Origin of the sequence: Blautia glucerasea, assembly GCF_020537505.1 — a bacterium.
Classification (GTDB): domain Bacteria; phylum Bacillota; class Clostridia; order Lachnospirales; family Lachnospiraceae; genus Blautia_A.
Map to the genome: position 1 here is coordinate 1 of NZ_JAJBMO010000027.1, position 56,013 is coordinate 56,013.

The window sequence follows — 56,013 nt, forward strand, 5'->3', positions numbered from 1 at the left end:
AGGGCTAAGATATTTGTTGAGTTTGTGGCGATGATACTGCGCTGTAAGATGTATATAAAGCTGAAAGAAGAGATGAAAAACCTGGAAAAGAAACCGAATTATATGACAGTTCCAGTAGCCTTAAAGGAACTTGAAAAGATAGAAATGGTGCGTCAACTGGATAATGTATACAGACTGGATCATGCAGTAACAGCTAATCAGAAAACAATATTAAATGCGTTTGGTCTGGATGCGAATCACATAAAATACTATGCATCCGAGTTAAGTAAAGAATTAAAAAAGGCGGAATAGAGAGGAGAAAAAGATGGCACGAACAAGAAAAACAAGCAGGGAAGCCCTGGATGAAAAGATTAAAAGAGCGGAAGCGGATGTAATCGCAGCGAAGAAAAGATATGACCATGCAACTGCAGTTTTGAAAGAGCTGTTGGACAAGCGGGATGCGATAAGGAAGGATGAAATCCTGTCAGCAATCGTAAAGAGCGGACGGTCTTATGACAAGAATGCACCACAGCTGCGGCTGTGGTGCGAGTTTTAGGCGGAAAATTTCTGGAAGTTCACAGGCATGTGAACGTCTCGGAATCACAGAACCCAACATTGGGGTCAGACACCTGGTGCTAGATTGTAAACGAGAGATGACCAAATTATGAATAAAAATTCGAATAATGTTGAATGGTGTCGAATTTGGTAGGGAGACACATTAGAACAACTTGTTTTGATGCGCTTAGAAGAACCAACGAATATATTTGACAGAGTATCAAGAATATTTGGATAAAGATGACCGATGGCTTTGACGTTCAGTCTGCACTATCGGTTAGTTTAAGTCCAGTTGCCTCGTGATTTAAAAAAAGGAATAGCATTTTGCATGTATACCGTGTATAATAAATATCAAAAATGGAGGTGTGCCATATGTATAGTGATCGTGTAGCGCTTTACAAACAATTGGAAGAGGTTTTTGATAGTAAAATTTTGGTGTATATCACAAGCGATCGCCCAAACATGAGTGCACAAATCGCACCTGATGTCATAGATTATTTTATCGATCATCTTGATAAAATCGGGCCATGTAATAAGATTTCGTTGGTTCTTTATACACGAGGTGGTGACACTTCCGCAGCGCGTAATATTGTTAATTTGCTGCGTATGTATTGTGATATATTACAGGTGATTGTTCCACATAAGGCCCATAGTTCTGGAACAATTATTAGTCTTGGTGCTAATGAAGTGGTTATGACAAAACAAGCCACTCTCGGTCCAATTGATCCAAGCTTGCATACGGCGTTGAATCCACAAGTACCTGATGGAAGCTTGTTCCCTGTAAGCGTTGAAGCTGTTAAGGGATATTTGGAATTTGCGAAGAACGAACTGTCTATCACAGACAATGCATCCCTTGCCAGTATTTTTGAAAAATTATCAGATTTTGTTCATCCATTGGTTCTTGGAGAAGTTTATCGTTCAAAGGCGCAGATTCAAATGATGGCTGAACAGCTGATACAGAATCAGGTCACTGATCCGGATAAAATAAAAAAGATTATAGCGTTCTTATGTAGTGAATCTGGCAGCCATGATTATACAATCAATCGTCGAGAGGCTCAAAACGAATTGGGTCTTAATGTCAAAAAACCATCGCCCGAGCAATATGAACTCATAAAAAAGCTCTATGACGATATCAATGATGAATTACTTTTTAGTAAACCGTTTATGCTAACAGAAGTTAACGGTGCATATACCGTTAGACGCTGCTTGCTTGAAAGTGTAGTTGGTGGTTCAGATTATTTTTCTACAGAAGGTGTTGTAGTAAGAGCGTCTATGCCGGATGGTCAAATTGCAATTCAAAATAGAGTGAATTTTGAGGGATGGCGACACGACCGTTCTTCGGATGATGATAACTTAGCAATAACAGATGGAGAGGAGACAATCATTTATGAAAGAGGTGCAGATTACCAAACTTAATTCAGCAGTAACAACCTCCGATAGTGCTTATCGCTCTTATGTAACTTCTGCAATTTCCACGGATACGCAGCGATACGTCATTGTCGATTCCGATGAAATGCCCAATATTAATATGGAGGAAACAGGTAAGTATTCGGTTTTTGATATTGCCAATTGGTTCCTTTTGAAGGGCGAAATGACTCAGAAAAAACTACAAAAGCTGTGTTACTATGCCCAGGCATGGTGTTATGCTCTTAAGGGTTATCGCTTAGAAGATACAGATTATCAGGCGTGGGTTCACGGTCCGGTTTCACCAGCATTGTGGGAACGCTTTAAGTCTTTTGGATATGATCCTATAAGAATCGGGGGATCTGTAAAAGTGAAATTAGATGCTGCTGACGAAGATCTTCTTGAAGATGTTTGGGATACCTATGGAGATAATACCGGAAACGCCCTTGAAGCATTGACTCACCGCGAGCTGCCATGGATGGAAGCGCGACGAGGATATGAGCCAGATGAGAGGTGTACAGTTGTTATTTCTCCAATTACAATGGCCTCTTATTATAAGTCGATTTATGTAGGCGATTAAGAATGGCAAAATTAACTCAGAAGCAAAATAGAGAGGTTCCTTTTGAATTATGCTTTAAATATCCACTGGAGAATGGATATTCGTTCAAGGAATTAACGCCAGAAAACGTCAAACAGTTTCAGGCATTTTTAAATAAAGTTTCTCAAATGACAGTAACGCAAGTGGATCGTGCTTTTTCGAGAAAACCAGATACCGATGACACCTACAGGGGCATGCAGGTGTATCACTATGAGGTGACAGAGGTTTTTAGAATACACGTGGTGATTGAAGCTGGTTACTATAAGATTATTCGATTGGATCCTCGACATAAAGTACACCGAAGTTAATACAAGCCATTACAGTAGGAGATGTGCGTGTATGTTTTCGTTAAATGGAATTGTATATGCCAGTGAAAAGACAGAAAATATTCAAGTAGTATCAGCGAAACCATTAGATGATATGATGATTCTTACATTTTCTACAGGTGAGCAGCGACTTTTTGATGCTACTATTTTAACAGGAGAAGCATTTGCTCCGTTGTCGGATGAAAACATTTTTAAAAACTATAAAGTGGTAGCTGGAGTTGTTACATGGCTGGATGAAGAGATTGATTGTGCACCAGAGTATATGTACACAAATAGTTATGAGTATCCTTCTTTAAAGTCTGTCGTTTGAAAAACTGTGCGTTTACTTGATCCGTGAAGTGCATTGAGGTCAGAACGTAAGTGCCTCAAAACACTATATAAGGCAGATTTATTTTCAGATCTGTGATGGGAGACCAGCTATGGGAAAATGTGGCTTTGTTGCCTCATGTAGTAAATATAAGAGTGTTTGTAAAAGTTCTATAAACGCAGCAAGTGGGATAGACAGGAACATGAAAATTATGGTATCATGATTAAACAAAAGTTGAAAATAGACTCCAAAACTTTATTATATTTTTCATGGCGATATATGGGGGGAAGAACTTAAGATATGATTACAATTACAGAAAATTTTAATGATTGTATAGGATGAAAGGATACTATCATTGCGTGTTTGAAAATTGGAAGATTTGGAAATGCGTGTGATAGTATTTTTTTATAAGCACTAGGAAAACTTCACAAGGCAGGCGGTAGAGAACGGAGAACTGGAAAATGAAAATCGGGGAAAAAATTATAGAAGAAATAGAAGCGTTGTATGAGTTGTATGGCTTTTCAAAAGTTAAGCAGTCGGATGACTATGTAGTTTTTACTTATAGCAATGGCTATTTTTATAATGCAGAAATTATTAAATTTAATAACCAGATTGAAGAGACAAAACTAAAAAGAGAATTTGAAGAAGCTGGTTACTCAGTGAGAATCATTGAATATGTGTCATTGGAAAAAACACATGAATTATTATTCAATGGATTTTTCGCTGTGAAAAATATTAATGACCGCTTATTAAAAGATTATGAACTTTTTGGCGAGTTGCAGTCCAAAAAGTTGCTAGGGGCTACCTATGAATATGTTGAACCAAAGTGTAATTGGAATTGTGAGGGAGAACAAAAGGATTTAATTTTCGGAATTTATGAGCAGATTCAAAAACCAGGAGCACAATTGATTATTTTGGAGGCGGCTGCTGGATATGGAAAAACCTGTACGTCATACGAACTTATTAAAATGATTGCAGATAACTGTACGGATAATTTTGCCCCTATTTTTACAGAATTATCGAAGAATAGAAAAGCAGCGCTTTTTCGGTATGTATTACTGGATGAAATTGATAGAAAATTTACATCGCTGTCATCAGAACTTGTTATTTCGGAGATTAGAAACGGAAAAGTGCCACTTATAATTGATGGCTTTGATGAATTGATCTCAAGATCAAATAAAAACATGTCTGATCCTAATAGTGTGGAGGATGATTCACAAACAATGCTGGATACAATTGCAGAGTTGTTTGAGCCGGGGTGCCAGACTAAGGTTGTTTTAACTTCCAGGAAAAGTGCAATATTTACAGGTGATATTTTCGAAGAATGGAAAGATAAGCATTTACCGAAATGTAATGTAACCAGAGTTTCTATTGATGAACCTACAGTTTCTGATTGGATTGGATTTGAAAAAACAGAATATTTGGAAAAGCATGGAATTCCCTTTGCCAGTATTATTAATCCTATATTATTGGCTTTTATGAGAAGCATGGAAATGGATAAGTTTGAAGAGACATGTAGTAATGTTGAAAATGTGATTTCTTATTATTTTAATTCTTTGCTGGAAAGAGAAAGAGAGAGGCAATCGTTACAACTGACTGTTAAAGAGCAATATAGAATTATGGAGCAAATTGCTAAGGATTTTGTTGAGTTTGAGATTATTGCAGAGGAAATTTCTTTTATAAGAGATTTGTTTATTGAGATTATTCATGACAATTATAAATCATACAGGGACCGATATGTAGCAATTGAAGAACGTCCTACAGAAGAGGAGTTTGCAACAAAACTTGCTGGACATGCATTATTAAACAGAATTTCACCACAGAAGAATCAAATTGGTTTTATTAATGATTTTATATTTGGAATATTGATAGGTGATTGTATTCTAGAAGATGATTCTATTTTGGAAGAAATGGATGGCAAATATATTGATATTGCCTGTACGGCGTATGCCAGCCGCTCTGATGAGAAAAAAAATGAATTGTTAGAGAAAGTTTTACCGCAGATAGATAGGCTAAATTATGAACAACAGTTAGATACGGAAATTAAATTAGCAAATACAATTCAGCGTAATTATGAGAGCCATTATTTTTCAAATCGAAGCTTTCAAGATGTTTTCTTTGATGGATCATATGGTTTCAAAAGATGTACTTTTCGTAACTGTCTGTTTAAGGAGAGCATATTTGTAACGAGAGCTTTTGAAGAATGCTCGTTTTACGATTGTAAATTCTACGATATTGAAGTAATACGTGATACGACAACAAATCGGAAACTGATTTTTTCTGCTAATTGTGTTGGACATGAGAAATTAATGAAAGAATCAGCATATGAAGAGGCAAATATTGTTACTGATAATTATGAACAAATTGTATTGAAAATGTATTGGAGAAAAGGAAATCGATTTTCAAGAGGACGTCTTCCAGAAATGTTTTTATTAAGAACTCCGAATGAAGAGACAAGGATGGGGATTGCGAATGCCCTTGAAAGCTTGAAACATAAAAATCTGCTGTATAAAGAGGGGCATTATTGGTTTGTAAACACGGAAAAGATAAAGGAAATTAAGGAAATACTGGAGATAGCAGGATGAATGATAAATTTGATGATATGAGTAGAAATATAGATAGTATATCTATTTCTGTAATAAAGCCACTTGAAATTCAAATAAGAAATTATTTGGATAAATGTGGACTGTTTTATAAAGTATTTTCAAGAATTAAAGGTTCAAAATCGGTCTGCGATAAATTGGAAAATAGGGCAAAAAAGAACATTCAGAATTACAAAATGCAAGATCTGGTTGGAATACGAATTGTTTTGTATTTCAAAAGTGATATCAAGCTGTGTGAGAAATTGATAAAGCAGCATTTTAATGTTTTAAACATTTCAAGGGATGAAGAATTAACAGATAAGTTTTGCCCGCAGCGAATAAACTATGTATGTAAATTGCCACCAGATGTAGAAGAAAATTTTGATTCAGTCATTTGGACTTATCCAATTGATAAATCATTTGAAATTCAGATCCGGACCATTTTCTCAGAAGGATGGCATGAAATAGAACATGATTTTCGATATAAGTGTTTGCCAGATTGGGAAAATAATGAGGATCTTAGCCGAACACTGAATGGTATTTTTGCTACTTTGGATAATTGTGACTGGGCTATTTCAAGTCTGCTAACAGAGGTAGCATATAGACATTATAAGTCCGGAGAATGGATTCCAATGTTAAAAAACACATTTCGAATCCGTATTTTAGATGATGTGGGAATGGATGAAATATTAAAATACTTTGGAGAAAACAAAGAAGTTGCGAAAGCATTTTTTAGGATTGAAAGAGAAGATTTTCTAGTATGGTTGTCGGATATAAATACAAAAATGAAAATACCGTTGCAACTTAAAAATGTAGTGTTATTGGCAAATTTGTATTCTATTAATGACTCGTATTTAAAAGAAATTACGCCAAAATTTATAAAGGATATTGTTTTGGAGTCAGAGAGTTAGGAGAAGAATATGGATCTCTTACATACCTTGATAATTCAGCATATCTATGGTAGCATAAGTGAAGAATCCTGATAATCAGGAGGGATGCTTATGAATGAGCAGTTGTTGAAAATGAATGGATTATCGGTGGAAATTTTGGATGTGTTGTCATTTGAGTCACATCTGGGAATTCCATTGAAGAAGAATTTACACTATTTTGATAAAGAGAAATTAATTGCTGAATTGATTGCGATGACTGAGTGGCTTGATGAACAGGAAATCCTTTCAGGTATTGCGTTAGATTATAGAATCAAGAGTTTGGATTCTATACTTTTAAAGTATAACCGTTACTATCCGGATCATCAAACGCGGAAAGTATTTAATGACATTTTAGGTTTCAGGGCTTTTTGTGATAGCTATGATCAGATATTGGAAGAAAAGTTTTCGCAGTTCCGAATTGCTGATATAACGAATGGAAAAGCGTTTGATGATGGCTATAGAGGTGTTCATGTGTACTATCAGAAAAGCGGAAGACATTATCCTATAGAAATCCAGTTTAATACGTTGTTTGATAGACAGTTGAATAACTGGCTTCACGATTATCTGTATAAGAAAAATTATCCGACAGAGATGGGAAAAGTAATGCGCGGTAAGTATGAAAGTGGATTGATTCGCAATGAGCATGAATTTAAGGAGGTGTTGAAGAATGTGTTATCTGGTAGCGAAAGATCGTAATGAGCATGGTTGTTATGCGCTGAAAACAACTCATGGAAAGCATCTGGTAGAATTAAAAAGGGAACTGAATCGAGCTGTTGGCTATAAGGGAGTACAGCTTGTAACAATTAGCAGACCAACAGCATATGGCGAGTATGCACCCTATCATTTTGTGGATACAGAACAGGAGTTTCAGACACTTGTAAAAGGGCTTCGTCCATTAGTGACTTCTAGAGAAAGTTCCACCTAAGATATTAGGGGCAGACACAAACGGAGTCTTATACACACTGGTGGAAAGTGCCAGAGCCAATGATCTGGATGTCTATGAGTATCTGAAACACCTGCTCATAGAGATGCTCAACAATCATCATCTGGAAAATCCATCGGTCATTGACCGGCTTCTGCCCTGGGCAAAGGAGCTGCCAGAACAGTGCAGGATGAAGCGAAATAGAAAAAAGTGCCTCAAACAATAATGTAGGCATTATAGCAGAGATACTGCTATTTTGCACTACGCTATATTTTGAGGCACTTACTGTTAAGATAAGGAGAACTCCTTGGATTGGACAGAAGTGAAATGCATTTAAGTAGTGGTGAACAAAATTTTATATCGTTAGCTTTTGCGCTCCTTCTTGCAAGAAATTCAGAAAAAGAATTTGTGGTGTTGGATGATCCGATATCTAGCTTTGATTCAGTATATAAAAATAAAATAGCCTTTTGCATTATAAAATTTCTCGAGAATAAAAAACAAATAATTTTGACTCATAACACGGATTTGATCCGGTTGTTAAATGTTCAACTGAAGGATTGCTTTAACCTATATATTTTAAATAATGTGGATGGTGGTCGAAATGGATTTTTGCCAGTGAAAAGAGATGAAAAAGAAATACTAATTAGTTTATCTAATTTGGTGGAACTTTTTCAAAATAAAAATGGAAAATTAGCAACGATAATTCACGATAAAAGACTTTTCTTAATGGCAATGATTCCTTTCTTGCGAGGATATATCCATATTATGAAAGATCCAGAGGATTTATATGGACAACTTTCTAGATTAATGCATGGGTTTGAAAATGGATCACTTGATATAGCAGATATTTATAATAAGACATTTGGATATGAGGTAGAACCTACAGAAATAATCTCAGTTTCGGATATATTAAATGTTTCAACTTCTAGGCTTGATATTATTGATGCAGAAGAGTATCCGCTCTTGGCAGATACATTGATACAAACATTAATTTATTATCATACACGTATGAAAGTTGAGTACGAACTTGTGGATATTTTTAATATACCTCATCCAGAAGGACAAGTTCTCTTGTTAACAGATATTATTCAAAAAGCATTTAAACCTGCAGCGGGAGCGACACAAGAAGAAAAGGATAAGGCGAGAAATAATAGGGTATTTTTTACTTCGAGAAAAACTTTATTGAACGAGTTTAATCATTTTGAAGGTAATATGAATATTTTCCAACCTGCAATAGATATAACTGAAGCTGCTCTGCAAAAAGAAGTTACGGATATTGAAAATAAGTTGATACAATTACGAGCTGAGTATACATTATAATGTAGAGCAAAAATATAGAATATTTAAGGCTGTTATAAATATTTAAAATGAATCGGAAAGAGCGTTTTTAATGAGCGATAGAACAAATAAACCTATGATGACATCAGAGCATCTAGTTGTTAAAATGAGAGATGAAAAGGGAATTACATTTAAGTATGTTACGGAAGAAAAAGCAGAAGTATATTTGAGAGATAGTAAACGGTAGAACCCAAGTACCTTGAAAAATGATACGGCCGCTTTTAGCAGCCGTATCATTTTTCCTCTGCCTTCTTAGGCTTTCGGATATGCTCCGGTAGTGTTTTTGACTCGGGAAGAAGCTCTTCGAGAAAATCTGTATTTCTATCGTCTGTATGTTTTGGAATCTCCGTCAGCAGATATTCAAAATAATCAAAGGGCTTTAGATTATTGGCTTTTGCGGTTTCTGCAATACTGTAAATGATTGCGGAACTGGCAGCTCCGTTGACCGTATCGATCATTTCCCAGTTCTTACGGTTATGTGCTTAAGAACATACCGTAAAAACTGGCTGTTCTGTGACACACCAAACGGAGCCCAGGCCAGCGCTATCGTGTACACAATGGTAGAAATGGCAAAAGCCAATGGAGTAAACGTCTATCGCTATCTTACCTATCTGCTGGAGAAACTGCCTGATGATAGGATGAGTGATGATGAATTAGAACTTCTGGCGCCATGGAACGAAACTGTCAAAGCTGAGATCGAACGTCGTGCAAACGAATCAAATCAATCATATGTGAATTGTCAAGGTGCTCCGGCTACTGAAAAGTAGTCGGGGATTTTTCTATCATACCTAAAAATTAAGCGCTTACGTTCTTAGAAATGAACGGGGAGTATTTGATAATATTTAAAGTAAGAAGGTAGTAATTATATGAATAAAAAGGAATTATATTCATTTTTTTCCTATTGTGAAAAAATTTCGGACTCTAGAAATTATGCAGCATATACAGAATCTGATCCTATATGGACAGGACAACGGGAGGCATTATATGCTAACGGGATCATACCAGGATTATATCGCGAAAAGGATGAGAAATTATTTTCTTTAATTTCACAACCTTGTGATCATAAGGAACTAATTAGGTTACTCAGTATTGAAGTGAAGGAATACAACAATTCAGAATTAACGAGGCTGGCTCAAAAGTATGGAACGTTTAGGGTACTGTCGGAAGTTAAGGAACCGTTGCTTAAGTGGGTTGCAGATTATAATTATTTGTTAGCATTTCCTATGTACAGGTCAAAGGAAGATATGCTTGCAAGTTCTGCTCCAGAACGAGTTCTTTCCTATGTATATGTCTACTTGGCGTATAATTTATATAGAAAAAAAAACGAAATGAAAAATTGTTATTCAGGGGAACAGCCGAATACAGAGGCTTTATATAAGAATGTTTTTGATAAGTCATCTGAATTCAGAGCATGGGGATTGTTGCCTGTGGATGAAATAAGAAAATTTGATTCACAAAATGATCCAGTACGGCTTTATGATTCGAGTTTGGATAAAACTATATTCTTGAATATGCCAAGACCATTAGCAGGAGTTTTGGATGAGCTATATAAGAAGCATTATATAGGAAATTTTGCAATTCGTTCGTGTGATTTCTATATATATGATGGTGTAAATTGTATGGGTAGTTTACTTGAGGCATTAGAAAAAGGAAGGATTTTTTCGTGGGATTTTGAAAAACTTCCAGATGTTACAAGACTTTATAGTGCAGAGTATGAAGACTGCCTTTGGATTAAAGTAGAAGGTTCCGATATAACCTTTGAAGAACTGTGCAAGGATTTCCATGAAGACGGGGAATTTGTTGTCACACAGATGATTCATTTGCAGCATGTAGGTAATACGATTACACATCTTGACCATGAATATATTTTCTACGATTTAGAAAACTATGACGAGAGAATATATAATGTCGGTGTTAAAGGAGAGGGCAGAAAAAGAGTTAAAACTTTTAAGATTGATCGTTCAACTATACCAATGGATTATCAATGCAAAATGTACAAAGATGATAAAGAGGTCTTAGTGCCTTTTATATTCTTTGTGTTGAACAATTACTTTGAACATAAGGAGTTATTGGAAGAATATTTTCATGATATATTAAGAATATAAATACGTTTACAAATTGTGCAAGCATTGGGGGCTGACCCGTGCGCCCCTTGGGGAACTGGACAGGCAGTTTTGGCAGCGAAGAAGCTGCTGAATACTCCGTTTATTGTGATTAATGCAGATGATTATTACGGAAAAGAGGGCTTCAGAGCTGTTCATGAATATCTGGTAAACGGTGGGAAATCCTGTATGGCTGGTTTTGTGCTGAAAAATACGTTGTCTGATAATGGCGGTGTAACTCGTGGTATCTGCAAAATGGATGAGCAGAATAACCTGACTGAGGTTGTGGAAACAAAGAATATTGTTAAGACTGCAGAGGGTGTAGTTCTGGATACAGATTCTCTTGTTTCTATGAATATGTGGGGATTAACACCAGACTTCCTGGAGATATTGGAAACTGGTTTTGCCCGTTTTTTTGAAAAAGAAGTTCCAGCGGATCCGTTGAAAGCTGAGTATCTGATTCCGACTTTTATCGGAGAATTACTGGCTGAAGGAAAAATGGATGTGAAAGTGCTGCGTACCAATGATACCTGGTATGGAATGACTTATAAGGAGGATGTCATGGCTGTCAGGGACAGCTTTAAAGAAATGTTTGAAAAGGGAATATATAAGGCAGATTTGTTTTAGGATCTGTGATATACTGGAGCCATGGGAAATCACCGTGGCTTTATGTTTTATATTACGGGAGAAGGGAATATTGTGGAGGCTGGAGATATAGAGTCTGCTTGGCTGAAAAACTGAAATAAAACATATCAAAAACTAAGAAAAGGAGAACGACAAAAATGGAAGAAGTAGAGAAATTCTTAAAAGAAGCTGAAACATATTACCTGGCAACGGTCGAGGGCGACCAGCCGAGAGTGCGCCCGTTTGGCACAGCGCATATTTTTGAAGGCAAGCTGTACATCCAGACTGGTAAGAAGAAGGATGTTTCCAAGCAGCTGCACGCAAACCCGAAAGCAGAGTTGTGTGCATTCAAAGGCGACGAGTGGATTCGCGTTGCGGGCGAGTTGGTAGAAGATGATCGTGTAGAAGCGAGAGAATCTATGCTGGATGCCTATCCGAGTTTGAAGAAAATGTATGCTGCAGATGATGGCAATACTGAGGTGTTCTACTTCAAGAATGGTGTGGCTACCATCAGTTCGTTTACCCATGAGCCGAAAGTAATCAAGTTTTGATAATGTTGCCGTGTGTGTTTCGGGCTCTGAGCTGAGTCCGAAACACACACGGCATATTTTGAATACCGACATATAGTTTATAACGAAAATAAAAGAAATGGAGCGTGACAACAGTGAATTTATCAAAAATACATCATATTGCAATCATCGTATCTGACTATGAAGCCGCTAAGGATTTTTATGTAAACAAACTGGGGTTCTCTGTTATAAGAGAAAACTATCGCCCAGAGCGTAAGGACTGGAAGCTGGATCTTCGTGTCAATGAACACACAGAGCTGGAGATTTTCGCTGAAGAAAATCCACCGAAGCGTGTGAACCGTCCAGAAGCCTGTGGGCTACGTCATCTTGCGTTCTGCGTAGACAGTGTAGAGCAGACGGTGAGGGAGCTGGCAGAAGTTGGGATTGAATGTGAGTCAATCCGTGTGGATGATTATACCGGTAAGAAGATGACATTCTTCCACGACCCGGATGGACTGCCGCTGGAACTCCATGAGTAAAGAGGTGGACAAAATGATATTCCGTAAGGCAGAAAAAGAGGATTTTTACAAAATCAGATCCCTGTACTGGAACTTGATTGACCAGGAGCAGAATGATCCGTCATTCCCACATTGGAAGAAGGGAATCCACCCATCTGGTGAGATGATACAGAACAGCATTGATACAGGACAACTGTATCCGTACAAAGAGCTGGCAAGTCAGTCAGACTTCGACCGATTCTAATGGTTCGACTTATTTTACTTGACTATGAAGACCATCTGATTTATTATACTCGTAAAAAGTAACTTACGAGTTACTAACTTACGAGTATAATTATTGGAGGTGGGCGAATGAGTCAATTCTATTGCCGTGAGGATGAACTTCGGAAACTGAATAAACGGTACGCTGGTGATAAGTTTGAGTGTATTGTCATCTACGGCAGACGGCGTGTTGGTAAAACTGCATTGATCAATGAGTTCTGTAAAGATAAACCTACCATTTTCTTTTCTGCATTGAACACGACAGGAAAGGAAAATCTGGAGGCTCTCTCAAAGTCAATCATGAGTTTTGAGCGGCCAGATATGGAATCTGCACCGGAGTTCAGGTCTTATGATGCTGCCCTGGATGAATTGACAGTACTTTCAAAGGAAAAAAGAATCGTCTTTGTTATTGATGAGTATCCATATCTTGCAAAAGCGAAGCAGTCTATTTCAGCGATGTTGCAGCATATCATCGACCACAAATGGACGGAGTCCAAGATGTACCTGATTCTTTGCGGTTCCTCTATGAGCTTCATGGAGAGTCAGGTACTTGGCAAGGAAAGTCCATTGTATGGCAGACGAACCGGTCAGTTTAAGATTGAGCCGCTGGACTATAAGGAAACAGCTGTGTTTCACCCGAATCTGTCCGCAGAGGACAATTCCCTGATTTATGGAATCACGGGAGGAGTTCCACACTATATCAACAAGTTGGATGTGAAGGATAGTGTGGATGAGGCTCTGCTGGATAATTTCTTTGACCGCTCCAGCTATCTGTATGAGGAACCGGGAAATCTGCTGAAGCATGAACTTCGGGAGCCGGCCATTTATAATGCAATCATCAAAGCGATTGCAGAGGGAGCTTCCCGAATGAATGACATCAAGATGAAAGTCGGCGAGGAGAACTCAATCGTATCGAAGTATCTGAAAACGCTGATTGACCTTGGTATTGCCAAAAAGGAAACCCCGATTACAGAAAAAACGGGTAAGAAAACCATTTATTTGTTGGCAGATAACTTCTTCCGGTTTTGGTATCGGTTTGTGCCAATCAATATGAGTGTTATTGACTCTGGCAGGATTGCAAAGACCTATCCACACGCTGTAAAGCAGTATCTTCCGGATTATATGGGGCTGATTTTTGAGAAGATGTGTCAGGATTATCTGCTTTATTATTCGGATAGCCTCCCTATTGAGCTGAGTGAAATCGGTCAGTGGTGGGGTACAGACTCGAAGAAGAAAAAGCAAATACAGATTGATATTGTCGGAACTCCTGTTGAGGGTAAGGACTATATCATTGGTTCGTGTAAGTACAGAAATGAGAAAATTGGCGTGGATGAACTCGACTTGATTCGGGATTATGCCTCAGTTTTCGGAAAAGGTAACAACTATCACTACTATATTTTCTCGAAAGGCGGATTCACAGAGGGACTTCTTCAGGCACAAGAGCGAGGTGAAGTTCGGCTGATAACGCTGGAAGACCTTTACAAGTAAGAATTCATAAACACGCATAAAATTATTGAGTTTAACTTTAGCGAACTGTGCCGAATGAAACATAAAACACACTCTAGAGTAAGCCCTTAAATGCCTGATTGTATACGAGGATAACATTATGAAGATAAACGATAAAGAATTTCGGGATTGGACTAAGGAAGATATAAAAGTTCTCATTGAAAACGATGTTTTTAGAGAGAACAATTCCATAGACTATAAAGTCAATTTTGCTATGCTTGAATGTGCTGATAAAAATTTAAAAAAGAAAAAGCAAGCAGAATTTAGAAATGATATCTGTTCTTTCGCAAATTCAGACGGCGGATATATCTTTTTTGGAATTAGTGAAGTTTCAGGGATGGCTAAGGATTTGATTGGAATTACAATATCAGATCCGGATCATTTTGAGCTGGATCGTAGAAATGAATTACAAGCTATTCAGCCAGTAACTCCAGATGTTGATTTTTCTTTTATTCCATTGTATGAAGATAAATATATTGTGGTTCTTCATATTCACAGAGGCTATTATAAACCATATATTACAGAAGAAAAAGAGGGAGAATTTCATTTTTATATAAGGAGAGGAAATAGAAAACAGCCAATGTCTTATTCTGAGATGAGAAATGATTTTTTGAATGCTGTAATGTTGTCAGAAGATATTAAGAAATTCAGAGAAGAACGATTAAATGAATATATGGTGGAAGAGGCAACTCCTTTTGCATTGTTGCATATAATTCCAGCTACATTTAAAAATCAAATGGATTATATCCCAATGTTTGAATTGTTCAAACAAGGAAAATTGAACTTTGATAAACTGTATAATAGTTTGATTAGAGGGCAAGCTGTTCCTAATGTGGATGGAGTGTATTTTCCAGATTATTCTGAACTATATAATTTTGAGCAGTTGCAAATATTTAACAGTGGCGTTGTTGAATTGAGATTAGATTTGTCTACACGAATGATAAATGGTGAAATATATCTGATGACAGTTGAATTATTTGATGAATTAAGAAAACTGATATCAGATACAGCTGAGCTATATAAAAATCTGGGACGTTCAACTACAATGTATATTGGCGTAACTATAGTTGGCAGCAAAGGCTATTGGAATTATATTCCAAGTGCTTTAGACGCACCTACTCAGGTTGATCGCAATAAAATTATGTGTATTCCAATAGAAATACGTAATATTTTGGATGTGCAACAAGTCGAAGAGGGCATTGGGAATTGCATTAGGGCGACAAAATACTCTCTTGGGATAAAGAATTAGCTGTCGAGGAACATTACAGCAAGTGAAGAATTTCCTTTTGCAAGCAAAATTGTTATTGTATCCTGATGAAGTTGGAAAAACTTTGCGAAAAATGTATGAAGCAGGAGAAATTCGAAATGAAAATGAATTTGAGGAGGCATTAAAAAATGTGCTATCTAATTGCCAAAAATAAGAATGTACATGGCTGCATTGCATTAAAGACTCGACATGGAAGTCATTTGGTTGAAATGAAAAGAAGAATGAATCAGCAAGTGGCTTCGAAAGGAGTTCAGGTGGTAACAATTAGTCGTCCTAGAGAACAAAAAATGGAGTGAAATGACAGCATTTTGGAAGAACTCTGCCAGTCTTTTGGAGGCAACCCTGGATATGGATGAAGAAGCCATTGTAGAAAGTATGCCTTGTATGATATTGAGGATATGCACCACAGCTGCGGCTGTGGTGCGAGTTTTAGGCGGAAAATTACTGGAAGTTCACAAAAAGAACTGTTCATCCCTAAGGGAAATTGTGGTATAAAAAGTTATAGGTACTTATAGGAAAAATATCACGGAACTGTATTGCTTATTGCTACGTATTGCGGTAATATAAGTTTATAAGCGGAGGTGATTGTATGTTTAAAGTAAATCCATATAGACCAGGTGCTGGTTTAATGCCAGTATATATTGCTGGACGAGATGAAGACATTCAGAACGTAAGTCAAATGTTTGATGCGTTAACTATGGATATACCTACTCAATCAATTATTTTTAGTGGTTTGCGCGGCGTTGGAAAAACTGTTTTAATAAATAAGCTGCAAAGTATTGCAGAAGAAAAAGGTATTTTTTGTAAGCATATTGAAATTGAGGAGAGAAATGACTTTATTTCACAGATTGCTGAATGTTCTCAGGCATTTTTAAGAACAGTAAGTGCAAAAGAAAAATTTAAACATTTAATACAGAAGCCATTAGAGGCAATAAAGTCCTTAGTTGTTTCTTTTAACCCAGAAGATAATTCATTTTCTTTATCAATGCAGGATAGGGAATTGTATGTGTCAAATAATTTAACGCAAACACTTACTGAAGTATTTTCAACAATCGGAGAAACCGCACAAAAAACGGAAACGCCAATTTGTTTCTTTATAGATGAAATTCAGTATATGAAGCAAAACCAGCTAGGATCTTTGATCGCTGCATTGCATAGAGCAAATCAGTTAGGTTATCCAATTATGATTATAGGTGCAGGATTGCCTAAAATATATAAAATGCTTTCTGATGAAAAATCTTATTCCGAAAGATTGTTTATGTATAAAAAAATCGATTCATTGACGGATGAGCAATCAGAAAAAGCAATTGAAGAGCCAGCAAAAAAATTCAATATAATATATGCACATGAAGCCACAAACAAAATAGTAGAAATTACAAAAGGGTATCCTTTTTTTATTCAACAGTTATGCAAAATTGTGTACGATAAAACAAATAAAGATGTCATAGAATTGTCTGATGTAGAAAATTGTATAGATGAATTTTTATCATCTCTGGACGAAGGATTCTTTAAATCAAGATATGAAAGATGTGCAGAAAGTGATAAAAAATTTATTTTTGCAATGGTAGAATGTGGTGAATTACCATGTACGATATCAAATGTTGCACACAATCTTAATAAAACAGTTGGATCTATTTCAACAACAAGAGCACAGTTAATTAGCAAGGGAATTATATATCCTGTAAGATATAAAGAACTTGATTTTACGGTTCCAGAATTTTCAGGATATATACAAAGACTGGAAGAATATAAACAGTGGTGTATATCAAAGTAGAATCAAACAGTAACTCTCTGTGAGCTTTCAGAAAACATCCCAATAAAATTATTGAGCACCAAAAGTTTTCATGGTGTCATTATCAAAGAGAAAATAGTGATAACGTGATATCTATAAATACAGATGAAGGAGAATGTATAGTGGGGAGAGTTAGATGGATTCATTTTTCTGATTTGCACTTGGGAAATGATAAAGCAACAGAAACACGTCTTATGAGGCGTGAATTGCCAGAATATATTGCTGGATTGAATCGAAATTTTGACTATGCGTTTTGCACAGGTGATATTAAAGAGTGGAATGGCTGCTATACAGATGCCTGCGTGGAGTATTTAAAATCGATATGTAAAGCTGGAATGGTGCCTTTGACACGGTTATTTATAGTTCCAGGAAATCATGACGTTAAAGTTACAAATTCCGAAAGAAAAGAGCTTATAGATAAATTAACTGATTGGAATAGTTCATATTACACTCCGGCTGAGGGAAATATTTCAGAATCTGATATTAGAATCCTAAAAGAAGGGGAAACTGATTTCATAAATTTTATCAGAAAACTGCTTGGAACAGAACGTGCAGAGATGTACACAAAACCGCATTTTGTGGTTAAGACAGCGCAGTTTAATATTCTACATGTGGATTCAACTTTGACTTACGGTCAGGGAAGAAATCGTGACTTCGTAATTGGATCAGGTGCACTGTTAGATGCATTGGACGAATGTGCTCCAAACAAGCCAACAATTCTTCTTACACATTATTCGTTTGATTTTTTGACACAGCAGGAGCGAAACGAGGTTGAAAAATTGTTGGAAAGTACAGATGTGCAGCTATGGTTGGCAGGTCATGAACATGAAAATCTGATTCGCAGGCAGCGTGAAAAGTTCTGGGAATGCCAAAGTGGAAACCTTGCACTTCAATATGGGGCAAGATCTTGTTTCCTTACTGGAGAACTTGATTTAGATACAGGAGAAGGGATTCTTGAAGTTCATGCCTGGTATGAGAAAAAAGGCTGGGCATTGTATCCCTTTGCACGAACAGGATCGGAAAATGATCAAATTTACCCTTTCGTATTAAGGCTTCCGGGAATTAAAAGAGAAAAGAATGTATCACCAGAGCTTTTTAATGCTCGTGAAGCCTGTTATCAGCTTTCCCAGGAGGGAAATCTTTTTGATGGTGTCAAAGTGAACAACCTGCTTTTTACAGATTTGGAATGGAATGGCCGGACATATATAAATAATAATACAGAAACTCCGTTGACGACGCTTATGAGGGAATTATGGACTTACAAAAATGAACATCCGGAAGTATCCTGTAATGCACTGATTCTTGGCGACGGCGGCATGGGCAAGAGTACTATGATGTATCAAGAGTGCAGAAGATTGCTTGAGGATGGAAAACTGGCAGTATATGTGTCACTGCAGGCGCGAGAGGGATTTGGAAATGAAAGAATATTAGATTATGTCTTAAAGTGTATATATAAGGAAATAGATGAACGCTCTAAGAGCCGTTTTGTTTCATTAACATGTTCCAGACATTTGCATCCAGATGTCACATTATTTATTGATGGATTTAACGAATTAACAGGCTCTGGTGCACAGAGATATGTTGCGGAAATTAAGAAATTATCACAGCAGCAGGGAATTCAGCTTGTAATATCTTCACGGCTTGATTTTTTGAGAGATTATGGACTTAGTCATTTTTGGATGATTCATACCTGTGATCTTAGAGAAGAGCAATATCGTGGCCTTTTTGATGAAAAAGAGTGGAATAATATTGTGGCGCATAAGAATCTAAGGATTCTTCTCCGAAACCCAATGATGGCACTTTTGTATGCATGTACCTGTCCGGTTGTAAGTAAGCATCTGGACCTGGATTATTTAGACTGGAAAATGCCAATAACGAATGTGGTTGATCTGATCCATGATTATTACTTATCGCAAATTGCAATTTTGTTAGATAGGGAAATGGTCAGTGGGAATGATGTAGTTGATAGCTATTTAATAATTAAGAGAGTTCTTCCACAGCTTGGATATGAATTGGAACGGAAAAATACTACAGTTTGGGGAGAGGATGATTTTGAGCGTGCGTTGAGTAATGCAGTTGCGGAGACAAATGCATGGATAGGTGAAAGCTGTGATGTAGCTGTAATACGAAAGATAAGAAGAAAATTTCGTATTCAGAGTGCAGAAATTTCAGAAGATAAAGCGTACAATCTCATAGTAACAGAACTATGTCTTTTAAAAGCTGGCTCAGGAAGAGTTTCATTTTCACATCAGGTTTTCCGCGATTATCTTTCCGCAGCTTATTTGTACGATTGTCTTAGAAATAATATTAGAACAGAAAGACGGTGGCATGAAGAAAAAATTCATCGTGGTGTTATGGGTTATCTTCGCTATATGCATGAGGAACCGCTGTGGGGAGAAAATGGAATTGCAAACCAGTATCTTTCCGGATATAGAGAAAAGGAAAGGCCTGCTGCGGATAATTTTGTTGCAAACATTGTGAATTGTTGGTTAAGTGAAGAAATTGGAGAGCGTGATCTATCCGGAATTGATTTACGGGGAATTCCTTTAGCGGATCATTTAAAAAGTAAATTCACAGGAAAGATTAATATAAATAATGCATGGGTTGACCGGCAGACTTTTATTAATGACAAGCATCATGATTGCATTATAGATATAAGCTTTTCTCACGATGGAAGGACAATGGCCGCAATTTCTAAAAATGGAATTGTGTCAGTTGTCAATTTATCAACTCAGAGTCAAATGATCGTGGGAGAACTGGGAAGCCTTAAATCAGCGGTTATTGGCTATAATACAGATGATTTTCTGATTATAAAATATGATGGAAAGACGGTGAAATGGCCAACGATTGCTTATGACATTATAGAAAATTGTAGCTTTGATGAAGTGGTTTATGTTGATTCCATTACAGAAGAAATGAAGGAGAAGGTGAATGAGCTTAAAAAGAGGCTGAGCGAATCGGATTTGTTAGGGCCATGTGTGAAACAATCTGAGGACGGCAGATACTTAGGAATTGGGTATGAGAGCGGTTTTCTGCAAATTTGGGATGTACAGACGCAGGAGTGCATTGGAGAATTGTCATTGAGCGATACACAAATATCTACAGTGTCATTTACTCCGGACGGAACAATTGCAGCATTAGGATCTGGCGGTAAAATCGTTCAAGTATGGGATGTTGTAAAACGCAAATATCTTCATACATTGTATTTTAAATACCGGGTAAGTAATGTTAGTTTTCCAGGAAATGAGCATATCTTAGAGTGCCAATTTTCAAATGGAACATACAGAAAAGTGAATATTGATGATGGAAGAGTGGGTCCGGAGACGCAGCATGGTGGAACCCGGTTTGTTTCTCAAAGGTTACTAAAAAGACTAGGAAGGCAAAAAGCAGACAAGATAGAGTCTGCACAAAATGGAAACGCAATCATCTTGTTGGAAAATGGAAATGCATACACATGGGATGAAAAATTACAAAGACTAAATTTTTGCCCCGGCCATATGGGAAAAGTTACAGCCATTGCAATGTGCGGTGCTGATAATCGATTTGCAGCAAGTTACTCGCAGGAAAGATATCGGGCCAATCGGAATGACAAAACTCGCAGAGATATTTTGGATGGACAGAAGGTAGTACGGGTCCGAATTGTGAAAACGGGACAGTGCCAGTGGCGATTGCCTACTCGTGGAAGATCGATAAAAAAATTACAGTTTTTTACAGCAAATCGGATTATTTTGGCTGGACTGGCAACAAATGGTGACATTTTGTTATGGGAATTGATTAATAAAATGGTATATGGGAAAGAGCGGGGCGAATGGAAAGCAGTAGAAGTTGTTCGGAATAATCAGACGGAACCGATGGAATGTGCAGTGACAAAGGATAGAAAAACATTTATAAGTGCGTATATAGATGGGAGTCTTGTAATCCGGTCCTTTTCCGGGCAGTGTGAAGACGATGGAGTGATAAGCACATTTCCTGGAATTGATGCAAGCGTATTTGAATGGGAAGACTTGAAATGCGATGACGATATAAAAAAGACTCTGAGGAGTTATCTTCAGAAATGAGAAGAAATTTGCTATTGATATTTTACAGGAAAAATACACTTCATAAGGATTTGATAGAAAATGATTTTTGATGTATTACATTATAATTACGCTGACCGAATCGGCAATCTACAGGCGGAAGCTGTTGGTGTAGTAAAGGGAGAAAGATATCGGGAAGAATTCATGCTTTTCAGAAAGAGATTTGTAATCCTTTTTGACATCAGATGCAATAATAATGATGTCTGTGGTGTGTAATAATGGCAGGTTGTATTATTTGATAAAAACGGATACATTTGACAGGTATGCTGCTTTAAATTACTATGATAAAATATACGAAAAAACAGAAAACGGAAGTGTTCGGGAGTTTCTAAGAACCTGTGGTTCAATAGGGTTGAAATTTATTTATGGAGGTGAATGATACATGATTAAGAGAAATTTTATTCAACCAACGAATGAAGAAATCAGAGAAAGAGAAAAAATGTATGAAGAAGCTGCTTCGCTTGGAATTGATCTTATGGGATACGATGACTCTGATCATTCATCGACGAAGAGACAAGATAGAAGAAAAGCGGTTGTATTACTTGGAATGGGAAAAGCTGTGCCAAAAGAGTTAAAAGAACGTTTGATGAATGATACATTGAAACATAATAGACAGAAAAATAAAATGTAAATTTTCTGAAATTTAGATAATCAAAGCTATTGAAACTTTGATTGGGCATCGAAAGTTTTAATTATCTGGCGCATTGATTATTAGGGGGCGGTTCTTGATGGACTGTCCCCTAAAGTACTTTTTCTTGTATGTTATGAAGCTTTTTAGAGGTACACGGTACTAGCTATTTACCGTGTACTTTGTAGTGTAGAAATGAGGGAATATAAATGGAATATTATTTTACATATTTTATAGTGTTCAAAAGTAATGAAAATGGTTTTAGTGGACCTATAGTTTTGTTTAGAAATTTAGAATCGGTAAAAAAGAATACTAATGGGACGATGCATCTGTTAGATGATGATTTGAATGGAACATTAGGTGCAATAGAGTATATAATGCATTTGCCTAGAAATGTATTTGATGTATATGATTTAGATGAAGAATTTATGGCATCATCATATGATACACCGCATCAAATTGTTCTTGTTCCAGATTATGTACTTGTTAATTTGAAGATAGATAATATTGCCCCCACTATGTTCATTTTAACTGAAGATTGCAGTAAAGATATAAAAAACAACTGTGAGAAAAGAAAACCATTGCTAGGAACATACTATACTCATGAGTTAAACCGAGAATTAATCAAAAAGCAGTGGGAAAAAATTTGGCTGTCAAAAAGAACAAATGATTTTGAATTTGAGGCAGTTAAGGATATTAACATTCACTTTAGGTTAGAAGGAGAAAAACTAAAAGCATTACCGGCTCTTTACATTAGCCGACAATTTGGAAAAGCAAATGATTTACTGTTTGAGATATTCAATTGTAGTGAGATAGAAAAAAAGTGTATTGACATACAATGGAAAAACATATCGCATCTTAACGCCTTGATTTCAATGAAAAAAAAAGGCATAACTTGTTGGGATGATAAAGTATATGACGATGAGATTGTTAAACAAAGGTATAAATTTGATATTAGTGTCGTGATAACTTTCCCCGGTATTCCTAAATCACAAAAAAAGTATGGCTTATCTGTCAATATATTATCTGAAAATGAAAAACGAGCTATTAGGATAATGGGAGTGCATAGAGCAATTGCACGTGGTGGAATTTTAATGGAATTATCATGCGCAAAAGAAGAACTGTATAAAAAATATGGAGAACTTGAACAAAGATGCAAGAATGGAACAAATAATAAATATGTTTGGAAGACATTTAGCGATTTAGGAAAGCTACTTGGTAGTTGTTTTAATAGTTTTCAAATAGAAGTTCTAAAAAGAGCAAAAGATATTACTATATTTTCTGATTTTCCAATAGGATTAGCAATTTTAGAAAATGATGAAGTTCCATTGCAATGTTATAAAAGTATTTCTTATAGACCGTTGACCCCATTAACTAGACAATTGCAATTGGAATTACTTAAAAAAAACCAAGTTTATTTAGGAAAAAAGTGTAAAGTTGCTATAGCGGAATGCATTATCAATAATGATGAAAATAAATATGTATATCTAATGAGCAATTTTGTGCGTAGTACATTGATTGACATGGAAAAAAAATATGAAGGTTTCTCAGTTACCTATCAACAAACTTATAGTGTTGAAAGTATACTTGAATTTATTAAGAACAATCAGGACGCAGATATATTATACATTTCAGCTCATGGATATTATAATATCAAACAAAATATGGCTGGAATAATGGTTGGTGAAGAATTTTGGATGGCTTCTGAGGATATCAATGTACCTCCGATAGTAATCTTAAGTGCGTGTCATTCTAGTCCAAGAGGAATGGGGGCTGTTAACATAGCAGATATGTTTATTCGTAATGGGGCTATTTCGGTTTTAGGAACATTTATTCCAGTAAATGCACATAGAAATTTGATTCTAATGACAAGATTGTTTACATATATTGTTGAGGCTCAACAAAAAAGTAGACAATATAAGACATTAAGTGACGCATGGTGTGGAGTAGTTGCGACAAATGCTATACATGAATTAATGTCTGAATCAAAAAGTTTTAATAAGTGGATGCATGATACAAATAGTAAAGGAAAGCCGAGAATAATTGAATTTCAATTAGAAAGGTGTGTTGGAAAGTTACGGTCAACACATATTTACTCAGATACTATAAAAATCATTAAAGAAATGTTAGCGGAAGAAGGTATGGAAGGAAGGTTTGGAAATATACTCAATACACGAGATTTTTTTCCAGAATCATTCTTTTATCAATTTATTGGGTATCCAGAAAATATTTTTTTATATAATGATATTTTTGAAGAATCGTACAGCAACCTATTTTAATGATTTTCATTTACGTGGATAAGATAATCAATGTCTTAATAGATTCAGATTTGCCGAACTGACAAGACACAGAAAACTATATAAGAATAATCAACAGGCAGATGGTCTTATAATGAGGATAATCAAAGTTTTGACACTGCCCTGAAAGTCCTAGAGGTAATGCTAATGAAAAATAAGAAGTCGTTTTTTTATCAATACGGGACAGAAATCATTTTTATAATGACGCTGTTTCTTGTATTAATTGATATGGAAATTAATCCAGAAAATATATTGGCTGGATTTTGGATGAATACTAAAATATCTAATAAGATAGTTATTGTTACAATGCTAATTGGGTGTGGAGTAATGGTACATTTGGGAAGAGCACGTTTGAAAAAATGGATGATGGAATACGCGACCCTGATATTAATAATTCAATTCACCGCATCTCTTCCATTCTTAGGGCATAAGGTATTATTCTTTAATGATTCTACCATTAAAGAAGCTGATCTTTTGTCTTTTTATGGAGCTTATTTAAGCTTTGTTGGTGCGTTATCATTAGGCTTTTTCTTATATAAAAGAGAGGAAAAAATTTCATGTGGAGAAGGGATAAGAGAAGCTGCATTTTTAGAAGAAGGAATGGAAGAAATTTCAAAAAAGTTTATGAATATAGAGTATTATGCTAAGAACGGAATTACGTTACCAATGATTCCACAATGGGAGATGTATTACAACAGTTTGGCAAAACATATAGGATATCAAGGTGCTGCTTTATATATGGAATTAGTGCACTTTTTTGAAACTATAAGTAAATTAAATAGTGCTATTGAAACTAGGTCTGTAGAAGATGTAAGAATAATATATGAAGCATTTTTACAGTATGAATACTATAATTGTGGAGCGTATAATTACATAGAAGCAAAAGGTGCATTGAATGCAATTTCTAATGGTAAATTTGAATTAAAGACTTGGATTGATGATGAACTGGATATAATACGTGAATTAGAAGAAAAATATTATGATGTTGTAGAATGGTGGATCTATAATTATATGGCTATACATCAGATTGATGAGTGTAAACTTGTAATCATTGAGAAGGAATTGGTAGATGAGCTTCTTAAAAATTTAGAAATAGAAAGATGGATTAAATGTGAATGTGAAAAAAGAAGAATTGTTTTTGTTGTGGAGAATATTTCTTATGATATGTCTGTTAAATCTTCAATTTTAAATTATTCCAGTGGAACATATAGTAGGAAAGATTAATAAAATGGAGAAATTTAATATATTTACTGTAGGAGTATTGTGATTTTTGTCGAGTTTAGTCGTATATATTATAAATAATCTGAGATGTATTGTAATGCAAATGGAAGGAAAAACTATTTTAAGTGACTATTTGTTAAACGGCTATGTTGAGTTTGATAAAGCCGTGTTTTTATTTGAATTAAAATCTGGAACGTTGGGGATTGGAGCAAAGCAGCAGACACCTGATGTTGCGCAGATTAATATATTTTATAGGAGAAACATAGAAAAAGCATATAAGCAATTTTTTGTTATATGAGAGTATGCCTTCGAACACACAAATGATAATTTCTTCATTACCAGAGTTATTTGAGGGAGATTCAAATTGTTATGTTATGACAATAGAAGAACTGGAAATATTTTTGACTACATATAAGAAGGATAGAGTTAAATTCGATAATATTGTAAGTAAGCTCATTAAAAATGAAAACGGAACTAGACATTATAATAGTGGTTTTGAAGTGTTACGGGAAAATCAAGCACTAGAAATTCATTTTTTGATGTAATGACGAAAGTTAATCCTTAATTTATAGAGAATACGAGGGGGAAAACATGAATAGTATTATTGCTTGGTGCAATGAAAATCAAGGTTTTTTTTCAGCTGTATTATGTACATTAACAATTTTGACAAGCTTGTTAACGGTATTGTTTACTTGGAAAGTCGGTAAAATGCCGTATAAAAAGAAATTGGCTGTAATGATAGGCTATTGGGGGAGTGATGAGACTGGGCATAATTTAAGAATTTCAATTGCCAATGTTGGAAGAATTCCAATTTACATTAAGAATGTAGAAGTAAAAAGTAATAAAAATGATTTATTAGGGGTTATGGCAACAGGAGATTTGGATAAAAATTTTTTAATTATAACACCGAATGAAATAATAGCTAATGAAATTAGGGTAGAGAATAAAAGAAATGTTTTTAATAAATATGGAATTGATTTAAACGGACATATAAAAATAGTGATAACGGATCTGGAGGGGGAAAAGTATATCTTTACTAAGGGGTGGCCGGTTGGATAGAAATGCAGAAGGATACAGCATGATAATAAAATCAGGTTACTTAGCGTTTCGTCAGTTTAATATTGATAAATATGAAGTTGCGATTAATATAATAGAGTTAATTAAAAGTGTATATCAGGCAGAAATAACGCCCTGCTGTGAGATATATTATGGTTTCTAGAGAGTATGAAACTTTTTCTGTAAAATAAAGTGGAGAGAAGGGAGCAAAATATGAGTGCTGGTATTTGCATAATGAATAAGCAGGCAATAGCAATGGCAGCTGATAGTGCTGTTATGATAGGAAATCATGAGGCGATACATAATTCTGCGAATAAATTATTTTCGCTTTCCCGAATTGCACCAGTAGGATTAATAATTTACGCAAATTCTACTTTAATGAATGTTCCGGTAGAGATTATTGTTAAGGAGTATAAAAGAAACCTTGGTGATAAAACATTTCCTCATTTGAAAGACTATGTGGATGATTTCTTGGAATATATCCAAAATAATTCAGATCTTTTTAGATTTAAGATAAATGAAGATGATTATGTAATGAGTCTTTTCAGTAATTTGATGTGTGGTTTATTGGGAGACTATAGAAACTATATGGAGGCGAAAGAGAAAGAACTAGAAAGAATGTTAACAGATGAAGAAAAAAGTGAAGTGGGTGAACGGGCATACTTGGGTACAATTATGTATGTGGCTTCATTACCTCCATGTGTAGATAATGGTTTTACAGGATACATAAAAAATAAGTATTTGGGGCAGTTTAGAAAATTATTTCAAATGAAATTGGAATATAGTTGGCTTACCGATAGCCAAGTTAATGCTCTATGTGAAAAGTCATGTGAATTGTTTGATACAATTTTTGATAGAAATAATTATGTTGGAATTGCAATAGCTGGATATGGAGAAGAGGAAATTTATCCTCATATGAGGCATCTTCATATAAGTGGGTGTATTAATGGTAGGCTAAGATATTATGAGCTTGAAACAGTAGAAATTTGTGAAAATAATCCAGCATCGGTGATTCCATTAGCACAAACAGATGTTATGCAAACTTTTTTATTTGGAATTAATGACAGATTTTTAAGAGATTTATCACAAGAACTTCCAAGACAAATTGCTAAATGTATGGAAAATATTGATGACAGTTGTTTTGTCCCAGGAAAGAAGAGTATAGTTTACGATCAGATTAATTCACTTACTGAAGACATTTTGAAACATACGACAGAAATTGGAATCGAAGATTATATGAAACCGATTATTTTGTCTGTTTCCAGTTTACCCATTGAAGAATTAGGGCTGTTAGCTGAATCTATGATTAATATAACATCTCTTCGAAGAAAAGTGGCATTGGATCAGAACATTGGTACAGTTGGAGGACCAATTGATGTTTCTATTATCACAAAAAGTGATGGATTTATTTGGCTAAAACGGAAGCACTATTTTGACAGAAAATATAATCCACAATATTACTATTCCCATTATGGCAGAATGGGAGAAAGTGGAAATGAGGAAGAAAAAGTATGAAGAGCATTTTTGCAGTAATGAGGTATATATTAATAAGATTAATCGAGAAATGAGTTCTTTGCTTAAATCTTTTGGATTTGATGTAACGATTACCATGGCATCACTAATTTCGAATGGTTGGACAGGACAAAACAATATGTTAAGTGCAGTGGGTGCATTATATGGTATTGGAAGCGGAATGAAGGATACGTTAAAATTAGTTAGTGGTGTCAGGACTAACCCTGGGTTCTTTCTCTGGAAGTTGAGTAAAAGAAAATGAGAAATTCGAAATGAAAATGAATTTGAGGAGGCATTGAAAAATGTGCTATCTAATTGCCAAAAATAAGAATGTACATGGCTGCATTGCAATAAAGACTCGACATGGAAGTCATTTGGTTGAAATGAAAAGAAGAATGAATCAGCAAGTGGCTTCGAAAGGAGTTCAGTTGGTAACAATTAGTCGCCCTACTGCATATGGTGAGTATGCTCCATATACATTTATAGAGGATGAAAAGGAATTTGAAAAACTGGTTCAAAAGATGGGATAAATGTAGGTAAAGCTTGCACCACAGCTTGTGCGAATAATACCAATGTAAGAATTTATAAACACGCATAAAATTATTGAGACCAAAAAGTTTTCATGGTATCATTATTAATAGAAAATAGTGATACTGTGAAAACTTTTTTATATAGGAGCGTATTCGAGATGGGAAGATTTGTGAATCCGGACAACAGTGCTTTTCAGGTTGCATTGAATTCCAGAATTTATGTGGATAAAACTGGTATGATCGAATATATGAATCGCGTTCTGGATACTACAGATGCGTATATTTGCAACAGCCGCCCCAGGAGATTTGGGAAATCCTATGCGGCGAATATGCTTGCAAAAAAATACCATCAGAATTACGAAAAGGTCAAAAGGTGGTATGATGATTATCTCCTAAATGAGCATCAATATATAATCCGCGGGCGGTTGTGGGAGTTATGCTGAATGGCGAATTTAAGAACTACTGGTCAGAGACTGCTTCTTACGAGACAATCGTGCCGTTGATCAATATGGATTTTGATGGCTTGAAGTCCGCTGTTATCGAAATGTTGTCAGGCGATGAAGTGAAAGTGAATATGGCAACTTTTAAAAATGATACGGTAAATATACAGAGCCGTGATGAGGTTCTTACGTATATGATCCATCTTGGCTATTTGGGATACGATCAGAATCGAAGAACCGCATTTATTCCAAATGAAGAAATTCGGCAGGAACTTACGCTTGCTGTAGAGAACAAAAAATGGAGTGAAATGACAGCATTTTGGAAGAACTCTGCCAGTCTTTTGGAGGCAACCCTGGATATGGATGAAGAAGCCATTGTAGAAAGTATAGAAAAGATTCACACTCAGTATGCATCTGGAATCCAGTACAATGACGAAAATTCCCTAAGTAGTGTACTTACGATTGCATACCTAAGCTCCATGCAGTATTATTTCAAACCCGTCCGCGAGTTTCCGACTGGTCGTGGTTTTGCTGATTTTGTATATATACCGAAACCAGAATACAAAGCTGATTATCCAGCGCTTGTAGTAGAATTGAAATGGAATAAGAATGCGAAAACGGCTCTTCAACAGATTTACGAGAAAAAATATCCGGAGTCTATTGCAGAATATACTGGGGAGATTTTGCTGGTTGGGATTAATTATGATAAAAAGACAAAGAAATATGAATGTGTGATAGAAGAGTACCAGAAATAGAGGGAGGCGTTCAAACATGAAAAACTATCGTGCAGAATTAACTGGTGTGTTTGGTGATCCGGTGGATGATAATCCTACGGGTGTAGTGGAGGAGGCTGCGTTTGCGGCGAAGGATTTGAATTATCGGTATCTGACCGTTAAGGTGCTGCCGGAAGATCTGGGAAAGGCTATGGATAGTGTGCGGATCTTTGGCATGAAGGGGATCAATCTGACTATGCCGCATAAGATTAAGGTGCTTCCTTATCTGGATGAGCTTAGCCCTGCGGCGAAGATCATTGGAGCTGTGAATACGGTTATCCAGAAAGATGGGAAATTATATGGCGAGAATACAGATGGAAAAGGTTTTGTAACTGCATTAAAGAATTCAGGAGAGACGCTGGAAGGCAAAAAGGTGACCATTCTTGGCGCAGGTGGTGCAGCCAGGGCGATTGCTGTGGAGTGTGCGTTAAACGGAGCTGTCCATATTAATATTATTAACAGAAGTGCTGAAAAAGGGGAAGAACTGGCATCTCTCATCCAGTCGGAGACGGACAGCAGTGCACAGTATCTTACCTGGGAGAGCAGCATGAAAATCCCGGCGGATACACAGATTCTGATAAATGCCACTTCAATTGGATTCTCCCCAAATGTAACAGACAAGCCAGATATCGATTATTCCACCATAACAAATCAGATGTGTGTATGTGATGTTATATTTAATCCAGCCGAGACCATTTTCCTCAAGACAGCCGCCGCGAACGGCGCAAAAATCGTCACCGGCCTTGGAATGCTGGTACAGCAGGCTGCACTGAACTTCACCCTCTGGACAGGCGTGGAGGCACCGGTTGATGTGATGGAGGAAGCGTTGAAGAGGGAATTTGAGTAAAAATGGGCTGCTTTTATGGCGAAAAATTTTGCCAGGATGAAATTTTTATGAATAAAAGGACGTGATACCTCTTGAAAACAGAAACAAATTACGAAACAGTCCATTTTAATTATTCAGACCGAATCGGCAATCTACAGGCGGAAGCTGTTGGTGTAGTAAAGGGAGAAAAGCATTTTCCTATATACGAAGGAAATGTGATCTTTAAGCCCCTGAGCAAATCCAAGCCTTTTTCCACTCCGCTTTTTGCCTATGCGGAGGTGTTCTGGTCTGGGATCATAGAGGAATATTTTATGGCTGTGCCCAGATATCAGCTGGCTTTTTGCCATGGTTATGAGGTGGAGTCTGCGAAGTATTATGATTATGGGACGGCGGTTCCCATGATTTACCAGGAAGGGGAGCAGCTATTGAATCTCCTGGAGTTTTTCAGAAAATATCCGGACGAGAAGGTGGATATTGATCAGTATGAGAATTATTGTATGATGTTTTATGATTACACAGAGATTCTGGAGGCCGCCTATTTTCAGAAGCATAAGGAGATGGCGGGACAGCTTGTGATGCAGATCCTGGTTTCAGTGCTGAAGGGCGATCAGAATTATCATTATGAAAATATCGCCTTTGTTTGTGACCAAAATGGAGAAATCCTGCGTTTGGCACCCATGATCGATCATGAATTTTCCACTTACTTTATGTTCCCGGACAATTCTGTGCAGCATATGTACTGGTACAGTGAGCTGATCCGTTCCATAGGAGGGCAGGAAGTACAGGATTATGAGTATGATTATCTGAAAAATCCAAAGGAACGTCAGATGATGGAAAAAAGCGCTGTATGTCTGCATAAGAATCTGACTTATATGAAAGCGTATTTTCCGGAGGTTACCAGGGAGTTTCTGGAAAAACTAGACCATCTGGAGCGGGATATGGAAGAGAATCCTTCCGCTTTTTATTTACAGGAGAATCAGGAATATCCCGCCATAGCCAATTCTTATGCTTATATGGCAGGAAAGGCAAGATACAAGGATCATGACGAGGAGCAGGCAAAGCTTCTGGAGGAGAAGTACGCCGGGAAAGTGAAGCAGATTGATTTCGAAGAACTGAATGTTCAGCTGATAAAGGAAATTAGAGGGATTATACGGCTGCTGAAGCTGACTCTTTCAGAAGATGATCAAAAAATCCAACAGAAGTTTTCTGATGAACAGGAGCTGTTACTGGAAAAACTTCACCAGAACTGCACAGAGGAAGCTCTCTGGTCTGCAGTGGTAGCCTTCCAGAACTACCCTTTCTATACCGCCTCCGGCCTCCCATTCCAGTACAAGCTGAAAATCGGCAAAAACGGAACCTACAACAAAGAGCTCCTTATTGACCGCCGCGAGAACAGTAAGACACTGTCCTGGAGCAGTGTGAGAATGGCATTTGAAAATTGCCAGAAAATATCGGGGATAGTGAAGCGACCAAAGGCGTTAGGGGATATTAGAGGAATTTCCTATATTTATCCGCTGTTCTGGAAATTTGGTTTGATCGAGGTGCCGGAAGAGACGGCGAGGAAAATGAGTTATGAAAGATAGATCTAAAAGGAAAGCTTTAAGGGAATTTTGAGAAAATTAAAAAACTCACTATGAGAGAAAAACTCTGACAAATGATAATTCATAAGAAGATCATTTGTCAGAGTTTTTATATTAGCAGAATCTTTCTTTTACACGCAAATATCCAGTTCCACCAGCTATCTGCATGTAAAAATTAATAGCAATTTATGAAAAACAACCTATATTACTGCAACTTTTTCCCCTGCTCAAATTTCGGCTCGCAGGTCAGCTCTACGCCCAGCCTGCGGAAGGAAAGGATATCTACGGAAGACAGCATAACAGAAGTATGTGCCTGGCAGCCTTTCAGCTTCGGAATCTGCTCCAGGGCAAGGCGTGCGTCCGGATTGGTGGCAGCACTGATGGAAAGTGCGATCATGGTCTCATCCATATGAAGACGCGGGTTCCTGCTTCCAAGATAATCTGTCTTCAGCTCCTGGATCGGATGAATGGCATCCGGGGAGATCACATGCTTGCTGTGGTCAATTCCAGCCAGCTCTTTCAGTACGTTCAGAAGGAGAGCAGAAGAGGCACCAAGAAGATCAGAGGTTTTGCCAGTGATGATTCTTCCATCATCCAGTTCCATGGCAGCAGCCGGAGCACCGGTAGCGTTCTCTCTCTCAAGGGCAGCCGGAACCACTTTACGGTCCTCCAGAGCTGCATGAGCCTGTTTCAGAAGAAGCTCGATCTTGTAAACCTCTTCCTCTGTGCCAGTACCAGTCATGAGAGCGTCCATGCTCTTATAATATCTGCGGATGATCTCCTGGCGGGAAGCTTCCTGGCAGACCTCATCATCCACGATACAGTTTCCAGCCATATTTACGCCCATGTCTGTAGGGGATTTGTATGGGCATTCGCCCATGATCTTCTCAAACATAGCCTGTACAACCGGGAAAATTTCCACGTCGCGGTTATAGTTGACGGTAGTTTCGCCATAAGCCTCCAGGTGGAATGGATCAATCATATTGACATCATTCAGGTCAGCAGTAGCGGCCTCATAAGCCAGGTTTACCGGGTGCTTCAGCGGGATATTCCAGATCGGGAAGGTTTCGAATTTGGCGTAGCCTGCGCTGACACCTCGCTTATATTCATGATAAAGCTGGGAAAGACAGGTAGCCATTTTTCCGCTTCCTGGTCCTGGTGCGGTGATGACAACCAGCGGGCGGGTGGTTTCGATATAATCATTCCTGCCGTATCCCTCGTCACTTACGATCAGGGAAGTGTTGCTTGGATAACCTGGGATATTGTAAAGTACGTAAACCTTGATTCCAAGCTTCTCCAGACGCTTCTTAAAGGCGTCTGCGCTGTCCTGTCCGGAGTAACGTGTGATGCAGACACTTCCTACATAAAGTCCCCTGCTGGTAAACTCGTTCATCAGACGGAGCACATCCTCGTCATAGGTGATGCCAAGGTCGCCGCGGACCTTATTTTTCTCAATGTCAGGTGCACCGATTACGATTACGATCTCAGCCTGGTCAGAAAGCTGCATCAGCATGCGGAGTTTGCTGTCTGGCTCAAAACCTGGAAGAACACGGGAAGCATGGTAGTCGTCAAACAGCTTGCCTCCAAATTCCAGATAAAGCTTGTTGTCAAATTTGCTGATTCGCTCACGAATGTGCTCGGACTGCATTTTCAGATACTTGTCATTATCGAATCCAATTTTTTTCATTCTGCCTTTCCTCTCTCTTTCTCTGGGCTATTCTTCACTATGCTGGCGAAAAATATCTGATGGGATATTTGCTGCGCATAGTGATCTTTGGTTCCTCATCCATTATGTTATATTTTGTCTGTAAAAAAGTACGACAAAAAAGTATGCAGCAGATGCGATTGGTATCCGCCGCGAAAAAACCATGTTCCTAGTATACTACAGTTCGCGCCGTAAAAAAAGTATCTATTTGCCCTCAAATGTAAATTTTTTTGACCTTTTTTTCTCAAAAATTCAGAGGGTTTTCACAATATCCAGGTTGATTTATTTATGGTTCTTCTTTATAATAAAAAAGATAGTAAGGAGGAACGAAATGGATAATAATCTGGATAACAATCAAGGCGGCCGACGCCCTGATAAAGGGGATCCAAGGAGAAATCAGGATCCGAACCGCAATAAGAAAAATCATCAGTCCATTCTGGCTTTTCTGATATGTCTTTTGGTTACTCTGGTGTGTTTCAGCCTGTTTACCAATATGCTGCAGGATAATTCCAGTGAGATTACGTATGATAAGTTCATTGATATGGTGAATAATGATGAAGTGAAATCTGTTACACTTCAGTCCGATACACTGACCATCGTGCCCAAGAAGCAGGTGAATCCTTATCAGGAGATCAGTTATTACACCAATCTGACAGAAGATGAGACTGCCCTTACCAAACGGCTGGAAGGAACGGGCATTATTTTCAAATCTGAGCCGCCGGATGCTTTCGGGGAATTTATGGCAATGATGCTCAGCGTGCTTTTGCCGTCCGTACTTCTGTTTGTACTGCTTATGTTCTTTATGCGCCGTATGAACAAAGGCGGCGGTGGCGTAATGGGCGTTGGGAAAAGCCGCGCCAAGGCTTACGTCCAGAAGGAGACCGGGATCACATTCAAGGATGTGGCTGGTCAGGACGAGGCCAAGGAGTCTTTGCAGGAGGTTGTAGAGTTTCTTCACAACCCAGGCAAATACGTGGAGATCGGTGCCAAGCTTCCCAAGGGCGCCCTGCTTGTAGGACCTCCAGGTACTGGTAAAACCCTTCTTGCCAAAGCAGTGGCAGGTGAGGCCCATGTACCGTTCTTTTCCCTTTCCGGATCAGAATTTGTGGAGATGTTCGTTGGTGTAGGTGCTTCCCGTGTCCGAGACCTTTTTGAGGAAGCTAAGAAGAATGCACCGTGTATTGTGTTTATTGATGAGATCGATGCCATTGGTAAAAGCCGTGATTCCCATTACGGCGGAGGCAATGACGAGCGTGAGCAGACCTTGAACCAGCTGCTTGCGGAGATGGATGGCTTTGATACTTCCAAGGGACTTTTGATCCTGGCAGCTACCAACCGTCCGGAGGTACTGGATCCGGCACTTCTCCGTCCAGGACGTTTTGACCGCCGTGTTATCGTAGACCGTCCGGATCTGAAGGGACGTGTTGATATTCTGAAGGTTCATGCGAAGAACGTAAGACTGGACGATACCGTTGATTTCGAGGCGATTGCCCTTGCCACATCTGGTGCGGTTGGTTCTGATCTTGCCAATATGGTCAATGAAGCAGCAATCCTGGCTATTAAGAATGGCCGTCACGCAGTTTCCCAGAAAGACCTTCAGGAATCTGTAGAGGTAGTTCTTGTTGGTAAAGAGAAGAAGGACCGTATCTTAAGCGCACAGGAGCGCCGTATCGTATCCTACCACGAGGTTGGACATGCGCTGGTAAGTGCCCTTCAGAAGGATGCAGAGCCGGTGCAGAAGATCACCATTGTGCCCCGTACCATGGGTGCACTTGGCTATGTGATGCAGGTTCCGGAGGAAGAGAAGTATCTGAACACCCAGAAGGAGCTGGAGGCCATGCTGGTTGGATACCTTGGCGGACGTGCTGCTGAGGAGATCGTTTTTGACAGCGTGACTACAGGTGCTTCCAATGATATTGAGCAGGCCACCAAGGTGGCGCGTGCTATGATCACACAGTACGGTATGTCCAAGAAATTCGGTCTTATGGGTCTTGCAACCCAGGAGAACCAGTATCTGAATGGACGTGCAGTTCTCAACTGTGGTGACAATACAGCCACAGAAGTTGACCACGAGGTGATGGAGCTGCTCCGTGTTTCCTATGAAGAAGCCAAGCGCCTGATCAGCAGCCACAGAGAGGCTCTGGACAAGATCGCAGCCTACCTGATCCGCAAGGAGACCATTACCGGTAAGGAATTTATGATCATTTTCCGCGCGGTAGAGAAAGGCCTGGAGGTCTCCGACGAGTTGGATGCTGAGGGCTTGAAAGCACTGGATGAGACTGTGAAAGCGGAGAATAAAGCGGAAGAAGAGGCAAATGCAGAAGCAGAGCCAACTGCAAACGCAGAAGCAGCAGATGGGGAAGAGACAACTGCAAATGACGAAAATGCGGAAACTGCAGAAACATCTGCGCCTACAGTCCAGGCTGCATCTGAAATGCCTGCTGAAAATTCTGAAGATACAGAAAGCCACTGAATTTAAACGTTATTGTCCACATGTAATGTTCTGCGGTTGCTGATCACAGGGGGGACATTAATATTTAAGCAAAATTTGCTTTTATAGTTTAGAGCCTGTTTGAATCAATTGACCTAAACAGATCATATAGTATAAAACATCAGAACCGGGAGACGCGTTTTCCCGGTTCTTTTCAACAAAGGAGAGTTTTTATGTTCCTGATTGAAGAAGAGCTAAAGAAGCTGCCCGGTAAGCCTGGTGTCTACATTATGCATGGTGAAAAGGACGAGATCATCTACGTTGGAAAAGCCGTCAGCCTGAAGAACCGTGTCCGCCAGTATTTCCAGAGCAGCCGCAACAAGGGCGCCAAGATCGAGCAGATGGTTACCCACATCACAAGGTTTGAGTACATTGTCACCGATTCCGAGCTGGAAGCCCTGGTGCTGGAGTGCAACCTGATCAAAGAGCACCGCCCGAAATACAACACCATGCTGAAGGATGACAAGACCTATCCTTTTATCAAAGTGACGGTAAACGAGCCATACCCCAGAGTCCTTTTTTCCCGTACCATGAAAAAGGACAAGGCAAAGTATTTCGGCCCCTACACCAGCTCCACGGCAGTAAAAGACGTGATCGAGCTGGTGCGCAGGATTTATATGGTCCGCTCCTGCAACCGCACTTTGCCCCGTGACTGCGGCAGGGACCGCCCCTGCCTGTATTATCATATGAAGCAGTGCACTGCCCCCTGCCAGGGAAATGTAAGCGAGGAAGAGTACAAGAAAAACATTACCCAGGTGCTCCATTTTCTCAACGGTAATTTCCAGGATACCATCAACCAGCTGACAGAGAAAATGATGGCAGCCTCTGAGGACATGCGTTTTGAGGATGCGGCTGGATATCGGGATCTGATCAACAGCATCAAAAGAATCGGGGAGCGCCAGAAAATCACCACCTACGGCGAAGAGGACAAGGATATTATCGCTGTTGCCATGGAGGAAAGCGAAGATCTCCGGGAGCAGGATGCTGTTGTGCAGGTATTCTTTATGCGAGGCGGCAGGCTGATCGGAAGGGATCACTTTTTCCTCCGTGTGGCAAGAGGCGATACCAAGGCGCAGGTACTGTCCAGCTTCCTGAAGCAGTTTTATGCCGGCACACCTTTTATCCCGGCAGAAATCATGATGCAGACGGAGATCGAGGATGGGGAAATAATTGAAGACTGGCTGTCTGCAAGGCGGAAGCAGCGTGTCCATATCCGTGTGCCAAAAAAAGGTACCAAGGAGAAGCTGGTGGAGCTTGCCAAGGAAAATGCCTGGATGGTCCTTTCCAAAGACAGAGAGCGGATCAAGCGGGAAGAGGGCCGTACCATTGGCGCTGTGAAGGAAATCGAGGACTGGCTGGGACTTAAGGACATTGTGCGTATGGAAGCCTACGATATTTCCAACATCAGCGGCTTCGAGTCTGTTGGTTCCATGGTGGTTTACGAAAAAGGAAAGCCCAAGCGCAGCGATTACCGTAAATTTAAGATCAAATGGGTGCAGGGACCAAACGATTATGCCAGCATGGAAGAGGTACTGACAAGGCGTTTTACCCATGAATCCAAAGGCGACTACGACAGCTTTTCCCTGCTTCCGGACCTGATCCTGATGGATGGCGGCCGCGGCCAGGTGAATATTGCCTTGAAGGTGCTGGGAGAGCTTGGCATTGACATTCCTGTATGCGGTATGGTAAAGGATGACAATCACCGCACCAGAGGTGTCTATTTCAACAACGTGGAGATCCCTATTGATACTTCAAGTGAGGGATTCCATCTGGTCACCCGGATCCAGGACGAAGCCCACAGATTTGCCATCGAGTATCACCGTTCCCTGAGAAGCAAAGAACAGGTACATTCCGTTCTGGATGACATTCCTGGAATCGGGGAGACCAGGCGGAAGGCGCTTATGAGAAGATTCCGTTCTATTGAGAATATCCGGGATGCTTCTGTGGAAGAATTAAGTCAGACGGAGTCCATGAATGTGCAGAGCGCCGAAGCTGTTTACCAGTTTTTCCATACGTCATCCGATCAGGAATCCTGATTGCAATAGGAATAGTAAGGTTTCACAAGATTCGACATTGAAGTTACGGAAAAAATTGTGTATAATACAAATAAGTGTGGGCTTTTGACAAAATAAATGGTTTCTGGATGAAACCGAAATTCTCAGAAGCTGATACTGACTTGCATAACAGCTTCCGGTATGTTTCTGTGTATAGGCAAAATATTGCAAAGCATATTGCCGTGAACAGTAACTACATTTAGCATTGGGAATGATATGCGGGAAGGACTTTATTAGAGGAAAAGGAGATAAAAGCATGAAGGGTGTACAGCTTACCAAGCTGGCGCAGGAACTGAATCTGACCAACCTGACGCCTGATATTGACCTTACAGAGATTTATGTGAAGACAGCAGAGATAAATCGTCCGGCTTTGCAGCTTACAGGATACCTGGAGCATTTTGCAAACGAGCGTGTTCAGATCATCGGATACGTTGAGTATACTTATCTGATGCAGTTAAGTGACGAGGAGCGTACATTCAAATACGAGCGCTTTATCTCCAGCAAGATCCCCTGTGTCATCTTCAGTACCATGACAAGACCGTCACAGGATATGATCGATCTTGCATACAAATACAATGTTCCTACATTTGTGACAGAGAGAACCACCTCCAGTCTGATGGCTGAGATCATCCGTTGGCTGGGCGTTCAGCTGGCACCTTGTATTTCCATTCACGGTGTGCTTGTGGATGTTTATGGCGAGGGCGTCCTGATCACAGGTGAGAGTGGAATCGGCAAGAGCGAGGCTGCCCTTGAGCTGATCAAGCGTGGTCACCGTCTTGTAAGTGATGATGTTGTAGAGCTTCGTAAGGTAAGTGATGTTACACTGGTTGGTTCTGCACCGGATATCACACGTCATTTTATTGAGCTTCGCGGTATTGGTATCATTGATGTGAAGACCTTGTTCGGTGTTGAGAGCGTTAAGGATACCCAGTCTGTAGACCTGGTTATTAAGCTGGAAGAGTGGGACCGCGACAAGGAGTATGACCGTCTGGGACTTCATGAGGAGTACACCGAGTATCTTGGAAACAAGATCGTGTGCCATTCCCTTCCGATCCGTCCTGGCCGTAATCTGGCGGTTATCGTTGAGTCAGCAGCCGTTAACCACAGACAGAAGAAGATGGGGTACAACGCAGCTGAGGAGCTGTACAAGCGTGTTCAGGCAAATATTGCAAAAAAAAGAGAAGAGTGACCGCTGCCGTAATTGCTTTTTGGAAAAAGGCTGTGGAAGCTTAATGCTTTTTAAGGCAGTTAGAGCATAGAGTAGAAAGGATGGAAATTAACAATGGGAATGTATTGTTTTGGTATTGATGTAGGCGGAACTTCCGTAAAATGCGGTCTGTTCCTTACAAACGGAACTCTGGTTGAGCAGTGGGAAATCCCTACAAGACTGGAGAATAACGGTTCTTCAATCCTTCCGGATGTTGCAGACGCAATTAAAACCAAGCTGGATGAGAGAGGAATCACAAAAGATAATGTAGACGGTGTTGGAATCGGTATTCCAGGACCGGTTAACGAGAATGGTGAGGTTCCTATGGCAGTAAACCTTCACTGGGGCTTTAAGGCCGTAGCAAGCGAATTAAGCGCCCTTACAGGACTTCCTGCAAAGGCAGCTAATGACGCCAATATCGCAGCTCTTGGAGAGGCCTGGAAGGGTGCTGCAGAGGGTGCGAAGAACGTGATCCTGGTTACACTTGGAACTGGTGTTGGCGGTGGCATTATCATCGACAGCAAGATCATTGCCGGCTTCCATGGTGCTGGCGGTGAGATTGGACATGCCTGCGTAAACCACAATGAAGTTCGTCCATGTAACTGCGGCAATCACGGATGCCTGGAGCAGTATGCATCTGCTACCGGTATTGTACGTGTGGCAAATGACATTCTGGAGGAGAGCCAGGAGGACAGCAAGATGCGCCATGTAGAGAAGCTTTCTGCAAAGAATGTCCTGGATTTCTACAAAGAGGGCGATGTGCTGGCTGTTAAGACAATGGAGACGGTTGGCGATATCCTGGGAAGCACACTTGCTGTATTCGCATGTGTTACCGATCCAGAGGCAATCGTAATCGGCGGCGGCGTATCCAAAGCTGGTAAAGCACTTACAGACTGCATTCAGAAGTATTACCAGAAATATGCATTCCCGTCCTGCAAGAGCACACCGATCATTCTTGCAAGCCTTGGAAATGATGCTGGTATTTATGGCGCAGCACGTATGGTAATTAAAGATTGATAACTACATAAAAACTATAAATATAAAAAAACTGAGACAAATCCGAATCCATGTAATTTCTTCGGTTTGTCTCAGTTTTTTTCTGGACAGAAAAATCGAAACTGCAGTCTAAACTTTACATATAAATGATTTTCAAGTGAGTATGCAGCCTAAATGAATTAATCATAATACTCAATATCATCATTTGAGCTGCCATCGCCGCCATCTGGTGCCGGTTCGTCACCACCATCGCCGCTGTTATCATCTGGGTTCTCTGGATTATCCGGGTTATCTGGATTATCTGGATTCTCCGGATCCGGAGTAGGAGTCAGGCTGTCTTCCTCATAAATTTCCATTTCCTGATCTTCACTGTAATCCTCTTCGTCGTAATCGTAGAAGTGCTGGTCACAGTAATCAGTAGGAATGGTAGCTACATCGAAGTATTCCTCAATAACCGGGCAGCCGGCTCTTGGAAGAAGTCCTGTCTCGGAGCAGACGCTGATCTGCTCAATACCTGCAGGCTGTTCGAATTCCTTGTATTCCATACCCTGGTGGATACGGCTCATAACCTTGCGCCATAATGTCTTATGGAAGTTACGTGCATCACCCTCCGGAATCTTCTGGTTGCCATCGTAGCCGGACCATACTGCACAGGTATAGTATGGAGTGTAGCCTACAAACCAAAGGTCATTGTACTCATCTGTGGTACCTGTCTTACCGGCAACCGCCATGTTATCGAGCTGGCATGCAGTACCAGTACCATTCTGTACAACATCCTTAAGAGCACTTGTAAGAAGGTAAGCGGTTGTCTCCTTGATAACAGAACGTCCGGCTGAGTTATTCTCAATGAGAACATTTCCATTGTGGTCAAGGATCTTGGTGTAGTAAACAGGCTTGATATAGTTACCGCCGTTTGCAATGGCTGCATATGCGGCACAAAGCTCAACGTTCTTAACACCGTAGGTCAGACCTCCAAGTGCGGTAGGAAGGTTGGCATCTGTGTAAACATTTCCATTGGCATCGGTATCTGCTTCTGTACCATGTGCCAGTGTGGTGAATCCAAAGTTGTCAAGGTATTTCAGGCCAAGCTTAGGAGTGACATCCTCGAAACACTGGACAGCAACGGTATTGACGGAATTACGGATGGCAGTACGGAGGGTAGTGGTACCATTGAAGTTACCGCCTGCATTATTAACTGGGGCACCATTCTCATAGGTGATCGGCTCATCCTCGTAGGTGGTAGCCAGTGTCATGCCCTTTTCATTGAGGGCAGGAGCATAGGTGGATACGATCTTAAATGTGGAACCAGGCTGACGGGTACTGTCTGTGGCACGGTTCAGGGTAAGACTGGCAGTCTTGGTTCCCCTTCCGCCAATGATCGCCTTCACATACCCGGTATGTTGGTCGATAATAGTCATTGCTGACTGAGGCTGTGGGGCAAAGCTTACACGCTCGGCAACAACAGTGCTTCCATCAGCAAGGATATTCGCTTTATAACGGTCGATATAGGTCTGTCCCTCGTCCTGGGAATCAAATAAAAGATCAAAGGATGGATCCTCATTCTGGAAGTAAAGCTTCATCATTTCCTTGCTGTAGTTTACTTCCTGTCCATCTGGCTGTTTTACAGTAAGGGCATAATCAAGAGCATACTGTACATAATCCGGATAATTGGAAGGATCGGAATATTCTTCATCTACAATATTCTGGATATCCGGATCCTGTGTGGTCATGATCTTCAGGCCGCCGCTGTACAGAAGGTTCTGTGCCTGTGTCTTGGTGTATCCCTTAATATTCATCAGGTCGTTGATAACCTGCTGGGTAAGCTCATCCTCAAAGTAAGAGTAGGTCTTGTTGGAAGCCTGTGTATTGTAAGCCTGTGCTTCCTGGATGCGGGTGTAAACATCATCATTCAGAGCCTCGTCATACTGCTCCTGGGTGATGTAATTCTGATCCAGCATGTGATCCAGAACCTCTTTACGTCTCTTCGCATTCTCCTTGGGGTTCTCGATTGGATTGTACTTGGTAGGAGCCTGGGTGATACCTGCAAGTGTGGCACACTCGGAAAGGTTCAGATCCCATACGTCTTTGTTGAAATACTGGCGTGCAGCAGCCTGTACACCGTAAGCACCGGCACCAAGGTTGATGGTGTTCAGATAGTTCTCCAGGATCACGGTCTTGTCATTGATCTTCTTCTCAATCTCAATGGCAAGGTACTGCTCCTGGAGCTTACGTGTGAATCGTTCGATCTGTGTGGACTCATTGGTCCAGTTTGTGAAGACGTTGTTCTTCAGAAGCTGCTGGGTAATGGTACTTGCACCCTCAGAAAAGCTTCCAGTGGTAAGTGCTTTTACACCGGCACGAAGAATACCTCTCACATCGATTCCATTATGTTCATAAAAACGCTCATCCTCGATAGCCACTACTGCGTGCTGCAGATCCTCTGGTATCTGTTCAATGGAAACCGGAAGTCGGTTGGCATTGGGTGCTGCCAGCTTACGGATCTGATTTCCGTTGCAGTCATAGAGGAAAGTGGCATAACCAAGAGGCATGATATCCACTTCATTTACGTCCGGCGTATTTGCAAGTATTCCGCGAATAGAACCGATTCCAAGACTGGATACTGCAACGCACAGGGCGATCAGGCCGATGAAAAGGACTCTGATAAACGAAACATGTGCTCTTTTCCCCATCATGGACGAGCGGGAAATAAGAGCATTCCGTTTCTTAGAGGCCGATTTTTTTCCGTAGTTCATGATAAACCTCCTTTATAATCCGTTCTATTATATCAAATCTCCATAAGTAAATAAACCCTAAAATCGAATATTTCTGTGAACTCTTTTATGTTTTTGAAGGGATTTTTTCCAAAATGAGCCCTGTTTATTCTGATTATAGCAAATCGTGGGAGATAAGCAGGAAAATAGATTTTCCCGTGGAAGAACCTTGGTGGATTCGGGAAGATTCTGTTTTCTGGGACTGGAAACCACAGGCGATTCATGTTACACTATGAAACACGCACTAAGATTTTGGAGGTTCCCGATATGCTGGAGAATTATAAGACAATTTACGCAGGCGGTGAGGGGGAGATCACGGAGAAAAAGTCCCGCTTTATTGCCACTGTGCGCCTGGTGGAAAAAGAAGAGGACGCACTTGCGTTTATAGAGGAAATGAAGAAGAAATACTGGGACGCCAGACATAACTGTTATGCTTATTCCATTGGAGAGCACAGGGAGTTTACCAGATGCAGTGACGACGGCGAGCCTTCAGGAACAGCAGGGCGCCCAATGCTGGATGTGATCCTGGGAGAGGATATTTATAATGTGGCTGTGGTTGTGACAAGATATTTTGGTGGTGTGCTCCTTGGCACTGGCGGTCTGGTAAGAGCCTATTCCGGCGCGGTTCAGGCTGGTCTTGGGGAAAGTACGGTGATTGAGAAGCATCATGGGATTTCCCTGGCACTGACAGCAGATTATACGGCAATCGGCAAGCTGCAGTATATTGCTGCGGAGAACCAGCTGCCCATTCTGGATACAGAGTACACCGACAGAGTGATCATGCATCTCCTGGTGCCGAATGACCAGGCAGGGCGGATCCAGAAGGTGATCACAGAAGCTACCAGCGGACGGGTGAAAATGGAGAAAGAGAAGGAACTGTATTTCGCAGATGTGAATGGTGAGACTGAAGTATTTGATCACTGAAAATCTGGCGTGATGCGCACGTGAGTAAAAAGACCCAGGAGAGTTTCATAATGTACCAATTTCCAAAAACAGATCAGAGACTGGAACATGAAGAAGCCTTCCTGAGTCCTTTATTATGATTTACGCATATTTGAAGTGTTTTGTTCTGCAAAATGCAGTATTTATCAGCATTTCTCCGGTTCCGGATACTCTGCGCCGAAGGTTTCCACTGTCATGGATTTGATTTTCTGCTCGTCAAGAGGTCTGTCACTGTAGTCTGTGTCAGTCTCTGCAATCCTGTTAACCACATCCATGCCCTCGATCACTTTACCGAAAGCAGCGTAAGCGCCGTCAAGGTGTGGTGCATTCTTGTGCATGATGAAGAACTGGCTTCCTGCGGAATCTGGATGCATTGCTCTTGCCATGGAGAGAACGCCCTCTGTATGTCTTAAATCGTTCTGCACACCGTTCTGGGCAAACTCACCCTTGATGCTGTATCCCGGGCCGCCCATTCCGGTTCCATCCGGGCATCCGCCCTGGATCATGAAACCGCAGATGACACGGTGGAAGATAAGTCCGTCATAGAAGCCCTTTTTTACAAGGCTGATAAAGTTATTTACAGTATTTGGTGCAATTTCCGGATATAACTCCGCTTTCATCACATCTCCATTATCCATGGTAATGGTAACAACTGGATTTGCCATAGTTTAATCTCCTTTTTCAAAAAGTATTGTATTTCGCTATTCGTTTTATTATAATATGCAAAGAGCAATTCTGCAAGAAAAAAGGAGTTGTAAGCTATGATAAAAGAAACTTTCAGCCCGGAAGAGACCTTTGCCTTCGGCAGATGGATCGGGGAAAATGCCCTTCCAGGGCAGGTATATACATTGGTAGGAGATCTTGGCGTGGGAAAAACGGTTTTCACCCAGGGCGTGGCAGACGGCCTTGGAATCACAGAGCCGGTAAACAGCCCTACTTTTACCATTATTCAGGAATATGAGAGTGGCCGCATGCCATTCTATCACTTCGATGTCTATCGGATCGGGGACATCGAGGAGATGGAAGAGATTGGTTATGACGACTATTTCTACGGAAATGGAATCTGCCTGATCGAGTGGGCGAATCTGATCGAAGAGATTCTGCCGGAACAGATTATTGAGATCACAATCGAGAAAGATCTGGAGAAGGGCTTCGATTACCGCAGGATTACAGTAACCGGTCTTCCAGAGTAAGGATAGCGTATAGCGTTAAATGACTGCCTGGATGTATGCTGTAATGTGAAAAGAACCAGCCAATATGTTGGCTGCTGTTAGCATCTATTAAAAAAGAATTCTCCGCGAAAGTGGGGAGGGTAAGGAGAAAAAATGAAGATTTTAGGACTTGACAGTTCAGGAATCGTCGCTTCTGTTGCAATTGTGGAGGATGAGAACCTGATCGCGGAATACACGGTGAACTATAAGAAGACACACTCCCAGACACTTCTTCCCATGCTGGACGAGCTGGCGAAGATGACAGAATTAGATCTGGACACCATTGACGCCATTGCGGTGGCAGCAGGACCAGGCTCCTTTACAGGACTTCGCATTGGTTCCGCCACAGCCAAAGGGCTTGGGCTGGCACTGAAAAAGCCCCTGGTGGAGATCCCTACAGTGGATGCGCTTGCATACAATCTGTACGATGCGAAGGCATTGATCTGCCCCATCATGGATGCCAGAAGAAGCCAGGTTTATACTGGAATCTACCGCTTCGAAGACCACAAACTGGTAACTGTGGAAGCGCAGATGGCAGTTCCGGTGTCCGAACTGATCGAGAAATTAAATGCAAGAGGGGAAGAAGTGATCTTCCTTGGAGATGGCGTACCTGTTTTTGCGAAAATGATCGAAGAGAACCTAAAGGTTCCATATTCTTTCGCACCTGCCCATGTGAATAAGCAAAGAGCGGCAGCAGTAGCAGCCCTTGGCGAAATTTACGTAAAAGAGGGCAAAGAAGTGACTGCTATGGAGCATGTACCAGAATACCTGAGAGTTTCCCAGGCAGAGAGAGAACGTGCGCAGAAATTGCAGACTGAGAAAGACACTGGAAATGCTAAGGAGTAGTTCGTATATGATTCTTCGTGAAATGTTAGTAGATGACCTTGACCAGGTCATGAAAATCGAGACAGAATTATTTTCCCCACCCTGGACCAGGGAGGGCTTTTTCACCTACCTTACCCGCAGGGATGCTATGTTCCTGGTGGTGGAAGAAAAGGGAGAAATCCTGGCCTACTGTGGACTGATCATGGTTCTGGACGAGGGCGATATTACCAATGTGGCTGTACGCCCTGACCGCCAGCGGGAAGGAATCGGACATTTCCTTATGGACAGCCTGATCCGCCTGGCAGAACAGCAGGGGGTGACAACCATTCATCTTGAAGTACGTGTGGGAAATGAGACCGCCATCCGTCTCTACGAAAGAATGGGCTTTACAAGAGACGGGATCCGCAGGAAATACTATACGGACCCCGTAGAAGATGCCTTACTTATGACGCGGCATCCGCGTTAGAGCTTGCGAGAGAATTAAAACAACCGCTGCCGCAAGGCTCAGCAGCAACCCAATGGACTTACCGGGCGCATGAAATTCAATTCGGATTTCATGTGCCCCTTTTTGCAGTGGAAAACCAACAAAAGCCTTGTTTACCTGTTCCGTAGCCACTTCTTTTCCATCCACATAAGCGGTATAGCCCCTTGAATAGGTGTAAGAGGTTACGAAATACCCATCCTCTGGCATATTGATCTTTCCATTCACAATTTCAGCTCCGGAAGTGGTATTTTCCTGAAAATCCACCATTCCGGGATGGGAAAGGGCAGATAATGGAAGGGTATAAGCCCTCACATTTTTGATCTCATAATGGCCGCTGGAAAAAGTGATATCCAGGGAATCCATGTCTTCATTGCCTGAGACCATATAATAAAAAGTGTTGTTATTGTTTGGATACGGAGCTTCTGAACCGGAAAGCCGGTTTCGGATTCCATTAATGATAATGGACATATCCCGTTCTCCATCATATTCTACGTCAAAGGAAAGCAGCAAAATAGTAGAAGCGCTTAAGGCCTCCGGCAGCTTCCGGCAGACCGTTTCATCCTTAGAGGAATCCTCATGATCAAAGAAATCCTCTGGCAGGGTATATTCCCTCATCTGTGAAGCATAAGGCAGAGCTGACTGCGAATTTTCCTCCTGCATTTCCACAATCGTCCGGTTTACAAGCGTATCCAGCGTCTGTGGATAGGAAAGCTGGTCAAAATCATCTTCGCTCATCAGTGCTGTGCTTCCATAAGCCAGTGGCAGCACATTGGGATTCTCTGCTAGTACATGCCCCTCTTTTTCCTGAAGAACGGTATATCCTGCCGGAACCTTGTCGGATTTTGTCTGAATGTACCGTACTCCCATAAGATATTCCTGGAAAGGATTCAGATCTGCAGTCATGGCAACACGGTTCCGGATGCTGATGGGCATGTGCAAAATATCGTAAAGCAGCGTGTTGTACTGACTGTTGGAAATAGAGGAGTAGATGGTGCTCTTGTTCTGATCTCCAGTGATCACATAGTTGGTATTGTTAGAAGGATGCTCGATCACATCAAAACGGGCCTGCGGATTTTCACAGTAGGTTTCCAGGTCTTCCCTGGAAAAATAGTCTCTTGATTCGTCAGCAACAGTGGCATAATGCTCCTCCTGTCCCTTTGCCAGATAAAGCTGGGCAGGAACAGCAAGAAGGAAGATCAAACTGAATAGATTGAAAATCCAGGAATTTATTGGCAGTGCAAGCTGCTTTTTTTCTACAAAAATACCTGTAATAACAAGCACAAGCAGGAGAATCAGATCCGTTTTCACAAGTGTCCGCACCTGCACATTCCGAAGAAGAAAAACAAGCTGGACGATCACAGGGACTGCACAAAGCAGAGCCAGCGGCAGACTGTGCCGTATTTTTCCAAGCCGAAGCCCTTCCAGGGCCTGAGCCACAAGGTAAAGGATCAGAGGAAGAAATGGAATCAGGCATTTGGGCCGTACATACAAAGTGGCGTTTAAGATCCAGTAAAAAACATCAAAAAAAAGCAGGCAGAAAATGGCAATCGCCAGCTTCCGTGTTCTTTTTTCCCGGATGCAAAGGAACAGGGCGTACAGGCAGAATAAGGTAAGCCCACAGCCATAAGGACTGTAGAGAATGCTGTCCAGCGTTGGATTTACGCCAAGGATCTTAAAAAGGGATTCCCCTGCCCCGGTATCTTTTTTGTTTCCAAGGATGGAAAGACCAGTTGGAAGCAGCAGAAAAAGGTTCATAGCTACTGCAAAGGAAACATCCACAATATAATTCCACCATATTTTATGCTTTGTTTTCTTCCTGGCTTCCGCAGGTATCTGCTTCAGATAATCCGGCAGCAGGTGGCAAATATAGAGAATACCTGCTACAAAGCAGGAGGGGAAAAAGTAAAAGCTGTGCAGAATACAAAAAAACAGTGCAAAAATAAGCCCAATATGAGGGCGGAGCTTATATTCTGTCTGTTCCTTTGGCTCCAGGATCCGGTCCAGCATCAAAAAAGCCAGAAGGAGAAAGGGCAGATAATTTACGAACATGATCTGCTTGTGTGCCTGGAAAAAGCAGTTGGCACTCAGATAAAAAAATCCGCACACAAATCCGGTAAAGCCGGAAAAGCCTTTTCTGTGAAGCCAGAAATAAAGAAGCCCTGCTCCAAGAAAAATTTCCAGTATGGCATAGCCTTGGATGAAGTATTCCATTGCAATTCCTGGGAAAAGGTAGGAGACCAGCACATCCGGGCGCATAAATCCATAATAGGAAAGGGAAAAAAAGTTGGTTCCGCCTCCAAGTCCGGTAAAATCCGGGAAAAGCTTTCCAGTAGCGTAGAAATTTTCACGCATGTAATCGGCGATGGTGACATGCTGGGAATACCAGTCTGTCTCAGAACCAAACCAGGATCCGGCTGGAACCAGCTGCCAGATCAAAATTCCTCCTGCCGCCAGAAGCAGCAGGAAGGGAAACAGGTTTCTCCAAATGAATTTTTGCGGTTTGTTGCTAAAGATCATAATAAATCCTTCCTGTTACGAAAGCCGAAGCCGTAACGTTGGTTGCGTGTATGGTAATTTGGATATCAAAACACATTGTACACGGTTTGTCAAGTTACAATTAGATTTTACTTATCGCTGTTTAGAACGCAATAGTAATCAAAAAGGATCCGCAAAATAGTTATGCAGATCCCGAAACATATGAAAAGATAATTATAAAGCCTTGACTTCGCAGCGGCGTTTTTTGAATACAAAAACAAGATTTATCAAAACCAGAAGTGCTGCTACAAGCCCGCTTACCAGAAGACCCAGGGTTTTGCCCGGTGCACGGAATTCAAGCTGAATGCTGTGCGCTCCTTTTTTCAGCGGAAAACCGACAAATGCTTTATTCACCTGGACCGGAGTCACCCTTTCACCATCTACGTAAGCCTGGTATCCTGACGAGAAGGTGTAGGAGGTTACGAAATAACCATCTTCTGGCATATCAATGCTGCCGTTCAGAATTTCTTTTCCAGAAGTTTCTTCATTCTGGAAATCCACTACGCCCGGATTGGAAATAGCGGACAACGGAATGGTATAGGCCTTTATATTGCTGATACTATATTTACCCTTGGAAAATTTGACTTTCAGGGTATCGATGCTTTCGTCAGATGAAATCATGTAGGTAAAAGTTTTGTTGTTATTGGGATAAGGAGCATTTGGACCGGACTGCCGGTTCTGGATCCCGTTTATGGTGATGGTAACATCTCTTTTTCCACGATTATTCACATCAAAGGAAAGCAGCAAAATTGTGGAAGCTGGTATTTCCTCTGGAAGCTTCTGCTGAATCGTTGCTTTTTTCCTTTTTGCAGGGCGGGCAAGGAAATTTTCCGGAAGCGTATATTCTTTCATCTGAGAGCTGTAAGCTTCATAGAAATCGGAACTGCTATTTCCCTCTGCCGAAGAAGGGATAATGGTTCGGTTGGTCAGAGTATCCAGATTCTGTGGGTAAGAGAGCTGGTCAAAATCATCTTCTGCCATCAGTGCAGTGCTTCCGTAGGCAAGTGGAAGTACATTCTGATTTTCCGCCAGAATATGGCTTCCATTCTGCTTCAAAATGGTGTATCCGGCTGGAAGTTCCCTTGGGATTGTACGGATGTATCGTACACCCATCAGGTATTCCTGAAAAGGATCTTCTCCAGAGGTCATGGATACACGGTTGTGGATCCCAATTGGCATATGTAAAATATCATACAGCAGCACATTGTAATTGGTATTGGAAATAGAAGAGTAAAGGGAACTTTTATTCTGATTTCCATCAACCACATAGTTTGCATTTGTAGCAAGATGCTCTATAAAGTCGAAACGGTACTGGGAATCTGTAGCGTATTCTTCCAGTTCTTCCTGGGAAAAAGAATCTCTGGAGGAATCCTCCCTGGCAATATAGGTTTCCTGCTGTCCCAGATGGATATAAGATAGCGTAGGAATGGTACAGATCAGAATCAGTCCCACAATCTGTACGGCCAAGGAATGAACCGGTATGGTGATCTTTTTCTTTTCCAACACAATGCAGACGACGACACAGACCAAAAGAAGGAGCATGTCTGCATAGAAAAGAGGCTGCATTTTATTCTGGCGGTGCGATCCATTTTGAAGTCTTAGGATGACTGGAAGGCAGGCAAGAAGCGCCAGCGGCAGGCTAAGCTTCATTTTTCCCTGGCGGATCCGTTCCAAAGCCTGTGCTACAAGATAGATGATCAGCGGCACAAAAGGAATCAGGCATTTCGGCCGTACGTATAAAGTGATGTTTAAGATCCATTCAAAAATATTAAAGAACAGAAGGACAAAAACAGAAATTGCCAGCTTCCTTGTTTCCTTTTCCTTTATACAAAGAAAAATAGCGTACAGACAGATCAGGGTAAGTCCGCAGTTATAATTGCCGTACAGAAGTCCCTCCATGCCGGTGTTGACACTGAACATCTGGAAAATATCGCCAAAACCACCGGTGTCCTTTTTGTTGCCAAGCATTGCAAGACCGGTTGGAAGAAGAAGGAAAATACTCATGGCAGAGGCGAAGGATACATCTATAATATAGTTCCACCATAAAGCACATTTGCGCTTCTTCTGTCCGTCAGCAGGAACATTCTTTATGTGCTCCGGCATCAGATGCCAGAGGTAAAGGATACATGCCACAAAGCAGGATGGGAAAAAGTAAAAGCTGTGAAGAATACAGAAAAACAGGGAAAGTACAAGTCCGATATGAGGACGGAAATGATAGTTTCCTGCTTTTTCCGGATCCAGAATGTGGTCAATGCAAATAAATGCCAGAATGAGAAATGGCAGATAATTTACAAACATGATCTGCTTATGTGCGTGATAAAGACAGCCTGCTGTCATATACAAAAAAGCAGAGGCAGTGCAGGTAAAGTTGGAAAAGCCCTTTTGGAAGATCCAATAATAAAGAAGGGCACCTCCCATAAGGATTCCCAGGATCGCGTATCCCTGGATGAAATATGCAGTACCTATACTTGGAAAAAGATAGGAGACAAGAACATCCGGGCGCATAAATCCGTAATAGGACAGGGAGAAGAAATTGGTTCCGCCGCCCAGCCCTGTGAAATCAGGGAAAAGATTGCCTGTGGCAAAAAATTGCTTCCGCATGTAATCGGCAATGGTCAGGTGCTGGGAATACCAGTCGATTCTGGAACCAAAATAGGAACCGGATGGAACCAGAAACCGGATCAAAAGAAGCGAGAAAGCAAATAGGAAAAATAGGGTGAGATAGTTTTTCCAGGTGAATTTTGGTTTTTTCTTGCAAAAAATCATACGTTTTCCTTCCTAAAATGCGTAGAAAATACGGCTTTCTGCATTTAAATTAATATTTGAAATTGAATATTGTAATTTATTGTAAAGCATTTATCTGGTTATGGCAATTGATTTTCCAGGAAAATTTTCCTGATACTTGTTTTACGAAACTGCTTGTGTTAAACTTTTTCAGAGAATGCTTAATGAAGAGAGGATATTTTAATATATGTTAGATGTTTGTCTGCTGGGAACCGGAGGCATGATGCCGCTGCCAAGAAGGTGGCTTACTGCTCTGATGACCCGGTATAATGGTCACAGCCTTCTGATCGACTGCGGCGAGGGAACGCAGGTAGCAATTAAGGAAAAGGGATGGAGCTTCAAGCCTATTGACGTGATCTGCTTTACCCATTATCACGGAGATCACATCAGTGGACTTCCGGGACTTCTTCTTACAATGGGAAATGCAGAGCGTACCGAGCCTCTCACCCTCATTGGACCGAAAGGACTGGAGCGGGTGGTGAATGCTCTTCGTGTGATTGCTCCCGAGCTTCCATTTGAACTGAAATTTATAGAAATTAACGGACCCGAGCAGGTGTTTGAAATCAATGGATATCGGATCACTGCTTTTAAGGTAAATCATAATGTGCTTTGTTACGGATATTCTTTAGAGATTCTCCGTCAGGGGAAATTTTCCCCGGAGCGTGCCAGAGAGCAGGGAATTCCGCTGCAGTTCTGGAATCCCCTTCAGAAGGGGCAGACCATTGAGGCAGAAGGTGTGACTTACACTCCGGATATGGTTCTTGGCCCGGCAAGAAAGGGGCTGAAGGTTACTTATACCACAGATACCCGCCCCACGGAATCTATTTTGAAGAACGCGCCTGGTTCTGATCTTTTTATCTGTGAGGGAATGTACGGCGAGGATGACAAGCTGGAGAAGGCAAAAGGCTACAAGCATATGACGTTTCGCGAGGCTGCCACGCTTGCCAGACAGTCCCAGGTAGGGGAAATGTGGCTGACACACTATAGTCCGTCCCTGATCCGCCCGGATGAATTTATGGATATGGTGCGGGAGATTTTCCCAAACGCTTATCCGGGAAAAGATGGAAAAACAATGGAAATGAATTTTGAAGAGGATTAAAAAAATGAAAGATACATTAATTCTTGCAATAGAGAGCTCCTGCGACGAGACCGCAGCTTCTGTAGTAAAGAACGGCAGGACCATATTATCAAACGTGATTTCTTCCCAGATCGCACTTCATACCTTATACGGAGGTGTTGTGCCGGAAATTGCATCACGTAAACACATTGAGAAGATCAACCAGGTAATTGAGGAGGCGCTTTCTGAAGCAAATGTGACTCTGGATGATCTGGATGCAATTGGCGTCACCTATGGCCCTGGGCTGGTAGGTGCTCTTTTGGTAGGCGTAGCAGAGGCAAAGGCAATTGCTTACGCAAAGAAGCTTCCCCTTGTGGGAGTCCATCATATAGAAGGACATGTTTCTGCAAATTACATTGAGCATCCAGACCTGGAGCCGCCTTTTCTTTGTCTGATCGTGTCCGGCGGACATACGCATCTTGTAATCGTAAAAGACTATGGGGAATTTGAAATCCTGGGACGTACCAGGGATGATGCAGCAGGAGAGGCTTTTGATAAAGTGGCCCGTGCTATTGGACTGGGGTATCCTGGCGGACCGAAGGTGGACAGGCTTGCCCGTGAGGGAAACCCGGACGCCATTGTTTTCCCAAAGGGAAAATTAGGGGACTGTCCTTATGATTTCAGCTTCAGTGGTGTGAAGTCTGCTGTGCTGAACTATATCAACAATGCCCAGATGAAGGGCGAGGAGATTAACCGGGCTGACCTTGCAGCTTCCTTTCAGAAGTCTGTGGTAGACGTACTGGTTGAGCACACTATGCTTGCGGCAAAGGACTATCATATGGATAAGATTGCCATTGCAGGCGGAGTTGCATCCAATGGAGCCTTAAGAGAAGCAATGACCAAAGCATGTAAAAAGAGGGGATACAAGTTTTATCGTCCCTCCCCTATTTTCTGTACCGATAATGCTGCGATGATCGGTGTGGCAGCTTACTATGAGTATATAAAAGGCACACGCCACGGATGGGACTTAAATGCAGTTCCAAACCTGAAATTAGGAGAAAGATAATGGAGCAGGGCAGATGTACAGCAATCGTTCTGGCAGCCGGCCAGGGGAAAAGAATGCACAGTAAGATACAGAAGCAGTTTCTGGAAATTGGAGGGAAACCGGTTCTGTATTATTCCCTGCAATGCTTTCAGAAAAGTCCGCTGATCCGGGACATTATTCTGGTGACAGGGGAGGATATGATTTCTTACTGTGAGAAGGAAATTGTAGAGAAATACGGTTTTTTCAAGGTGTGCAGGGTGACTGCTGGTGGAAAGGAACGCTATGATTCTGTATATGCAGGACTGTTATGCTGTCAGGATACCGATTATGTGTATATTCACGACGGAGCAAGACCGTTTCTTACAGAAGAGATGGTTCAAAGGGGATATGAGGCTGTGAAACGTACCAGTGCCTGTGTAATGGGAATGCCCTCTAAGGATACTGTGAAGCTGGCAGACACGTCAGGCTATATTAAAGAGACTCCAAACCGTAAAATTGTATGGAATATTCAGACTCCTCAGATATTTTCTTATGACCTGATCCGTGGAGCTTATGAAAGTATACGCAAAAAGGACATGACAGGTGTGACAGATGACGCAATGGTAGTGGAACAGGAGACTGGGACAAAGATCCTTCTGGTGGAGGGTTCCTACCGGAATATTAAGATCACAACCCCGGAGGATCTGGCTGTAGCAGAGGCATTTCTGCAATATTGAACGAATTTTATAAAAAAATAAAAATTCTTGTTGACACAAAAAGGTTTTGATGATAAAATACGTTTTGCACTGACAGAGACAACCTCTTGAGTGAAGGACAACTCCTGATGTGCAGAACGTTTTTATTTTGACTATTTAATATGGAGAGATATCGAAGTGGTCATAACGAGGCGGTCTTGAAAACCGTTTGTCCGCAAGGGCGCGTGGGTTCGAATCCCACTCTCTCCGCTTGTTAAACACTTTAAAAATAAATGAAAAAAGTGCTTGACAAATAAAGGAACATCGGTTATACTAAACAAGCTGTCGCAAGAGAGCAAACAATCAAATGAACAACTTACTTATTAAGTAGGGCAATTTGGAGAAGTACCCAAGCTGGCCGAAGGGGCTCCCCTGGAAAGGGAGTAGGTCGTTAATAGCGGCGCGAGGGTTCAAATCCCTCCTTCTCCGCTTTGAATTTCTTGATTAAATGAAATTCAAAAAAGTTGTTGACAAACACTTGAACATGTGATAATATGAACAAGCTGTTTTGAAGACAACAGCGAAACAACCTTGATAACTAAACAGTGAAACACATACGATTCTCGAAAATTTCTTTATACAATTCATTTTCGAATGAAACTTTTAAAACAGTAATGACGAGAGATAACTAAGCTAGTTGGTTGTCTTGAGTGAATCAAACATTTTATCAGAGAGTTTGATCCTGGCTCAGGATGAACGCTGGCGGCGTGCTTA

48 protein-coding genes, 2 tRNA genes and 5 pseudogenes are annotated in these 56,013 nt (G+C 40.5%); 49 read left to right on the top strand and 6 right to left on the bottom strand.

Translation table 11 applies throughout. From position 1 onward, the window contains the following. The 12 genes and pseudogenes from LIQ05_RS16215 to LIQ05_RS16270 form a co-directional block, all read left to right on the top strand. Positions 1 to 291, top strand: a pseudogene (locus tag LIQ05_RS16215) (transposase); the annotation flags it as partial. Between the two features lie 13 nt (positions 292 to 304). After that, positions 305 to 535, top strand: coding sequence for a hypothetical protein (locus tag LIQ05_RS16220; RefSeq protein ID WP_226822349.1), 231 nt, complete (start codon positions 305 to 307; stop codon positions 533 to 535). Between the two features lie 371 nt (positions 536 to 906). Then, positions 907 to 1,950, top strand: coding sequence for an SDH family Clp fold serine proteinase (locus tag LIQ05_RS16225; RefSeq protein WP_226822351.1), 1,044 nt, complete (start codon positions 907 to 909; stop codon positions 1,948 to 1,950). Continuing rightward, complete coding sequence (locus tag LIQ05_RS16230) at positions 1,922 to 2,518, top strand: Panacea domain-containing protein (RefSeq protein ID WP_226822353.1); 597 nt, start codon at positions 1,922 to 1,924, stop codon at positions 2,516 to 2,518. The genes LIQ05_RS16225 and LIQ05_RS16230 overlap by 29 nt, the downstream gene beginning before the upstream one ends. A 2-nt stretch (positions 2,519 to 2,520) precedes the next feature. Next, complete coding sequence (locus LIQ05_RS16235; RefSeq protein WP_226822355.1) at positions 2,521 to 2,844, top strand: MAG6450 family protein; 324 nt, start codon at positions 2,521 to 2,523, stop codon at positions 2,842 to 2,844. Positions 2,845 to 2,875: 31 nt separating this feature from the next. Continuing rightward, entirely contained in the window at positions 2,876 to 3,172 is a 297-nt protein-coding gene (locus tag LIQ05_RS16240; protein WP_173717025.1) for a DUF2442 domain-containing protein, read from the top strand. A gap of 458 nt (positions 3,173 to 3,630) precedes the next feature. Beyond that, the gene (locus LIQ05_RS16245) at positions 3,631 to 5,754 is read left to right on the top strand and encodes a hypothetical protein (protein ID WP_226822357.1); all 2,124 of its coding nucleotides are present in this window, start codon (positions 3,631 to 3,633) and stop codon (positions 5,752 to 5,754) included. Further along, positions 5,751 to 6,662 carry a RelA/SpoT domain-containing protein gene (locus LIQ05_RS16250; protein WP_173717023.1) on the top strand — a complete coding sequence of 304 codons (912 nt, stop codon included), beginning with the start codon at positions 5,751 to 5,753 and terminating at the stop codon, positions 6,660 to 6,662. Before LIQ05_RS16245 ends, LIQ05_RS16250 begins: the two co-directional genes overlap by 4 nt. Positions 6,663 to 6,752: 90 nt before the next feature. Continuing rightward, positions 6,753 to 7,376, top strand: coding sequence for a RelA/SpoT domain-containing protein (locus LIQ05_RS16255; RefSeq protein ID WP_173717022.1), 624 nt, complete (start codon positions 6,753 to 6,755; stop codon positions 7,374 to 7,376). Next, on the top strand, positions 7,348 to 7,605 hold the full coding sequence (locus LIQ05_RS16260) for a DUF6718 family protein (RefSeq protein WP_173717021.1): 258 nt from the start codon (positions 7,348 to 7,350) through the stop codon (positions 7,603 to 7,605). Before LIQ05_RS16255 ends, LIQ05_RS16260 begins: the two co-directional genes overlap by 29 nt. Positions 7,606 to 7,645: 40 nt before the next feature. Beyond that, positions 7,646 to 7,828 carry a transposase domain-containing protein gene (locus LIQ05_RS20415; protein WP_226822359.1) on the top strand — a complete coding sequence of 61 codons (183 nt, stop codon included), beginning with the start codon at positions 7,646 to 7,648 and terminating at the stop codon, positions 7,826 to 7,828. An 86-nt stretch (positions 7,829 to 7,914) separates the two neighbouring features. Then, on the top strand, positions 7,915 to 8,922 hold the full coding sequence (locus tag LIQ05_RS16270) for an AAA family ATPase (protein WP_226822361.1): 1,008 nt from the start codon (positions 7,915 to 7,917) through the stop codon (positions 8,920 to 8,922). Positions 8,923 to 9,173: 251 nt separating this feature from the next. On the opposite strand, the pseudogene LIQ05_RS16275 reads toward LIQ05_RS16270, so the two are convergent. Then, a pseudogene (locus tag LIQ05_RS16275) lies at positions 9,174 to 9,413 on the bottom strand (transposase domain-containing protein); the annotation flags it as partial. Between the two features lie 21 nt (positions 9,414 to 9,434). Between LIQ05_RS16275 and LIQ05_RS16280 the strand changes: the two are divergent. The 24 genes and pseudogenes from LIQ05_RS16280 to LIQ05_RS16395 form a co-directional block, all read left to right on the top strand. Continuing rightward, positions 9,435 to 9,707, top strand: a pseudogene (locus LIQ05_RS16280) (transposase domain-containing protein); the annotation flags it as partial. A 99-nt stretch (positions 9,708 to 9,806) separates the two neighbouring features. Beyond that, positions 9,807 to 11,045, top strand: coding sequence for a hypothetical protein (locus LIQ05_RS16285; protein ID WP_226822363.1), 1,239 nt, complete (start codon positions 9,807 to 9,809; stop codon positions 11,043 to 11,045). 45 nt (positions 11,046 to 11,090) lie between these two features. After that, positions 11,091 to 11,669, top strand: a pseudogene (locus LIQ05_RS16290) (nucleotidyltransferase); the annotation flags it as partial. Positions 11,670 to 11,824: 155 nt separating this feature from the next. Then, complete coding sequence (locus LIQ05_RS16295) at positions 11,825 to 12,217, top strand: pyridoxamine 5'-phosphate oxidase family protein (RefSeq protein ID WP_226822364.1); 393 nt, start codon at positions 11,825 to 11,827, stop codon at positions 12,215 to 12,217. 113 nt (positions 12,218 to 12,330) lie between these two features. Then, complete coding sequence (locus tag LIQ05_RS16300; RefSeq protein ID WP_226822365.1) at positions 12,331 to 12,714, top strand: VOC family protein; 384 nt, start codon at positions 12,331 to 12,333, stop codon at positions 12,712 to 12,714. A gap of 13 nt (positions 12,715 to 12,727) precedes the next feature. Beyond that, on the top strand, positions 12,728 to 12,937 hold the full coding sequence (locus LIQ05_RS16305; RefSeq protein WP_226822367.1) for a hypothetical protein: 210 nt from the start codon (positions 12,728 to 12,730) through the stop codon (positions 12,935 to 12,937). 107 nt (positions 12,938 to 13,044) lie between these two features. Next, positions 13,045 to 14,442: an ATP-binding protein gene (locus LIQ05_RS16310; RefSeq protein ID WP_226822369.1), complete on the top strand. Its 1,398-nt coding sequence runs from the start codon at positions 13,045 to 13,047 to the stop codon at positions 14,440 to 14,442. Positions 14,443 to 14,560: 118 nt separating this feature from the next. Further along, positions 14,561 to 15,709: an ATP-binding protein gene (locus LIQ05_RS16315; RefSeq protein WP_226822371.1), complete on the top strand. Its 1,149-nt coding sequence runs from the start codon at positions 14,561 to 14,563 to the stop codon at positions 15,707 to 15,709. A gap of 146 nt (positions 15,710 to 15,855) precedes the next feature. Then, the gene (locus LIQ05_RS16320; protein WP_226822373.1) at positions 15,856 to 16,023 is read left to right on the top strand and encodes a DUF6718 family protein; all 168 of its coding nucleotides are present in this window, start codon (positions 15,856 to 15,858) and stop codon (positions 16,021 to 16,023) included. A 1-nt stretch (position 16,024) separates the two neighbouring features. Further along, a complete protein-coding gene (locus tag LIQ05_RS16325) occupies positions 16,025 to 16,222 on the top strand; it encodes a hypothetical protein (RefSeq protein WP_226822375.1) in 198 nt (65 codons plus the stop codon). Positions 16,223 to 16,316: 94 nt separating this feature from the next. After that, positions 16,317 to 17,501, top strand: coding sequence for an ATP-binding protein (locus LIQ05_RS16330; protein ID WP_195478572.1), 1,185 nt, complete (start codon positions 16,317 to 16,319; stop codon positions 17,499 to 17,501). A 140-nt stretch (positions 17,502 to 17,641) separates the two neighbouring features. Beyond that, the gene (locus LIQ05_RS16335; protein WP_226822377.1) at positions 17,642 to 21,577 is read left to right on the top strand and encodes a metallophosphoesterase; all 3,936 of its coding nucleotides are present in this window, start codon (positions 17,642 to 17,644) and stop codon (positions 21,575 to 21,577) included. 60 nt (positions 21,578 to 21,637) lie between these two features. Then, complete coding sequence (locus tag LIQ05_RS16340; RefSeq protein ID WP_226822379.1) at positions 21,638 to 21,811, top strand: hypothetical protein; 174 nt, start codon at positions 21,638 to 21,640, stop codon at positions 21,809 to 21,811. Positions 21,812 to 21,977: 166 nt separating this feature from the next. Then, the gene (locus tag LIQ05_RS16345) at positions 21,978 to 22,226 is read left to right on the top strand and encodes a hypothetical protein (RefSeq protein ID WP_226822381.1); all 249 of its coding nucleotides are present in this window, start codon (positions 21,978 to 21,980) and stop codon (positions 22,224 to 22,226) included. A 206-nt stretch (positions 22,227 to 22,432) separates the two neighbouring features. Next, positions 22,433 to 24,502: a CHAT domain-containing protein gene (locus LIQ05_RS16350; RefSeq protein ID WP_226822383.1), complete on the top strand. Its 2,070-nt coding sequence runs from the start codon at positions 22,433 to 22,435 to the stop codon at positions 24,500 to 24,502. Positions 24,503 to 24,667: 165 nt separating this feature from the next. After that, entirely contained in the window at positions 24,668 to 25,744 is a 1,077-nt protein-coding gene (locus LIQ05_RS16355; RefSeq protein ID WP_226822385.1) for a hypothetical protein, read from the top strand. 94 nt (positions 25,745 to 25,838) lie between these two features. Beyond that, positions 25,839 to 26,039, top strand: a complete 201-nt coding sequence (locus tag LIQ05_RS16360) for a hypothetical protein (RefSeq protein WP_226822387.1) — start codon at positions 25,839 to 25,841, stop codon at positions 26,037 to 26,039. 293 nt (positions 26,040 to 26,332) lie between these two features. Continuing rightward, the gene (locus tag LIQ05_RS16365; RefSeq protein WP_226822389.1) at positions 26,333 to 26,800 is read left to right on the top strand and encodes a hypothetical protein; all 468 of its coding nucleotides are present in this window, start codon (positions 26,333 to 26,335) and stop codon (positions 26,798 to 26,800) included. A 210-nt stretch (positions 26,801 to 27,010) separates the two neighbouring features. Next, positions 27,011 to 28,312 carry a hypothetical protein gene (locus LIQ05_RS16370; protein WP_226822391.1) on the top strand — a complete coding sequence of 434 codons (1,302 nt, stop codon included), beginning with the start codon at positions 27,011 to 27,013 and terminating at the stop codon, positions 28,310 to 28,312. Next, positions 28,293 to 28,571 carry a hypothetical protein gene (locus LIQ05_RS16375; RefSeq protein WP_226822393.1) on the top strand — a complete coding sequence of 93 codons (279 nt, stop codon included), beginning with the start codon at positions 28,293 to 28,295 and terminating at the stop codon, positions 28,569 to 28,571. The genes LIQ05_RS16370 and LIQ05_RS16375 overlap by 20 nt, the downstream gene beginning before the upstream one ends. 40 nt (positions 28,572 to 28,611) lie before the next feature. After that, positions 28,612 to 28,839 (top strand): DUF6718 family protein, encoded by a 228-nt coding sequence (locus tag LIQ05_RS16380; RefSeq protein WP_226822395.1) that lies wholly within the window; start codon positions 28,612 to 28,614, stop codon positions 28,837 to 28,839. A 158-nt stretch (positions 28,840 to 28,997) separates the two neighbouring features. Then, positions 28,998 to 30,034 (top strand): annotated as a pseudogene (locus LIQ05_RS16385) (AAA family ATPase). A gap of 16 nt (positions 30,035 to 30,050) precedes the next feature. Beyond that, complete coding sequence (aroE, locus tag LIQ05_RS16390) at positions 30,051 to 30,899, top strand: shikimate dehydrogenase (RefSeq protein WP_226822397.1); 849 nt, start codon at positions 30,051 to 30,053, stop codon at positions 30,897 to 30,899. Between the two features lie 71 nt (positions 30,900 to 30,970). Further along, entirely contained in the window at positions 30,971 to 32,461 is a 1,491-nt protein-coding gene (locus LIQ05_RS16395; protein WP_226822399.1) for a hypothetical protein, read from the top strand. 202 nt (positions 32,462 to 32,663) lie between these two features. Here LIQ05_RS16395 and LIQ05_RS16400 read toward each other — a convergent pair whose 3' ends face one another. Further along, on the bottom strand, positions 32,664 to 34,145 hold the full coding sequence (locus LIQ05_RS16400) for a DUF1846 domain-containing protein (protein WP_226822401.1): 1,482 nt from the start codon (positions 34,143 to 34,145) through the stop codon (positions 32,664 to 32,666). Positions 34,146 to 34,494: 349 nt separating this feature from the next. Here LIQ05_RS16400 and ftsH point away from each other — a divergent pair, with 349 nt between their 5' ends. The 4 genes from ftsH to LIQ05_RS16420 all read left to right on the top strand — a co-directional run bounded on the left by ftsH (position 34,495) and on the right by LIQ05_RS16420 (position 40,932). Further along, the gene (gene ftsH / locus LIQ05_RS16405; RefSeq protein WP_226822403.1) at positions 34,495 to 36,636 is read left to right on the top strand and encodes an ATP-dependent zinc metalloprotease FtsH; all 2,142 of its coding nucleotides are present in this window, start codon (positions 34,495 to 34,497) and stop codon (positions 36,634 to 36,636) included. Positions 36,637 to 36,827: 191 nt separating this feature from the next. Continuing rightward, entirely contained in the window at positions 36,828 to 38,690 is a 1,863-nt protein-coding gene (gene uvrC / locus LIQ05_RS16410) for an excinuclease ABC subunit UvrC (protein WP_226822405.1), read from the top strand. Between the two features lie 274 nt (positions 38,691 to 38,964). Continuing rightward, positions 38,965 to 39,897: an HPr(Ser) kinase/phosphatase gene (gene hprK, locus LIQ05_RS16415; protein WP_118583906.1), complete on the top strand. Its 933-nt coding sequence runs from the start codon at positions 38,965 to 38,967 to the stop codon at positions 39,895 to 39,897. Positions 39,898 to 39,990: 93 nt separating this feature from the next. Further along, positions 39,991 to 40,932 carry an ROK family glucokinase gene (locus tag LIQ05_RS16420; protein ID WP_226822406.1) on the top strand — a complete coding sequence of 314 codons (942 nt, stop codon included), beginning with the start codon at positions 39,991 to 39,993 and terminating at the stop codon, positions 40,930 to 40,932. A gap of 158 nt (positions 40,933 to 41,090) precedes the next feature. Here LIQ05_RS16420 and LIQ05_RS16425 read toward each other — a convergent pair whose 3' ends face one another. After that, positions 41,091 to 43,664 (bottom strand): transglycosylase domain-containing protein, encoded by a 2,574-nt coding sequence (locus tag LIQ05_RS16425; RefSeq protein ID WP_226822408.1) that lies wholly within the window; start codon positions 43,662 to 43,664, stop codon positions 41,091 to 41,093. 285 nt (positions 43,665 to 43,949) lie between these two features. Here LIQ05_RS16425 and LIQ05_RS16430 point away from each other — a divergent pair, with 285 nt between their 5' ends. Continuing rightward, the gene (locus tag LIQ05_RS16430) at positions 43,950 to 44,606 is read left to right on the top strand and encodes a YigZ family protein (RefSeq protein WP_226822410.1); all 657 of its coding nucleotides are present in this window, start codon (positions 43,950 to 43,952) and stop codon (positions 44,604 to 44,606) included. Positions 44,607 to 44,770: 164 nt separating this feature from the next. Here the strand turns inward: LIQ05_RS16430 and LIQ05_RS16435 are convergent, their stop codons facing one another. Then, a complete protein-coding gene (locus LIQ05_RS16435) occupies positions 44,771 to 45,289 on the bottom strand; it encodes a peptidylprolyl isomerase (RefSeq protein WP_226822412.1) in 519 nt (172 codons plus the stop codon). A gap of 96 nt (positions 45,290 to 45,385) precedes the next feature. Between LIQ05_RS16435 and tsaE the strand changes: the two genes are divergently transcribed. The 3 genes from tsaE (at position 45,386) to rimI (ending at position 47,126) form a co-directional block, all read left to right on the top strand. Continuing rightward, a complete protein-coding gene (gene tsaE, locus LIQ05_RS16440; protein ID WP_226822414.1) occupies positions 45,386 to 45,817 on the top strand; it encodes a tRNA (adenosine(37)-N6)-threonylcarbamoyltransferase complex ATPase subunit type 1 TsaE in 432 nt (143 codons plus the stop codon). 132 nt (positions 45,818 to 45,949) lie between these two features. Beyond that, complete coding sequence (gene tsaB, locus LIQ05_RS16445) at positions 45,950 to 46,681, top strand: tRNA (adenosine(37)-N6)-threonylcarbamoyltransferase complex dimerization subunit type 1 TsaB (RefSeq protein ID WP_226822416.1); 732 nt, start codon at positions 45,950 to 45,952, stop codon at positions 46,679 to 46,681. A gap of 7 nt (positions 46,682 to 46,688) precedes the next feature. Further along, on the top strand, positions 46,689 to 47,126 hold the full coding sequence (rimI, locus tag LIQ05_RS16450) for a ribosomal protein S18-alanine N-acetyltransferase (RefSeq protein ID WP_226822418.1): 438 nt from the start codon (positions 46,689 to 46,691) through the stop codon (positions 47,124 to 47,126). Here rimI and LIQ05_RS16455 read toward each other — a convergent pair. Together LIQ05_RS16455 and LIQ05_RS16460 are read right to left on the bottom strand one after the other, a co-directional pair. Next, on the bottom strand, positions 47,100 to 49,661 hold the full coding sequence (locus tag LIQ05_RS16455; RefSeq protein WP_226822420.1) for a YfhO family protein: 2,562 nt from the start codon (positions 49,659 to 49,661) through the stop codon (positions 47,100 to 47,102). The genes rimI and LIQ05_RS16455 overlap by 27 nt on opposite strands. Positions 49,662 to 49,853: 192 nt before the next feature. Further along, a complete protein-coding gene (locus tag LIQ05_RS16460) occupies positions 49,854 to 52,445 on the bottom strand; it encodes a YfhO family protein (protein WP_226822422.1) in 2,592 nt (863 codons plus the stop codon). 205 nt (positions 52,446 to 52,650) lie between these two features. Here LIQ05_RS16460 and LIQ05_RS16465 point away from each other — a divergent pair, with 205 nt between their 5' ends. From LIQ05_RS16465 to LIQ05_RS16485, 5 genes are all read left to right on the top strand, one after another. Continuing rightward, entirely contained in the window at positions 52,651 to 53,562 is a 912-nt protein-coding gene (locus tag LIQ05_RS16465; RefSeq protein ID WP_226822424.1) for a ribonuclease Z, read from the top strand. A 4-nt stretch (positions 53,563 to 53,566) separates the two neighbouring features. Then, complete coding sequence (tsaD, locus tag LIQ05_RS16470; RefSeq protein WP_226822426.1) at positions 53,567 to 54,586, top strand: tRNA (adenosine(37)-N6)-threonylcarbamoyltransferase complex transferase subunit TsaD; 1,020 nt, start codon at positions 53,567 to 53,569, stop codon at positions 54,584 to 54,586. Beyond that, positions 54,586 to 55,281 (top strand): 2-C-methyl-D-erythritol 4-phosphate cytidylyltransferase, encoded by a 696-nt coding sequence (gene ispD / locus LIQ05_RS16475; protein ID WP_226822428.1) that lies wholly within the window; start codon positions 54,586 to 54,588, stop codon positions 55,279 to 55,281. Before tsaD ends, ispD begins: the two co-directional genes overlap by 1 nt. Positions 55,282 to 55,423: 142 nt before the next feature. After that, positions 55,424 to 55,509: transfer RNA gene (locus tag LIQ05_RS16480), tRNA-Ser, on the top strand. Positions 55,510 to 55,638: 129 nt separating this feature from the next. Further along, positions 55,639 to 55,728: transfer RNA gene (locus tag LIQ05_RS16485), tRNA-Ser, on the top strand. Positions 55,729 to 56,013 lie beyond the last annotated feature (285 nt).

Bases quoted from the DNA above. Each gene is read 5' to 3' on its own strand.
- LIQ05_RS16305 (WP_226822367.1), top strand. From the start codon at position 12,728: ATGATATTCCGTAAGGCAGAAAAAGAGGATTTTTACAAAATCAGATCC.
- tsaD (WP_226822426.1), top strand. From the start codon at position 53,567: ATGAAAGATACATTAATTCTTGCAATAGAGAGCTCCTGCGACGAGACC.
- LIQ05_RS16370 (WP_226822391.1), top strand. From the start codon at position 27,011: ATGAGTGCTGGTATTTGCATAATGAATAAGCAGGCAATAGCAATGGCA.
- LIQ05_RS16375 (WP_226822393.1), top strand. From the start codon at position 28,293: ATGAGGAAGAAAAAGTATGAAGAGCATTTTTGCAGTAATGAGGTATAT.
- LIQ05_RS16325 (WP_226822375.1), top strand. From the start codon at position 16,025: ATGACAGCATTTTGGAAGAACTCTGCCAGTCTTTTGGAGGCAACCCTG.
- LIQ05_RS16425 (WP_226822408.1), bottom strand. From the start codon at position 43,664: ATGAACTACGGAAAAAAATCGGCCTCTAAGAAACGGAATGCTCTTATT.
- LIQ05_RS16455 (WP_226822420.1), bottom strand. From the start codon at position 49,661: ATGATCTTTAGCAACAAACCGCAAAAATTCATTTGGAGAAACCTGTTT.
- LIQ05_RS16235 (WP_226822355.1), top strand. From the start codon at position 2,521: ATGGCAAAATTAACTCAGAAGCAAAATAGAGAGGTTCCTTTTGAATTA.
- LIQ05_RS16460 (WP_226822422.1), bottom strand. From the start codon at position 52,445: ATGATTTTTTGCAAGAAAAAACCAAAATTCACCTGGAAAAACTATCTC.
- LIQ05_RS16400 (WP_226822401.1), bottom strand. From the start codon at position 34,145: ATGAAAAAAATTGGATTCGATAATGACAAGTATCTGAAAATGCAGTCC.
- LIQ05_RS16220 (WP_226822349.1), top strand. From the start codon at position 305: ATGGCACGAACAAGAAAAACAAGCAGGGAAGCCCTGGATGAAAAGATT.
- LIQ05_RS16355 (WP_226822385.1), top strand. From the start codon at position 24,668: ATGAAAAATAAGAAGTCGTTTTTTTATCAATACGGGACAGAAATCATT.
- LIQ05_RS16435 (WP_226822412.1), bottom strand. From the start codon at position 45,289: ATGGCAAATCCAGTTGTTACCATTACCATGGATAATGGAGATGTGATG.
- LIQ05_RS16230 (WP_226822353.1), top strand. From the start codon at position 1,922: ATGAAAGAGGTGCAGATTACCAAACTTAATTCAGCAGTAACAACCTCC.
- aroE (WP_226822397.1), top strand. From the start codon at position 30,051: ATGAAAAACTATCGTGCAGAATTAACTGGTGTGTTTGGTGATCCGGTG.
- tsaB (WP_226822416.1), top strand. From the start codon at position 45,950: ATGAAGATTTTAGGACTTGACAGTTCAGGAATCGTCGCTTCTGTTGCA.
- LIQ05_RS16320 (WP_226822373.1), top strand. From the start codon at position 15,856: ATGTGCTATCTAATTGCCAAAAATAAGAATGTACATGGCTGCATTGCA.
- LIQ05_RS16240 (WP_173717025.1), top strand. From the start codon at position 2,876: ATGTTTTCGTTAAATGGAATTGTATATGCCAGTGAAAAGACAGAAAAT.
- LIQ05_RS16225 (WP_226822351.1), top strand. From the start codon at position 907: ATGTATAGTGATCGTGTAGCGCTTTACAAACAATTGGAAGAGGTTTTT.
- LIQ05_RS16430 (WP_226822410.1), top strand. From the start codon at position 43,950: ATGCTGGAGAATTATAAGACAATTTACGCAGGCGGTGAGGGGGAGATC.
- LIQ05_RS16345 (WP_226822381.1), top strand. From the start codon at position 21,978: ATGATTAAGAGAAATTTTATTCAACCAACGAATGAAGAAATCAGAGAA.
- LIQ05_RS16360 (WP_226822387.1), top strand. From the start codon at position 25,839: ATGCAAATGGAAGGAAAAACTATTTTAAGTGACTATTTGTTAAACGGC.
- ftsH (WP_226822403.1), top strand. From the start codon at position 34,495: ATGGATAATAATCTGGATAACAATCAAGGCGGCCGACGCCCTGATAAA.
- LIQ05_RS16255 (WP_173717022.1), top strand. From the start codon at position 6,753: ATGAATGAGCAGTTGTTGAAAATGAATGGATTATCGGTGGAAATTTTG.
- LIQ05_RS16285 (WP_226822363.1), top strand. From the start codon at position 9,807: ATGAATAAAAAGGAATTATATTCATTTTTTTCCTATTGTGAAAAAATT.
- LIQ05_RS16420 (WP_226822406.1), top strand. From the start codon at position 39,991: ATGGGAATGTATTGTTTTGGTATTGATGTAGGCGGAACTTCCGTAAAA.
- rimI (WP_226822418.1), top strand. From the start codon at position 46,689: ATGATTCTTCGTGAAATGTTAGTAGATGACCTTGACCAGGTCATGAAA.
- LIQ05_RS16245 (WP_226822357.1), top strand. From the start codon at position 3,631: ATGAAAATCGGGGAAAAAATTATAGAAGAAATAGAAGCGTTGTATGAG.
- ispD (WP_226822428.1), top strand. From the start codon at position 54,586: ATGGAGCAGGGCAGATGTACAGCAATCGTTCTGGCAGCCGGCCAGGGG.
- hprK (WP_118583906.1), top strand. From the start codon at position 38,965: ATGAAGGGTGTACAGCTTACCAAGCTGGCGCAGGAACTGAATCTGACC.
- LIQ05_RS16250 (WP_173717023.1), top strand. From the start codon at position 5,751: ATGAATGATAAATTTGATGATATGAGTAGAAATATAGATAGTATATCT.
- LIQ05_RS16350 (WP_226822383.1), top strand. From the start codon at position 22,433: ATGGAATATTATTTTACATATTTTATAGTGTTCAAAAGTAATGAAAAT.
- LIQ05_RS16340 (WP_226822379.1), top strand. From the start codon at position 21,638: ATGATTTTTGATGTATTACATTATAATTACGCTGACCGAATCGGCAAT.
- LIQ05_RS16365 (WP_226822389.1), top strand. From the start codon at position 26,333: ATGAATAGTATTATTGCTTGGTGCAATGAAAATCAAGGTTTTTTTTCA.
- LIQ05_RS16465 (WP_226822424.1), top strand. From the start codon at position 52,651: ATGTTAGATGTTTGTCTGCTGGGAACCGGAGGCATGATGCCGCTGCCA.
- LIQ05_RS16295 (WP_226822364.1), top strand. From the start codon at position 11,825: ATGGAAGAAGTAGAGAAATTCTTAAAAGAAGCTGAAACATATTACCTG.
- LIQ05_RS16315 (WP_226822371.1), top strand. From the start codon at position 14,561: ATGAAGATAAACGATAAAGAATTTCGGGATTGGACTAAGGAAGATATA.
- uvrC (WP_226822405.1), top strand. From the start codon at position 36,828: ATGTTCCTGATTGAAGAAGAGCTAAAGAAGCTGCCCGGTAAGCCTGGT.
- LIQ05_RS16260 (WP_173717021.1), top strand. From the start codon at position 7,348: ATGTGTTATCTGGTAGCGAAAGATCGTAATGAGCATGGTTGTTATGCG.
- LIQ05_RS16330 (WP_195478572.1), top strand. From the start codon at position 16,317: ATGTTTAAAGTAAATCCATATAGACCAGGTGCTGGTTTAATGCCAGTA.
- LIQ05_RS16310 (WP_226822369.1), top strand. From the start codon at position 13,045: ATGAGTCAATTCTATTGCCGTGAGGATGAACTTCGGAAACTGAATAAA.
- tsaE (WP_226822414.1), top strand. From the start codon at position 45,386: ATGATAAAAGAAACTTTCAGCCCGGAAGAGACCTTTGCCTTCGGCAGA.
- LIQ05_RS16380 (WP_226822395.1), top strand. From the start codon at position 28,612: ATGTGCTATCTAATTGCCAAAAATAAGAATGTACATGGCTGCATTGCA.